Origin of the sequence: Streptosporangium sp. NPDC002524, assembly GCF_040295985.1 — a bacterium.
In the GTDB taxonomy this organism is placed as follows: domain Bacteria; phylum Actinomycetota; class Actinomycetes; order Streptosporangiales; family Streptosporangiaceae; genus Streptosporangium.
In genome coordinates this window covers 96177-151335 of the sequence record NZ_JBEOWK010000016.1, presented here as the reverse complement: position 1 = coordinate 151335, position 55159 = coordinate 96177, and the positions used below count along the sequence as shown (strand labels likewise).

The window sequence follows — 55159 nt, the reverse complement described above, 5'->3', positions numbered from 1 at the left end:
GGTTGCCGGTCAGGACGTACGCGTAGCGGAGCAGCGCTTCACCCCGTTCGGCCACGAAGTCGTCGAAACCGGGTTCGTCATCCACATGCCGTCCTTTCTCCATCGTCACCGCCTAGACGCCGAAGGGCCGGAAAGTGTTGCACGACCCCGCCGAGGCGTACGGCCGCGCTGGATGTCGGCGATCGGCTCGGCTACGTTCGTTGGGATGACGACCACCTCGGCTCCCCCGGTCGGGGACGGCTTTCCTTTCGCGGGCCGGCCCCGATGACATCCCTCGACGACCTGGTGGTCCGGGCGCGCTCCCTCGTACGAGACGGGCACCGCGCGCTGCTCGGCGTCACCGGAGGCCCGGGGGCGGGCAAGACCACCCTCGCCGAACACCTGGTCCGCCTGCTGCGGCCGGCGCCTCCCGAGGGGCTGCCGGAGCGGGAGTGGGTGGCGTACGTGCCGATGGACGGCTTCCATCTCGCCGACGTCGAGCTCGACCGGCTCGGGCGCCGCGACCGCAAGGGCGCCCCGGACACCTTCGACGCCGCCGGGTACGCGGCCCTCCTGCGCCGCCTGCGCGAGGACGAGGACGACGTGGTCTACGCGCCCGCGTTCGAGCGCGACCTGGAACAGCCGATCGCGGGCAGCATCCCGGTCTCCCGGGCCGCCAGGCTCGTCGTCACCGAGGGGAACTACCTGCTGCTCGACCAGGGCGACTGGGCACGCGTGCGGGCCGGGCTGCACGAGGTCTGGTACTGCGACCTCGACCCGGACGAGCGCGTGCGCCGCCTCGTCTCCCGGCACGAGCGCTTCGGCAAGACCCCCGACGCCGCCGTGGCCTGGGCACTGGGAACCGACCAGCGCAACGCCGACCTCATCGCCACCACCCGCCCCCGCGCCGACCTCGTCGTCCCCGACGCCGTCCTGCGCTCGATCGACGACCGCGAGACGGGACCGGGCTGACGGGGTCCGCTTGACGGGACTCGTGTGACGGGGCCCGCGCGACCGGGTTCGGTTGACGCGAGCCGGTTGACGGGGAGCGGCCGACGCAGGTCAGCCGGTCACGGGGAGCGGTCGGCGCAGGTCAGCCGGCGCGGGCCGGTCACGGGGAGCGGATGGCGCGGGCCGGTTGTCCCACGGACCGTGAACCCGGTCGGGAGGTGGTGGCGATACATCGCTGACCGTTTTCTCCACGGGAAGGCCAGCCTTCATGCCATGGTGCCCGTGAGACCGCGCCACTCACCGCCCAGACCCGCGACTGCGACCAAGCTCATGCACACGCTGGTCATGAGGGTGAGCGGGCTGCTGGACGAGCCCGCGAGGCTCTCCGCCCTCCTCGCCGAGGTGAAGGGGTTCGTCAGGACCGACGCCGGGCTCGACCTGGGGACGATGTACGCCATCGCCCGGAACATGGCGAAGATCGTACCCGGCTCGGTGACGTTCTCCACGGTTCCCACCCGCCCGCATCCCGATGATCCGAACCGTCTCGTGTGGGACCGGGCCGCCGCCGAGCGGCTCTTCGCCGGGATCAGGAGGGACGCCGGGTGAGCCGGAGGGTTCTCGTCCATGGGGATCGGCTAGGACATAAGTGGATAAAAGGGGCAGTTGTGCCGAATGTGGCTCGGTGCGAGTTTTGATGGTCGGGGTGGTTCGTCTTTCCGGAAAAAAGGCGATATCTCCGTCGAATCATCCGCACGTCATGGGAGAACCCATGTCCGTTGCCCGCTGTATCACCACCGCCGCCCTCGCCGCCCTCGTGGTGGCACTCGCCGCGCCGGTCGCGTCCGCCGCCCTCATCCCGCCCCGGCCCGCCGTGACGAACGACTGCTCCCTCTTCGGGAAGGTGACCGTCAAGAAGGGGGATCGTACGGAGACCTGGACGTGGGGGCCGGGCTACCAGAGCTACCAGAGCAATGAGAGCAACTCCCGGACGTTCACGCAGAGCATGTGACGTTCACGCGGGCCCCGCAGGGACGCGTACGCGAGGAACGCGTCCATCGGTCGTACGTGGGGCACGACCGATGGACGCTTTCTCGTCGGTTTTCCGTCGGCGCGGACCTCCGGCTTCGGCCGGGTGCCGACGCCTCCGGCCGGTGGGTTGGCAGGCGGGAGTGCCCGGCCACCTGGATTCCCGGTCAATCTCTGACTATGGGCCTGAAACGGTCATCTCTTGGCAGTGCGTCACCGTCCCTCGGGGGTGAGCCCGGCCCGCGGCCGTAGCGTCGAACGATGGAGATCGACGTGGTGCCGCCCCGCCCGGACGAGAAGGCCGCCCTGGTGCCACGGGCGACGGCCGATCGAGCGGGCACATGAGCGGCGCGGGGAACGGGCGGTACGGCACCGGCCCGTTTCCGCACACCCGGGACGAGCTCTCCCGGAACGGGACACTCCCTGGCGAGGCGTCCCAGAACCAGGCCCAGAACCAGGCCCAGAACCAGGCCCAGAACCAGGCGCAGGCCCAGAACCAGGCCCGGAATCAGGCTCAGAACCGGGGCCGGAGAGCCTGGGGGGAGTCGTCGCGGCGCGTACCGTCCCAGGGCGGGCTGCTCAGGGGGCAGGTCGTGGTGATCGCCCGGGAGCCGGTCTCCGGGAACGCCGAGACCCGTTTGATCCCGCCCTTCACCGAGGGGGAGGCCGCCGCGCTGGCCGCCGCCGCCCTTGAGGACACGCTGCGCGCGGTCGCCCGCGTCCCGGTCGCCCGGCGCGTGCTCGCGCTCGACGGTGCCCCTGGCCCCTGGCTCCCGCGCGGGTTCACGGTGCTGCCGCAGCGCGGGAACGGGCCGGACGAGCGGCTCGCCGCGGCCCTCGACGACGCCCACCGGCTCCTGCCGGGGCCGGTCGTGCTCATCGGCGTGGACACCCCGCAGGTCACCCCGGACATGCTGGTCTACGCCCTGTCCCTGCTTGGCGCCTACGACGCGGTGTTCGGCCCGGCGGCGGACGGCGGGTTCTGGCTGCTCGGGCTGCGCGCTCCCGACCCCGCCCTCCTGCTCGGCGTCCCGATGTCGGAGCCGACCGCCGGTGAGGTCCAGCTGCGGAGGCTGGGGGAGGCCGGGCTGAGCGTCGCCCTGATGCCCCGCCTCACCGACGTGGACACCGCGGCGGACGCGTTCGTGGTGGCCGCGCAGGCCCCGCGGTCCTTCTTCACCGCCGCCCTCGCCAGGATGAGCGCGCTCCGGTGAACGGGACACCCCGGGAGCGGTGAGGGCCGTACGGGGACGCGGGGAAGCGAGAAAAAACGCGGGGAAGCCCGGAAAGACCCGGGAAGCCCGGAAGGACGCGGGGGAAGCTCGGAGAGACTTGGGGAAACGCGGGAAACCCGGAAGGACGCGGGGAGCCTAGAAAAGCGTCGGGGCGATGTCCTCGCGCGCCCGTTCCAGCTCGCCCGGTTCGAAGAGCCGGATCACGCCGTACGTGCCGTCGTACCCCGGTTCGCGGATCACCTCGCCGCGGCGCAGCCGTCCGACGGCCTCCGCGAGCGGCGGTGAGTGGGCCGCTATGTCGCCGACCGGCACGTCCTCCAGGATCCTCAGCTCGGGCCCCAGGGCGGAGGTGAGCTCGTCGACCTCCTTGAGGACCTTCTTGCTCTTCGGCCCCACGTCGAGGATCTCGCCCACGATCTCCGGCAGCGGTACGAGGTTGCGGAAGCCCGCGACGCCCTCCGGCCGGAACCCCTCGGGCCGGTCGGCCAGTTCCTGGACCCGGCTCAGCACGCCCACCGTGAGCGGTTTCCCGCACACGGGGCAGATCCCGTCGCGACCGCGCGTCTCCTCGGGGTCCATCCGGATGTCGCACCTGCGGTGCCCGTCGACGTGGTACTTCCCCTCCTCGGGGAAGAACTCGGTCGTTCCCTCGTACCCGGTCCCGGTCTGGAGCGCCCGCAGGACGGCGAAGTAGTCGAGGTCGGTCTCGAACACCGTCGTCTCGCGGCCGACCATGGGCGGCGAGTGGGCGTCGGAGTGGCTGACCAGCCGGTAGCGGTCGAGGGCGGAGACCCGCCAGTTCATCGCCGGGTCGCTGGACAGGCCGGTCTCCAGCGCGAAGATGTGCCCGGAGAGCTCGCCGTAGCACTCCTCGATCGTGTCGAACCCGGACTTCGAGCCGAAGACGCCGAACCACGGCGTCCAGACGTGGGCGGGCACGAGGTACGCGCCGTCGCCGCTGCTCAGGGTGATCTCCAGCAGGGCGCGGGAGTCCATGCCGAGGACGGGCCGTCCGTCCGCGCTCAGGTTGCCGATCCGGTCGAGCCGGGCGTTGAACGCCGCGGCCTCGTCGAAGCCCGGCATGTAGACCAGGTGGTGGATCTTGCGGGTGCGCTCGCCGCGCCGGTAGATCGTGGAGACCTCCGTGGACAGCATGAACCGCACCTGGCCGGGGAGCACGCCGGTGGGCCGCGGCCCGAGGGCGTCGAGGTCGATCTCGTCACGCAGCCGGAACAGCCCCGGCTCCGCCGGTACGAGATTCTCGCGCAGGTGCTCGAACCACACCGGATGCGTGAAATCGCCGGTCCCCATCAGCGCGATGCCCTTGCGCTGGGCCCACCATGTCAGATGTTCCAGATCGCTGTCTCTGCTGCAGGCCCGAGCGTATTTCGAGTGAATATGCAGGTCAGCATGGAAACGCATTCATCACATTCTGCCACAGGCCAGATATGAGGCGTGGAAAAGGGGTGAGAAGGCCGTCGTGGACCCGTCGCCGGGGGTGTTTCGGCGAAGGCCCGGCAGCCCGGCAGCCCCGGCAGCCGCGAAACGCGGCCGGAGCCGCTGAGCGGATCCCCTGGGAGGTCCTCTCAGCGCTCCGGAGCGCTCCACGGCCCGTGGTCCCGCTCGGAGCGGCGGGGGTTTCCGCTCGGAGCGGCCGGGGTTTCCATTCAGAGCGGCCGGTCTCCGCTCGGAGCGGCTTGCCCGGTGACCGGTTCAGAGCGGCCGGTTTCCGTGCGGAGCGGCTTGCTCGGCGACCGGCTCAGAGCGGCTTGTTGGCGACCAGCAGCGTGGTGATCTCGTTGAGCGCGACCGGCTCCTCGACCGTGAACCCGGCCTCCGTCAGCCATCCGACCCCCTGGGAGATCGTGTACTCCGACGAGCCGCTGATCATGGCCATGTTGAGGCTCATCAGGAGGTTGAAGATGCCTTCGCGGCGCTCGTCGTCGATCATGCTGTCGTAGACGAGGAGCGTGCCGCCGGGGGGCAGCTGCTCGAAGGCCCGCCCCACCAGCTCGCGGCGGCGCTCGTCGACCCAGTCGTGCAGGACGTGGCCGAATATGTAGACCTGGGTGTCGGGCAGCGGGTCGCTGAAGAAGCTGCCCGCCTGGTAGGTGACCCGGTCGCGGAGGTCGGTCTCCCCTCCCACCGCGTCGACCAGCTCGTCGAAGAACGGCTCCAGCGGGGGCAGGTCGAAGGTCACCCCGCGCAGGTGGGGGTGGGCGGCGGCGATTCTCGTGGTGAGCAGCCCGCGGCATCCTCCGAGGTCGGTGAAGGACTTTACCTCGTGCCAGCGGTACTTCTCGGCGAGCGGGCGGGCGAGCAGCACCGCGTAGCCGTCCATCGCCTCCGTGAAGGCGCGGGCCCGCCGGGGGTCGGCGTACAGCTCGGCCGTGAAGTCGCCGCCGGCGGAGAACTTCTGCGCCAGGTTCTCGCCCGATCGCAGGAACGCGCTGAGGGTGCCCCAGGCCGGGTAGAGCCGGCGCTGGTTGAAGGCGAGGAAGCCGCCGATGTACTCGGGCTTGGTGGGGTCGAGGTAGGCCGAGGCGAGGGGGGTGATCGTGTACTGGGAGCCGTCCCGCGACAGCAGGTCCATCGCGACCAGCGAGTCCAGGTAGTCGTGGGTCAGCGAGGGGTGCAGGGCGAATTCCCGCTGGATCTCCGAGGCGTCGGCGGGACCGCGGGACAGGCGGGCGAAGATCCCCAGCTCGATCCCGGCGAACAGGGCCTGTGCCTGGAAGAATCCGGTCGCCGTCCTGATGATGGGCAGTGCGCTCTCCGGAAGGGACATCCGGCTTCCTTTCTGATGGGTGTGGAACGAAAGGGGGCTGTCGAGGCGGTCGGGCTGTCGGGGCGGGGGATCGGCGCGCGGGCCGTACCGGGGCGCGCGACGAGGGTGCGAGAGGATCGGTGCGCGGGCCGTGCCGGGGCCGCGGCGGGGTGCGAGTGGATCGATGCGGGCCGTACCGGGATCGCGGTGGGGTGCGAGTGGATCGGCGCGGGCCGTACCGGGGTGCGGAGGGTCAGGGGGCGAGCCGCACCGGGAGCGCGTGGAGGGACCGCGAGAAGAAGTCGCGGTGCCAGGTCACGTCCTCGGGGGCGCAGTCGAGGGTCAGGCCGGGAAACCGCTTCAGCACCGCGTTGATGGCCACCTGCGCCTCAAGACGCGCCAGGGGGGCGCCCAGGCAGTGGTGCAGCCCGTGGCTGAAGGCCAGGTGCGGGTTGGGGTTGCGGGTGATGTCCAGCCGGTTCGGGTCGGGGAAGGCCGCCGGGTCGCGGTTCACCGAGTGCACGGACACGATGATCAGCGAGCCGGACGGGATCGTGGTGTCCCCGATCTCGATGTCCTCCGTCGCGTGCCCCTCGATCAGCGCGAGCGAGCTCTCGTAGCGCAGGAACTCCTCGATGGCGGAGTTGATGAGCTCGGGCCGCGCGGCGAGCAGGGCGAGCTGGTCGCGATTGACGAGCAGCGCGTGGAGCCCGTTGGTGATCAGGTTAACGGTGGTGAGGAAGCCCGCGAAGATGAGGAGCATCACGGTCGCGACGAGCTCCTTCTCGGAGAGCCTGTTCTCGCCGTCGCGCGCCTCGATCAGCCCGTGGACGAGGTCGTCGCCGGGGTGCGTCCTCTTGTACTCGATCAGCTTCCTGACGTACTCGCCGATGCTGGCCTGCTTCTCCCGGAAGCGCTGCACGGGGTTGCCCTCGTAGCTCTCCTCCAGGAAGAAGAAGACGGTCTTCTCCCGCAGGTCCGCGAGGTCCTCCGGGGGCAGCCCGAGCAGCTCCCCGATGACCATCATCGGCAGGGGGAAGGCGAAGTCCTCCATGAGGTCCGCCCTGCCCTCCTTCTCCAGCTTGTCGAGCAGCCGGTCGGTGAACTCCTGCACGCGGGGGCGGAGCAGCTCGGTGCGGCGGTGGGTGAACGCCTTCTGCACCAGCTTGCGCAGCCGGGTGTGCTCCGGCGGGTCGGTGCTGACCATGTTGTTGGCGAACGAGCTCTCGCGCTTCCTGTCACCGGCGGACGGCCCGTCGGAGTGGTGCACGGCCTTGCTGAAGCGGGGATCGACGAGCAGCGCGCGGGCGTCCTCGTAGTGCGGGACGAACCAGGCCTCCAGCCCGATGGGGGTCTGCATGCGGTGCACTCGTCCCGCCGCGCGCAGCCGCTCGTAGAAGGGATAGGGATCGGTCAGGGCCGAGTCGGGAATGCCGCTCAGCGGCAGGGTCGTCTCCGACATGTGCGCTCCTCAAAGGGTGTCTCCGACATGTGCGCTCCTCAAAGAGCTCAGGCCTCAAAGAGCTCAGGCCTCGAAGGGCTCGGGCCTCGTATGGCTCAGGCTTCGAAGGGCTCAAGCCTCGCGGAGCTCAGGCCCCGAAGGCCCCGAAGGACCTGAAGGACCCGAAGGACCTGAACCCGAAGGGCCCGGAGGGGCTGGGCGGGCGGGGCGGGCGAGGCGGGCCGGGCGCGTCAGGCGAGCCAGCGGCCGTTCCTCATCACCGTCCGGCCGGGGATCTCACCGCGGTGCCGCCAGGCGAGAACGCGCCGGGGGGTGAGGAAGAGGTAGACGCAGCCGGGCACCCGGGAGGGGTTCACCGGCAGCTCGGCGAGGATCGCGGGGGCGTCGGCGGGCAGCTCGGGGTACGGCACGATCCTCACGGGACCGTCGATGAGCACCACGTCCGTGGGGCTGCCGAGCGCGGCCCGCGCGAAGCCGTGCCCGCGGAGGTTGCGGACCGTCCGGTGCCTCTCCTGCGTCGCCATCACCAGGTGGGTCCCGTCCCACACGCATCCGAGCGGGACCAGGTGCGCGTCGGGGGCGCCGCCGGTCGCGAGCCAGGCGTGCCTGTCGGTCGCGAGCCTCTCCATCACGTCGGCCCTGCGCCGGTCGAGGTCGCGGGCGGGGGGAAGGTCGACGCCCCGCGCGGTGCCGGTCACGGACATGCTCTCTCCTTTCTCGTACGATTTCCTGTCCGGTCGCTCAAATGGTGGAAATGGCCGAGACGGCTGCCGTGGCGTTTCCCACCAGAGCGAGAACGGCGAATGTCGTACGGAGCAGGTTCCATTTTCCCCAGAGTCCTCTCGGGTCTTCCCAGTTCTCCGGCATCGCGTCGGGGTCGAGTGATTTCACGCGCCGGTTGATGGGAACGTTGCGGGTTTGTGAAACCACTCCGACGCAGGCCAGGCAGACGGCCGACGCTATGAAAAGAAATCTCGCCGTCTCGTTCGTGGAAAGAACGGAGAGAATGATGTCCAGGACGAGTGACGTGCCGACGATTATCGGCATCATCGGGTCGTAGGCGCGGCCCAGGAGTTTGTGGGCCGCCACGTAGCGATCGGGCGCCATCGCCTGCATCGCGGGCCAGACGCCCACCGCGTGAGTGAACAGCACGCCGGCCGCGATCCCGCTGCCGACCAGTACGGCGGCGGTGAGAATTTGGGCAATCACGTATGTCGCTCCTCCCCTCGGTCATCGCATGAAGTATCACGCCCTCGACTTGAGGCGCCCTCGAATATGGCTGGGGAACAGTCCACCCCCTCTCTTCGACCGGCTTTGAGCGTAATTCGAGGATGCTTCGAGCAGGTGCGGTGATGATGATGACGCTCAGCGGAGGTATCCGTCCGGATAGGAGACTTTGAATGGCGACAGCCCGATCTAAGGTCAGTGCCGACGAGGTTGCGCCGAATCGTCGCCGTGGTGGTGACATTCGCGTTCTTCTCGGCCCCGCCACCGTGGGATCGACGTCGGGATTCATGGGGGTGCTGACCCTGGAGCCCGGTGAGTTCGTGTCCGAGCACTACCACCCGTACTCCGAGGAGTTCCTCTATCTCGTGCGCGGGGAGCTGACGGTCCGGGTGGACGGGACGCCGGTCCGGCTGAGCGCGGGCGAGGCGCTCATGATTCCCGTCGAGGTCCGGCACCGGGTCGAGAACCACGGGAGCGAGCAGGCTCTCGCGGTGTTCCAGCTCGGCCCGCTGGCGCCGCGTCCCGAGCTCGGCCACGTCGACACCGAGCCGTTGCCCAACGCCTCGGAGCCCTCCCTCAGCGTGGGGGACGGGAGATGACACGCCGCCAGGTGGCCGTCACCGGCATCGGGGTCGTCGCCCCGGGCGGGACGGGCCGCAAGGCCTTCTGGGAACTGCTGACGTCTGGCCGTACCGCGACCAGGGCCGTCTCGCTGTTCGACCCCGAGGGGTTCAGGTCGCGCATCGCGGCCGAGTGCGACTTCGACCCGATGGCGGAGGGGCTCACGGCGCGCGAGGCCCGGAGGATGGACCGGGCCGCGCAGTTCGCCGTCGTCTCGACGCGGGAGGCGATCGAGGACAGCGGCCTCGACCTGACCGCCCTGGAGCCGTCCCGCGTCGGCGTGACGCTGGGCAGCGCGGTCGGGTGCACGATGAGCCTCGAAGAGGAATACGTCGTGGTGAGCGACTCGGGACGGCAGTGGCAGGTCGACTCGTCCTACGGCGTCCCGCACCTGTACGGGCACCTGGTGCCGAGCTCGATGGCCGCCGAGGTCGCGTGGGCGTGCGGCGCCGAGGGCCAGGTCACGCTCATCTCGACGGGGTGCACGTCCGGCCTCGACGCCGTCGGGTACGGCGCGCGCCTGATCGCGGAGGGAACGGCCGACGTCGTGATCGCCGGCGCCACGGACGCCCCGATCTCGCCGATCACCGTGGCCTGCTTCGACGCGATCAAGGCGACCTCGCCGAGGAACGACGACCCCGCGCACGCCTCGCGCCCGTTCGACCGGGACCGCAACGGTTTCGTGCTGGGCGAGGGGGCCGCCGTGTTCGTCCTGGAGAGCCTGGAGCACGCCCGGCGCCGCGAGGCCCACGTCTACTGCGAGGTGGCGGGCTACGCCACGCGCGGCAACGCGTACCACATGACCGGGCTCAAGCCCGACGGGCGCGAGATGGCCGAGGCCATCCGGGTGGCGCTGGACGCCGCCCGGGTGAACCCGGAGGACGTGGACTACATCAACGCGCACGGGTCCGGGACCAAGCAGAACGACCGGCACGAGACGGCCGCCTTCAAGCGCAGCCTGGGCGACCACGCGTACCGGACGCCGGTCAGCTCGATCAAGTCCATGGTCGGGCACTCGCTCGGCGCGATCGGGGCCATCGAGGTGGCGGCCTGCGCGCTGGCGATCGAGCACGGGGTGGTGCCTCCCACGGCCAACCTCGACACGCCCGATCCCGAGTGCGACCTCGACTACGTCCCGCACACGGCGCGCGAGTGGCCGGTCGACGTGGTGCTCAGCGTGGGCAGCGGCTTCGGCGGGTTCCAGACGGCGACCGTGATCACCGCCCCCGGAAGGCTCGTGGCATGAGCGCTGCCGCCCCGGTGGTGACGGGGGTCGGCGTCGTGGCCCCCACCGGCCTCGGCGTGGAGGAGCACTGGGCCGCCACGCTCAGGGGGACGAGCAGGATCGGCAGGATCGGCAGGTTCGACGCGTCCCCGTACCCGGTGCGGCTCGCCGGGGAGGTCGGCGACTTCACCGCGAAGGGGAACGTCCCCGGCCGCCTGATCCCGCAGACCGACCACTGGACGCACATGGCGCTGGTGGCGACCGACATGGCCCTCGCCGACGCCGGCGTGAACCCCGCCGACCTGCCCGAGTACGAGATGGGCGTGGTCACCGCGAGTTCCTCCGGCGGGGTGGAGTTCGGCCAGCGCGAGATCCAGCAGCTGTGGGACAAGGGACCCCGGCACGTCGGCGCCTACCAGTCGATCGCCTGGTTCTACGCCGCGACGACCGGTCAGATCTCCATCCGGCACGGGATGCGCGGCCCCTGCGGCGTCGTGGTCGCGGAGCAGGCCGGCGCCCTGGAGTCGCTCGCCCAGGCCCGCCGGGTCCTGGAGGACGGCGCCCGGCTGGTCGTGAGCGGCGGCACCGACGCCCCGTTCAGCCCGTACGGGCTCACCTGCCAGATCGCGAACGGGCGCCTCAGCTCGCGGACCGACCCGCGGCGGGCCTACCTCCCCTTCGACGCCGACGCCAACGGCTACGTGCCGGGCGAGGGGGGCGCGATCATCATCGTGGAGGACGCGCGGGCCGCCAGGGCGCGCGGGGCGGCGAAGACGTACGGCGTGATCGCCGGTCACGCCGCCACGTTCGACCCGGCCCCCGGGAGCGAGCGCCCGCCGGCCCTGCGACGGGCCATCGAGAACGCGCTCGCCGACGCCGGCCTGGAACCGCGCGACATCGACGTGGTCTTCGCCGACGCGGCCGGTGTCCCCGACCTCGACCGGGCCGAGGCGGAGGCGATCGCGGCCGTGTTCGGCGAGCGGGCGGTGCCGGTCACCGCGCCCAAGACGATGACCGGGCGGCTGTACGCCGGGGGACCCGCCCTCGACATCGTCACCGCCCTGCTCGCCATCCGCGACTCGATCATCCCGGCGACGATCGGCGTCGGCGACCCGGTCCCCGGCTACGCGATCGACCTGGTCACGGACGAGCCCCGGGTCGTCGAGGTGCGCACCGCGATGGTGCTCGCCCGCGGATACGGGGGGTTCAACGCCGCACTCGTGCTGCGGGCGTCCCCGTGAGCGACCGGCCGTACGAGACCGCGCCGCGGGTGTTCCCGTGAGCGGGCCGTGCGGGCGGCCGTGCCGCGGGGGTCCCGTGAGCGACCGGGCCGTCCGCGTGAGCGACCGGGCCGTCCGCGTGAGCGACCGGGCCGTCCGCGTGAGCGACCGGGCCGTCCGCGTGAGCGATCGGCCGTACCCGTGAGCGACCAGCCGTACAAGCAACGACAGGAGCAGCGATGAAGGATTTCGACCTCGACGATCTGCGGAACCTCATGCGGATCAGCGCGGGGGAGGACGAGGAGATCGACATCGAGGGCGACATCGTCGACACCACGTTCACGGACATGAACTACGACTCGCTGGCCGTGCTGGAGCTGGCCAGCCGCATCGAGCGGGACTGGGGCGTGGCCGTCCCCGACGAGGTGGCCGCGGACCTGAGGACCCCCCGCGAGGTGCTCGACTACGTCAACCGGAAGGCAGGGGTGAACTGACCATGGCGGGACACACCGAACGGGCGATCGTCATCTCCGCTCCGGCGGACCTGGTCTGGAGGATGACCAACGACGTCGAGTCGTGGCCGGACCTCTTCAGCGAGTACGCCAAGGCCGAGATCATCCACCGGGAGGGCGACACCGTCCGCTTCCGCTTGACGATGCATCCCGACGACGACGGCAACGCCTGGTCGTGGGTGTCGGAGCGCACGGCGGACCCGGCGACGCGGACCGTGCGGGCGCACCGGGTCGAGACCGGCTGGTTCGAGTACATGAACATCCGCTGGGAGTACCGCGAGGTGCCCGGCGGGGTGGAGATGCGCTGGATCCAGGACTTCCGCATGAAGGCGGAGTCGCCGGTGGACCTGGAGCAGATGACCAGGCGGATCGACACCAACACGCCGGTGCAGATGAAGCTGATCAAGGAGAAGGTCGAACAGGCGGCACGGGAGGCCGGGACCACATGACGGACCTGCTGCTGCCGCTGGCGCTCCTGGCCAACGGTCTCGCCGCCGGGGTGCTGGTGGGCACGGTGCTGGGGGTCGTCCCGTTCTACATGACGCTCGCCGCCGACAGCTACGTCAGGGCGCACGCCTTCGCGGTCGGCAGGTACGACCCCTTCCAGCCGGCCTGCCTGCTGATCACCTTCGCGGCGGACGTCGCGGCGGCGATCACGGCACCCACGGCGACGGTACGCGTGCTGTGCGCGCTCGCGGGCCTGGCGGCCGTCTCCGTGGTGGCCATCTCGCTGACCCGCAACGTCCCGATGAACCGCTGGATCAGTGCGCAGGACCCGGAGACGCTGCCCGCCGGGTGGGACATGGAGGCGTTCAGGCGGCGGTGGGCGCGGTGGAACAGCACGCGCACCGCGGTGGCGGTGCTCGCCCTCGTCCTGAACACGGCGGCCGCGGCGGCCCTGCCGTGAACGGCCGCCACGGCCCTGACGGTTTCGAGGGTTTTGATGTGAACGGCCTCCGACCCCCCGACAACAGAGGAGAGAGCTGATGAGTTTCCGACTGGATGGAAAGAACGTCCTGGTCACCGGCGGCAGCCGGGGGATCGGGCGGGCGGTGGCGCTCGGCCTCGCCCAGGAGGGATGCAACGTCGTTACCTGCTACCGCGCGGACAAGGAGGCGGCCGGGAGGCTGGAGAGCGACCTGGCGGCCACCCCGGGCCGGCACAGCGTCGTACAGGCCGACGTGAGCCGCCCGGAGGACGTGAACGCGCTGATCGACGAGTGCCGAGGCACGCTGGGCTCGCTGGACGTCGTCGTGCACAACGCGGGGGCGATCAGCCACGTCCCCTTCGCGGACCTCGAACTCGACGAGTGGCACCGGATCCTCGACACCAACCTCACCGGCATGTACCTCGTGGTGCGCGGGGCCCTGCCCCTGATGTCCGCGGGCGGGTCGGTGATCGCGATCGGTTCCAAGGCGGCGATGGTCGGCGTGCCGCTGCGCACCCACTACACCGCTTCCAAGGCGGGCGAGCTCGGCCTCGCGCGGTCCCTGTCCAAGGAGCTCGGCCCGCGCGGGATCCGGATCAACGTGGTCGCGCCCGGGATCATCAACACCGACGCCGCGGCGGACCTCAGCCCCGAGCACGCGCGGCGCTACCGCACGATGACCGCCCTCGGCAGGCTCGGCGAGCCCGAGGAGGTCGCGGACGTGGTGCTGTTCCTGTCCAGCGACCGCTCCCGGTACATGACCGGCGAGACCGTTCACGTCGACGGAGGTATCTGACATGGCGGAGACGACCGTATTCCGGGTGATGCTGCGGATGCAGATCTTCCCGGGCATGGAACGGGACTTCGAGAAGGTCTGGTACTCCGTCGCGGACGTGGTCGGCGACAACCCCGCGAACGTCGGGCAGTGGCTGCTGCGGAGCGCCGAGGAGGAGGGCGTCTACTACATCATGAGCGACTGGGCGGACGAGGCGAGGTTCCGCGAGTTCGAGGGCAGCGAGGCCCACGTCGAGCACCGCAAGAAGCTGCACCCGTACCGCTCGCACGGCACCATGGCGACCCTGAACATGGTGTTCGACCTCGGACGCGAACGCCTGGAGAGCGGCGGATGAGCGGTCGGGTCCGGGTCGTCGTCTACTACTCCACCCCCGTCGAGGAGAGCGGCTCCGTGGTCGAGGCCTACCGCGAGGTCAACGGCGGGATGCGCGGCACCCCCGGCCTGCGGAGCAGCCAGCTGCTCCGCTCGGCGCTCGCGCCCGGCGAGTTCGCCGTGCTCAGCGAGTGGGCGAGCCTCGCCGAGTTCCGCGCCTGGGAGGAGGGGACGCGGCACAAGGGCCAGACGTCCTCGCTCCGGCCCTACCGGGACGACAGCCAGGGGAGAGGTTACGGGGTCTATGAAGTCGTGGACGAACTCTGAGCCGGTGGCGCGGCCCTCGATGGAACCTCCGGCGGAGCCCCGGCTCGCGTGGCGGCTCGCCGGCAAGGTGGGGCGGCACCTGTGGGCCGGGTTGCAGGGCGTCGGGAGAGTGGGCTTCGCCGACGTGTGGTTGACCGACGTGAAAGATGGCAGGGAGGACCCGCGATGACCACGACTTCTCCACCTTTTCCCCCTTCTCTACCCTCGTTACCTTCTCCACCTGCTCCACCTTCTCCCCTGACGACCTCCGCACCCACGATCTCCCCGCCGACGACCGCCGCGCCGGCGGTGCGGGGCGTCGAGTGGGTCCGCTGCTCGCGGTGCGCCGAGATGGTGTACGGCAAGCGGTTCGCGCGTGAGCTCGGGGTGTGCCCCGGCTGCGGGCTGCACACCAGGGTCGGCGCCGGGCAGCGGATCGAGCAGCTCTTCGACGAGGGGTCCACGGAGCCGATCGAGACCCCGCCGACCGTGGACGACCCCCTGGGGTTCGCGGACGACAGGCCCTACGTCGACCGGCTGCGCGAGGCGCGCCTGAAGACGGGGCTGGACGAGGCCGTCGTCTGCGTCCGCGGGACGATCGAGGGACACCCGGCCGTCGCGGTCGTGATGGACTTCCGCTTCATGGGCGGCAGCCTCGGCACCGGCGTCGGGGAACGCATCGTCGCCGCGGCCGAGGTCGCGCTGGCGGAACGCGTACCGTTCCTGCTGGTGACGGCGTCGGGGGGCGCGCGGATGCAGGAGGGCGCGCTGTCGCTCATGCAGATGGCCAAGACCAGCCAGGCCATGGCCGAGCTGGACGAGGCCGGGATCCTGACGGTGGGCGTGGTCACCGACCCGACGTACGGCGGGGTGGCCGCGTCCTTCGCGACCCTGCCCGACGTCCTCCTCGCCGAGCCCGGCGCCCACATCGGGTTCGCCGGACCCCGCGTGATCAAGCAGACCATCGGCCAGGACCTCCCCGAGGGCTTCCAGACCGCGGAGTTCCTGCGCGACAAGGGGCTCATCGACGGGGTCCAGCCGCGGAGCGCGCTACGCTCGACGCTCGCCAGGCTCTGCGCCCTCGGAAGCCCGGAATCCGGCCCCGCGCCGGGCTCCGGCCCCGCGCCGGGCTCCGGCCCCGTGCCGGGCTTCGAGCTCGGCTCCGAGACCGGTTCTGTGTTCGGGACCGGGACCGGGTCCGCGGGCACGCCGGAGCCGCGGGCGTCCGGGCTGATCCTCCGGCCGGAGGAGCTGCCGGTCAGGAACGGCTGGACGGCGATCCAGCTCGCCCGGCACCTGGGCCGTCCCACCACGCTCGACTACGCCGGCTACATGCTGGAGGAGTTCGTGGAGCTGCACGGCGACCGGCTGGGCGGCGACTGCCCGGCCATCGTCGGCGGGATCGGGCGGCTCGACGGCGTGCCGATCGTCCTCGTCGGCCACCAGAAGGGGCGCGACACCCGCGAGCGGGTCGAGCGCAACTTCGGCATGCCGACCCCCGCCGGCTACCGCAAGGCGGCCCGGCTGATGCGGCTCGCCGCCAAGCTCGGCCGTCCCGTGCTGACGCTCATCGACACGCCGGGCGCGTACCCGGGCATCGAGGCGGAGGAGAACGGCCAGGCCTGGGCGATCGCGGAGAACCTCCGCCTGATGTCGTCGCTGCCCGTGCCGGTCGTGGCCGTCGTCACCGGCGAGGGCGGCAGCGGCGGGGCGCTGGCGCTCGGTGTCGCCGACCGCGTGCTGACCCTGTCCAACGCGGTGTACTCGGTGATCAGCCCCGAGGGCTGTGCCTCCATCCTGTGGAAGAGCGGCGCCGAGGCTCCCCGGGCGGCCGACGCGCTGGGGCTGGACGCCCGGGAGCTGCTCGGGCACGGGGTCGTCGACGGGGTGATCCCCGAGCCGGGAGAGGGCGCCCACACGGACCCCGCGAGGAGCGCGCAGCTCCTGGGCGCGGCGGTCGCGGAGGCGTTCGGGGAACTGGCCGTTCACGATCCGAAGAAGCTGGTCGCGGAGCGACGCCGGCGGTTCCGCCGGTTCGGCTCGGCACCGCGATAGACGGGAGCGCTGATGAGTGAAGGAAGCGCCGTGGAAGAGACGTCAGGAGCCACCTCGCACGCGCTGATCGGTGAGCTCTGCCGGTGCGCCGTCGAGCTCATCGGCGCGAGCCGGGCCGGCGGCAACGGGGTGCGGCGGGTCCGGGTGCAGGTAGGGGATTCGAGTGTCGAGCTGGAGTGGCCGGAGACCGTGGTCGCCGTCGCGGACGGTCCCGCGGTCGTCCTTCCCGCCACGGTGCCGCTCGCGCGGGCCGTGCCCGGAATCGACGACATCGACGACGCGCACCACGTCTGCGCGCCGACCGTGGGGACGTTCTACCAGGCACCGGAGCCGGGGGCGCCGCCCTTCGTCGGCGTGGGAGACACGGTCGAGAAGGGACAGCAGATCGGGATCGTGGAGGCGATGAAGCTGATGAATCCGATCGAGGCCGACCTGCCCGGCCGCGTCGTGGAGATCCTGGCGCTCGACGGCACACCGGTCGAGTACGGCCAGCCGCTGTTCGCCATCGTCCCCCTCGATGCGCCGTGAACGCGCCCGGGGGTTCGTCAGGGGGTTCCTCAGGGGGCTCCACGATCTCGTCGGTTCTCATCGCCAACCGGGGCGAGATCGCGCTGCGGATCGCCCGCGCGTGCCGTGAGCTGGGCATACGCACGGTCATGGTCTACTCGACGGCCGACCGCGACTCACCGGCGCTGCGCCTGGCCGACCAGCTGGTGCAGATCGGACCGGCCGCGGCGAAGCGGAGCTACCTCTACCCGCCGGCGATCATCGAGGCGGCGCTGAGCACCGGGGTGGACGCGGTCCACCCCGGTTACGGGTTCCTCTCCGAGGACGCCGACTTCGCGGAGATGTGCGAGGCGGAGGGGATGACCTTCATCGGCCCGCCGCCGCCGGTCATCGCCTCCCTGGGGGACAAGACGCAGGCGCGGAACCTCGCCATCGGAGCCGGCCTGCCCGTCCTGCCGGGAAGCGCGGGCACGCTCTCCAACGGCCAGGCGGCCAAGGACGTCGCCGACGGGATCGGCTATCCCGTCATCATCAAGGCCGCGGCGGGCGGCGGCGGGCGCGGCATGGCGGTGGTCCGCGATCCCCGCGACTTCGCGAAGGCCTTCGCCGAGACCAGGGCGAGCGCCCAGGCGGTGTTCGGGGACGGGCGGGTCTTCGTCGAGAAGTACGTCGACACCGCGCGGCACGTCGAGGTCCAGGTGCTCGCCGACCTCCACGGCAACGTCGTGAGCCTCGGGGAGCGCGACTGCTCCGTCCAGCGGCGCAGGCAGAAGCTGATCGAGGAGTCACCCGCGCCCGGGATCCCGGCGGAGCTCACCGCGCGCATCGGGGAGGCCGCCGTCGCCTGCGCCCGCGCTGCGGGCTACGTGGGGGCCGGCACGTTCGAGTTCCTGGTGGACGCCGAGGGCGGTTTCTTCTTCATCGAGGCCAACTGCCGGATCCAGGTGGAACACCCGGTGACCGAGATGGTCACCGGGATCGACCTGGTCAGGGAGCAGCTCCTGATCGCCTCGGGCAGGCCGGTCTCCTTCGCGGGTGAGGGCGTCGTCCCGCGCGGGGTGTCCATAGAGTGCCGGGTGAACACCGAGGACCCCGCGCGCGGATTCCTCCCGACGCCGGGACGCGTCGAGGAGTTCGTCCCGCCGGGCGGCCCGTTCACCAGGGTCGACACACACGGTGCCAACGGCGTCTCGGTGAGCGCCGACTACGACTCGCTGCTGGCGAAGGTCATCGTCTGGGCGCCCGATCGGGAGCAGGCGATCGTCCGGATGGAACGCGCGCTGAGCGAGTTCGTCATCACGGGCCGGGGGATGTGCACCACGATCGGGTTCCTCCAGGAGGTGCTGGCTCATCCGCTGTTCCGCGAGGCGAAGCACCACACGTCACTGGTGGACGAGATGATCTCTCTCCGGCCGTGAGGAGCCCGCTCCTCCGGCCGTGACCGGTCCGGCTCACCGCGGTCCGCTTCGCCGCGGTCCGGCTCACCGGGTACGGGTTCGCTGTGGTCCGGGCCGCCACGGTCCGGGCCGCTGTGGTCCGCTCACCGTGGTTCGGCTCGTCTTGGTCCGGTTTTTCTTGGTCCGGCTCACCGTGGTCAGGGCCGTCATCGCCACCCGCCACTTCCCCCCGTCGCCCGCCACCGGCCATCGGTGGCGGCCGGATGGACGGCCACGCGCCGGTGCCGACCGACGACGGAAGGCCGGTGCGCAGAAGGCCGGTGCGCAGAGGACCGATGTACAGAAGACCGATGTACGGAAGGCCGGTGTACGGAAAACCTGTGTACGGAAGGCCGGTGCCGGCCGCGGGTCGGTGCCGGCCGGGTGATGACCTCGGGCCGGTGCCGACCGCGCGGACGGCTCACGGCCGGGTGGCCGCGCGCGCGACGTGCCTCGGCCGCGCGCCCCTCGGGTGACTGGTGGCCAGTACGGCCTGCTGGAGCTCCTGCATCTCGAAGCCGGGTTCCAGGCCGAGCTCCTCGCGCAGGAGATACCGCAGGCGGTGGTAGACCTCCAGCGCCTCGTGGCGGCGCCCGGCGCGCGAGAGCGCCTCCATGAGCTGCAGGTGGAACCACTCGTCGAGCGCGTAGACGGTGGTGAGCTCCTTGAGCTCGCCGATCAGCTCGTGGTGCTGCCCCATCTTCATCTGTGTCTCGATCTTGAGCTTGATGGCGTGGACGCGGAGCTCCTCCAGCCGGGTCCGGTAGATGTCCAGGCGCGGCCCGGTGACCACGTCGGCGAGCGCCGGCCCGTGCCACAGGTCGAGCGCGCCGCGAACCGCCTTCGACGCGCGCTCGACGTCGCCCGCGTGCAGGCTCTCGCGGGCGACGTCGACGAACCCCTCGAACTCGATGGCGTCGAGGGCGTCGCGCGAGATGGTGAGCAGGTAGCCCCCGTGCTTGGTGACGAGCCGAGGGGAGTCCTCGGGCCCGGTGCCCCTGGAGAGCAGTTTCCGAAGCTGGTAGACGTAGGTCTGCAGGGTCGTCTGCGCGCTCGTCGGCGGACGTCCCTCCCAGAGTTCCTCCATCAGCACCTCTGTCGGAGTGACCTCGTTGGCGGAGGAGAGCAGCAGCGCGAGCACGCTGCGCTGCTTCGGCGCGCTCGGCGCAATCCGCCGCGGCCCGTCCTGGATCTCTAGAGTGCCAAGTAACTGGAAACGCATACGTCCACCCGTTCCTCTCGGTGATGACTGTGGACTTTCCCGTTGGTGCCTGTGCCCGAGTCAGTGACCGACCCCGTATGTTCTTTCTAGTTGACGCGTCTGACGCGTCGCTGTCGCCTCTCTTTCGCCCCGTCCGGACAATGAGCATGTGGAATTCCCCGTGTTATCAAGCGCTCGGGACCTCCCTGGGGAGGGAGGGTGAGAGCGGTTCCCGCGCGGACGGGGACATGGCCTCGGCCAGGCGCTTTCGCGCGAGGGCGAACCCCGCCGCGGTGACCAGGGCCAGCAGGGCGAGGCCGAGATAGTAGACGGGGCCCGGTTCCCCCGAGGCCAGGCGTCCCAGCAGGCTGCCGAGCCCCCCGCCGACCCCGGCGAACATCCAGTAGAGGGCCATCGTCCGGCCGGTGAACGCCGCGGGGGCGAGGTCCACGGCCGCGCTGAGCGCCGTCGGGCCGAGGATCACCTCGCCGCAGGCCAGGGTGAACAGGACGAACAGCAGCCACAGCGGCGACACCCGGCCCCCCTCGGCCGCCACCGCCGCCGACAGGCTCATCACGACGAAGCCGACGCCCACGAGCCCGTGTCCCACGCTGATCTTGGCGGCCACCCCCGTGGTGCCACCGCCTCCGCGCAGCCACAGCCACGCGAAGAGCGGGGCGGTGACGAGGATGAAGAAGGGGATCGCCGACTGGAACCAGCTCGCCGGGATCAGGAAGTCGCCCACCGTGCGCGAGGTGTGCCGCTGGGCGAACAGGCTGAGCGTCGAGCCCGCCTGGATCACGAACATCCAGAACAGGGCCGCGGCGAGCAGCACCCAGCGGAACGCGGACAGCCGCTCACGCTCGGCCCGGCTGAGCCGGGTCCGCCGGGTCAGCGCCGAGAAGTACACGAACGGCGAGACCAGGGCGACGATGCCGACGAGCGCGATCACATGCATGATCGTGAACGTGCCCGCGAGGACGTCGGCGGCGAGGAGCACGCCGATGACCGCCGCGGCGACGCCGACCCTCCTGGCCACGGTGCGGAGCTCCCCGGCGTTCGCGGGATGCGCGGCCCTGCGGCCGGTGTCGCCGAACCTGCGGACGCCCACCGCGTACTGGACGACCCCGAACGTCATGCCGAGGCCCGCGGCGCCGAAACCGATGTGCCAGTCCACCCGCTCGCCGAGGAAGCCGGTGACCAGCGGCGCCAGGAGCGCGCTGACCTGGATGCCGACGTAGAAGACGGCTAGGGCGGCCTCGCGCTTCGCGCTCTCGTCCGGGCCGTAGAAGCGGCCGAGCAGCGCGAGCATGTTCGGCTTCAGCAGGCCGGTGCCGGCGGCGATCAACACGAGTCCGAGATAGGCGGTCGCCTGTGTCGGCACGAGCATCATGTAGTGGCCGAGGGCGATGACGATCCCGCCGTAGAGCGTCGCCCGCTGCTCGCCCAGGACCCGGTCGCCGAGCCAGCCGCCCGGCATGGACAGGACGAAGAGGAGCCCGACGTACGCGCCGTACAGTGCGACCGCGGTGGGTTGTGACAGCCCCAGCCCGCCCTCGCTCGCGGGCGCCACGGCGAACAGGATCAGGATGGCCTGCATACCGAAGAAGCTGAACCGTTCCCACATGTCGGTCAGGAAAAGTGTCGTGAACCAGCGTGGCCGGACAGAGGGTTTCGAGGTGCCGGAAGGCGCGGTCATGGGTCTCTCCAAGAGTGTCGACTCTCAGAATGCTCAGCCGCGGGGCTAGAGCCGGGGTCGAAGGACGGTCGAGTTCGGCCGGGCGGGCGCGCGGGCCGCGCGGTCCTCGCGATCGCGGGCGGTGCGGGGCGGTACGGGTGCGGTGCGCGGGCGAAACCGTCCGCGGTCCTCGTCGCTCTCGTTCGGTGGACACCGGCGTCCGGCGGGGATCCGGCGGGGGTTCGGCAGGGGTCCGGCGTGGGCGTCACGGTCGCTTGAACCGGCTTCGAGCCGTCCACGAGCAGGGGCGCGCACACTACAGCAGAGATCATCCTCGATGCGCCCGGTCCGCACGCCGACCGTTACGCCAAGGAGAACCCGAATGGAACGAATCCTGGTCGTCGCACGAATGCGGCCGTCCTCGGAGACGGAGGTCGCACGGTTGTTCGCCGAGTCGGACCGCACCGAGCTTCCCGAGCTCGGGGGCGCCGTCAGCCGCAGCCTGTTCTCCTTCCACGACCTGTACTTCCAGCTCATGGAGGTACGGGAGAACGCGCAGCACACGATGGGCCAGATACGACAGCACCCGGAGTTCCTCCGCCTGAGCGAGAACCTGACGCGGTTCATCGAGCCGTACGACCCCCCGACCTGGCGCTCGCCGCGTGACGCGATGGCGCGGGAGTTCTACCGGTGGGAAGCCGGGGTGGGAGTGGTCCCCCGGCAGGCGTTGTGACGGCGAGGTGACACCGGGGCGACGAGAGCCCGATCACGCACACAAATCAGTGAGACCACTGTCACCGTTTCGGCGGGGAGGGGCACAACCATGACCAAGAAAACGATCAGCCGCGAATCGCTGCTCGGCATGATGCAGGGGTACAAGACGACGAGCCTCCTGCGGACGGGCGTGTCCATGGGCGTGTTCGACTGCCTGGCGGAGGGGCCGGTGGACGCCGAGACGGCGGCGGGCCGTCTCGGCAGCGATCCCCGGGGCATGCGGATCCTGCTGAACGCCCTCGCCGCGGTGGGACTCGTGGACGAGAAGGCGGGCCGGTTCGGGCTGCCCGAGGGGGCGGAGGAGTTCCTGGTGAACAAGAGCCCCGGCTACCTCGGGGACATGGTGCGGATCATGGCCAGCGACTGGGAGTGGGACGCCCTCAAGAGGCTGGACGAGGCCGTGCGGCACGGCGGGACGGTCATGGAGGTGCACGCGGAGACCCCCGGATACGGGTACTGGGAGGACTTCGCGGCCTACGCGGTGGTCGTGGCCCGCCCCACGGCCGAGGTGGCCGCGGAGGCCCTCAAGCCGTGGGCGGAGGACCGGGAGAAACTGGACGTGCTGGACGTGGCGTGCGGCCACGGGATGTACGGGCTGACCCTGGCGCGGCACAACCCGCAGGCGCAGGTCTGGGCGCTCGACTGGCCCAACGTGCTGCCGCTGACCGAGCAGCACGCGGAGCGGATGGGCGTCCTCGACCGGCTGCACCGGCTGCCCGGCGATATGTTCGAGGTGCCCCTCGGCGGTCCCTACGACGTCGTCCTCGTCACCAACGTCCTGCACCACTTCTCCGAGGAACGGGCCGGAGAGCTGCTCAACAGGCTCGCCCCCGCGGTCAAGCCGGACGGCAAGATCGTGCTGGTGGGCTTCACCCTGGGAGACGAGAGCCCGGCCGAGGACCCGGCTCCGCACCTGTTCTCGATCCTCATGCTGTCCTGGACGTTCGAGGGCGAGGTGCACTCGATCGCCGCCTACGACCGCATGCTGGCCGCGGCGGGCTTCACCGGCGGCCGGAGGTACGACGTGCCGGGCCTGGCGTTCCGGGTCCTGGTCGCCGACAAGCTTCCCTGACGGGCGGCGGAGAGGGCTCACCGGGGCCCGTGACCCGCGGCACCGGCCGTCGGCGGCGACGGTCCGTGCCACGGGTCACGGGCCCCACGCGCGCCCGGCACCGTCTTCACCGGCTCGCCCGCGAGCGTGAGTCCCACGTGCGTACCGGCTTCATCGGCTTGCCCGCGAGCGTGAGTCCCACGTGCGTACCGGCTTCATCGGCTTGCCCGCGAGCGTGAGTCCCACGCGCGTACCGGCTTCATCGGCTTGCCCGCGAGCGTGAGTCCCACGCGCGCCCGGCACGCTGCCGGGGATCGGCTTCACCGGCTAACCCGCGAGCACGGGCCCCACGCGCGCCCGGCGCGTCGTACCGGCCCGTGGTCAGGGCACGCCGTTGCACCCGCCGATCCGGCTCGGCAGCACCGACACGGCGTCCGCCCAGCCGGAGAGCCGGCGCCACGTCTGGCTGTCGCCGAGCGTGGCGTGCGCCTTGGCGAGGACGCGGGCCCCGTTCTCCCGTTCCCGGTACGCGCCCAGCTCGTTGAGCCGGTTCAGGCTCGGCACGAGCAGGTCGACGGCGTCGCAGGCGCGCCCGGCCGCGAGGTGGATCTCTCCCACCATGCAGGCGAGCTCGGCCTCCCCGCGCGCGTCCCCGAGACGGGCGAAGATGCTCCGGCTGTCCTCGGCGAGCCGTATCGCCTCCCCGTGGCGCTCCTGCGCGAGGGCGACCGCGCTGAGCAGCGCCAGGGGGCGCGCCCTGCCGTACCGGTCGCCGACCCCCGCGAGGGTCCGGGCCTTCTCGGCGAGGAGGGCCGCCGACCGCAGGTCGCCGTCGCGCAGGTGGTACCGGCCGATCGCGTTCAGCGTCACCGCCTCGAAGCGGGTCTCCTGGAGCTCGCGGGAGCGCACCAGCACCCTGTCGAGGGTGCTCTTCGCCTCCGCCTCGCGTTCCGTGGCGAGCATGATGTCGGCGGTGACCCCGAGGGTGAGGATCTCGGCGTGCGGGTCGGACGAGGACCGGGCCAGCTCGCGGGCGTCCTCGGCGAGCTCCAGCGCCTTGTCGGCCGCCTGCTGCGCCGCGTACGTGTGGGCGAGCATGGCCAGGCTGTACGGGAGCTCCCGCCACGCCTCCAGCTCCTCGAAGGCGTTCACGCACCGGGTGAGCAGTTCCCGCGCCTCGCTCACCTTGCCCTGCCTGAACAGGAGCATGGCGCGGCCGTGCTCGGCCCGCCAGCCGGTCCGCTGGTCGCCGTTGGCCCAGCAGGCGTCGCGCACCGCGTCGGACAGCCGGATCAGCGCCGCCCGCTCGTCGCTGTGCCTGGCGAGCAGGACGACGATCTCGTACAGCCGCGCCGCCTGCTCGTGCCAGCCCCGGCGGCAGCAGCGCGCGATCGCGGAGAAGAGCCGGTCGCGCTCGGTGGCGAGCCACTTCCACGGCCGGGCCTCCACGCGGGTCACGTCCCGCTCCGTGAGGAGGAGGCCGTGCTCGGGCTCGTGCCTGTGCTCGTACGGCAGCTGGCCGACGGCGCGGGGCAGCTGCCGCGAGGCCCGCACGGCGAGGGACAGCAGGGTGTCGACGTAGCGGCGCAGGGCCGCGACGACGGACGGGAGAGGGTCCTGCGTGGCGAGTTCCGCCGCGTAGTGGGCGGAGAGGGGATGCAGGCGGTAGGTCGGGTCGTCCATCGCGTTGAGGCCGGAGGGCTCCAGGAGGCCTGCCTCGATGAGCTGGTCCGTCAGCTGCTCGTCGCTGCCGATGAGCGCCGCCATCGTCCACGGTGAGACCTCGGCGTCGGGCAGCAGGCCGAGCCTGCGGAACGCGGTGCGGGCGGGCGCGTCGAGCGCGATGTAGCTCTGCCTCAGGCTGTGGCGGACGTCGAGGCCGCCGGCCCTCAGCTCGTCCAGGCAGCGGCGCCGGTCCTCCAGCCGGTCGGCGAACGCCGAGAGGCTCGCCAGCGGCTGCATGTTCAGCTTCGCCCCCGCGATCCGCAGCGCCAGCGGCAGGTGGCCGCAGGCGGCGGCGATCCGCCTCGCGGCCTTCGGCTCCTGCCCGACCCGGGTGTCCCCGATCATGCGCTCCATCATGGTGACCGATTCGGGCTCGGTGAGGCCGTCCAGGCGCGCCGAGACGGCCCCGGCGAGGGTGGGCAGCATGTACCGGCTGGTGATGACCACGGCGCAGCCCGGCGTGCCAGGAAGGAGGGGCTGCACCTGCTCGGCGTCGACCGCGTCGTCGAGGACCAGCAGGACGCGCCGGTCGGCCAGCCGGGAACGGAACGCGGCCGCGAGCCGCTCCCGCCCCTCCGGGATGGCCGGGTGGCTCATCCCGGTGGCCTCCAGCAGCTCGGCCAGGACCTCCGCGGGATCGCGCGGCTCCCCGTTCCTGCTCATCCGGGCGAACAGCTGGCCGTCGGGGAAACGGCCGCGCACGCGGTGCGCGAGCTTGACCGCGGTGGCGCTCTTGCCCACCCCGGGCGGTCCCGTCACGGCGACGATCGTCATCGCCCCCGGCTGCTCCCGCCTGAGGGACTCGTCGATCCACTCCAGGACGCCGGCCCTGCCGACGAAGTCGCCGACCCCGACCGGCAGCTGGCGGGACGTCGCCCAGGACCGGTGCCCTCCGTACGCCTTCTCGGGGTCGTCGTGCCTGCCGTACTCGGCCTCCAGCGCCGGGTCCCCGGCCAGCACCGCCTGGTGCATGCGGGTCAGCTCGTCCCCGACGTCGAGCCCGTACTCGTTCCGCAGGGCGGAGGCGACCGAGGCGTACGCCTTCAGTGCCTCGACCTGCCGCCCGCAGCGGAACAGCGCGATCATCAGCTGGCCGCACAGCCGTTCGCGCATCGGGTATCTGAACGTGAGCCTTCGCAGGTCGGCGACGATCCCGGCGTGGTTGCCCAGCATGAGCTCGACGTCGAAACGCCGGTGCAGCGCCCTGAACCACTCCTCGGTGAGCTGCGGCGCCTCGTCGCGCAGCAGCGAGTCGGAGGCGATGTCGGCCAGCGCTGTCCCCCGCCACAGGGCGAGCGCCTCCTGCAGCAGCCGGGCCTCCTTGGCCAGGTCGCCGGCGTTCTCGGCGCGGGAGGCCTTGGTGAGCAGGCTCCGGTAGCGCAGGAGGTCCAGGTTCTCGGTGGCGACCTCGATGAGGTAGCCGCCGGGGTTGGTGCGGATCATGCTCCGGCCCTCGTGGTCGTCGCCCAGCGCGCGGCGCAGTCGTGCGAGGTGCGTCTGCAGCGACGCCCGCGCGTCGCGCGGGAACTGGTCCTGCCAGAGCCGTTCCACCAGCTCGTCGGCGAGGACGACCCGGTTCGCGGACAGGAGAAGCGTCGCGAGGATGACCCTTTGCTTCGTGGCGTTGACGGTGATCAGCTGACTGCCGCGCCACACCTCCAGCGGTCCCAGGATTCCGAACCGTATCGCTTGTTCCATGGTGAAGGCCCCTCGCTTCAACAGGAATGCTGATTCGTGAATAACTATCGAATTTTATCGGCCTATATTCGTGTATTCGGACTCACCGTTTCGCGCGTGAGCCCCGCGTGCCCCCGGCAGGCGGATTCCCGGACGCGCTACGGTCGGCGTGTGAGCCGTTACGCAGGAGGAGAAGAGCGGAAGTCGCGTATTCTGGCAATTGCGAGCTTTGCGGGATTTTTTCGTTATGGCAACTCTTTATGGAAACATTCTCCCTCTGATCATGCGGTGAGCTCGCCGGGAAGGGCGTCCTTTCACGACGACGCGGAGACGGTCTGCTCCTCCCCGTGCCCCCGGGTGCGCCGGGGCAGGAACGGGACCAGCAGGATCGCCACGAAGAACACCCCGGCGTTGAAGAACAGCGACTGCCAGGACGCCTCGATCCAGGCGGCCCGGGTGGGCTGACCCGTTCCCGCCAGCCCGAAGAACAGCGCGCCGATGATCGCGACCCCGATGGCCCCGCCCAGCTGGATCGTCGCGTTCGCCACCCCCGACCCGGCGCCCGCGTCACGGACCGGGACCCCGGCGAGGACGAGGTCCACCAGGATGGGCACCATCAGCCCGGTGCCCAGACCGGCCACGAACAGGCACGCGAACACCTGCCAGGTGGTGGTGGCGGAGCCGTACTGCCTGATGACGACGATCAGCGCGGAGATCCCGGTCCCCATGACGGCCAGGCCGATCCCGATGAGCCTGCGGCCGACGCGCGGACCGAACTTGACCGCCAGGTTCGCGGTGACGCCGAGGCCGATCGTCCAGCCCAGACCGGCCAGCGCCATCTGCAGCGGGGTCCAGCCGTGCATGATCTGGAAGCCCCAGACCAGCACGAGGACGTAGGACATGATGCCGGAGAAGACGAGCGTCATCAGGATGGACCCGGCGACGAAGGACCGGTTGCGGAAGAGCGCCGGGGGCACGAGCGGGGAGTCGTCCTCTCGCCGCCGCTGATAGAGCCCGAAGAGGAGGAAGACCGGCACCGAGGCGGCCATCACCACGAAGGTCCAGGTGGGCCAGCCCATCTCGCGCCCCTGGACCAGGGGGTACATGAGCATGATGGACGCGAGCCCGAGCAGGAGCACGCCCGGCAGGTCGAGCCGGAGCGGGCGGTCGGATTTGCTCTCGGGCATCACCCGGAGGGTCCCCACGAAGGCGAGCAGGCCGATCGGGAGGTTCACCCAGAAGATCCAGCGCCAGCCCGGTCCCGCCGTGAGCAGGGCGCCGACGAACGGGCCGGTGAGGGCGGCGGCCGGGATGGCGACGCCCAGCATCCCCATCGCCTTGATGCGCTCGCGCTGCGGGAACATCGCCTGGATCACCGACAGCACCTGGGGCACCATGAGCGCGGCGAACGTCCCCTGGAGCAGCCGGGCGCCGACCATCATCGCGCCGCTCTGCGACAGCCCGGCCAGCGCCGACACGACGGTGAACCCGACGATGCCGATGAGGAAGACCTTCCTGCGTCCCGCGATGTCCCCGAGCCGCCCCCCGGTGACGAGGAACAGCGCGTAGGTGAGGGCGTAACCGGCGAGGATCCACTGGCCGAGCGAGTAGTCCGTGTTCAGGTCCCGCTGGATGTACGGCAGCGCGACGTTGACGATCGTCACGTCGAGCTGGTCCATGAAGACGGCGGTGAGGACGATGAACAGCGCGAGCCACCTGCGGGGGTGGGGTTCGGTCTCGGACGTGGACGCGGTTGAGGCCTCCGTCGACATCTGCACCTCTTCTGGTTGCGTGTTACGTTCGCGGGCCTGTCACCACGCCGCCGCCGCGCGCGACGGCTCCGAGGCTCGGAGGCGAGGCCGTCTCACGGCGCCCCCGCGGCCTCGGCGTCATTTTGACGCGGCCTTCTTCTCGTGCCCACCCCCGCGTCCGTATGAGGCCGTGGATCCGTCGGCGGCTCACGGAACCGGGCACGGTGGAGCGGCGGCTCCTCCTCGGGCGTCCGGGCCTGGGTCCGAGGTCCGGTCCGTGACGTCCCCTTCCGACGCGGCCGAACCGGCTCATCTTCGCGCGAACGGCTAGAGCCGGACTCAAGCGTCACTACAGGAGGTTCACCGCGGGAGCGTCATCACAGGCAGGCGACCGGGAACGGGAAGAACACGCCGCCCCCCGGCGGAGCACGGCCACCCGGCGCGGGGGAGGCGAGGGGTCGGGAAGGACGGCCGACGCGTGCGAGAAGTCAAGGATCAGGAAGGACGGCCGACGTGTAGGAGAAGTCAAGGGTCAGGAAGGACGGCCGACGCGTGCGAGAGGCCAAGGGTCAGGAAGGACGGCCGACATGTGCGAGAGGCCGAGGGTCAGGAAAGGCAGCCGACGTGCGCGAGGGCCTGCTTCAGCAGGACGCCCTGCCCGCCGAGCATCTCCTGCTGCACCAGCGGTGACGAGGCCTCCTCGGGGGTGAACCAGACGAGGTCGAGGGCGTCCTGCCGGGGGCGGCAGTCACCCGCGACCGGGACCACGTAGGCCAGGGACACCGCGTGCTGCCGGGGGTCGTGGTAGGGGGTGACGCCGTGGGTCGGGAAGTACTCGGCGATGGTGAACGGCTGCGGGGAGGCGGGGACGCGGGGCAGCGCCGTCGGGCCGAGGTCCTTCTCCAGGTGGCGCATGAGCGCGTCACGGACCCGCTCGTGGTGAAGCACGCGGCCGGAGACGAGGGCGCGGCTGACCGCTCCGTCGGCTCCGATGCGCAGCAGCAGGCCGATATGCGTGACCACTCCCGTCTCGTCGACCCGTACCGGCACGGCGTCGATGTAGAGGATCGGCATCCGCGCGCGGGCCGACTCCAGTTCTTCGGGAGAGAGCCAACCGGGCGTGGTTTCGGTCATTTCGGTCATTGACCGATCGTACTTCGCGGTCGGCTCGGAAACGCGGTCCGGGCCGCCAACCGGCTCGTCGAAAGCCGCGCGGCACCTCCCCGGGAGCCCTCGGCCGGGTTTCCGAGGCCCGCCCGAGCGGCCCGATCCCGCGGGCCGCGCCGAACGTCATGGAGCCGAACGTCATGGACAGGGGCCGGCGAACCGCCGTCGCGGCGATTCGCCGGCCCCTGTCCCGCTACACGGAGGAATCCGCTTCACCCCCGGCCCAAAGGCACCTCCGGCCCGAAGGCACCTCCGGCCCGAAGGCACCTCCGGCCCGAAGGCACTCCCGGCCCGAAGGCACTCCCGGCCCGAAGGCACTCCCGGCCCGAAGGCCGAGCGGGCCTCAGGGCCGTTCGATGCCGAGGCCGCGGGCCTCAGGACCGTTCGACGCCGAAGACGCGGGCCTCAGGGCCGTTCGGCGACGAAGCCGCCGAACGGCCAGAACTCGAGGTCGCTCTCGCCCGGGAGCGCCCGGAACGAGGGGAACCCGGCGTCGGTCAGCGAGTGCGCCCACTCCTGCTGGGTGAGGTAGCCGACGTTGACGCGGCGCGGGGGGTCCAGGACCGCCCGGTTGTAGCTGTGCAGGCTGGTCTGCAGGACCTCGCAGGGGAAGAACATGCCGGGCCGCGTGCGGTTGCCCGAGGTGAAGGTGAGCCAGCCGCCCGGCTTCAGGATGCGGTGGCAGGCGCGCAGCACCTCGTGGAGGTTCTCGACGTCGTGCAGGACGTTCTCCAGGATGATCAGGTCGGCCGAGCCGTCCCGCAGATAGGGCACGTCGTCGTAGGAGTCCAGGTCGTCGAGGTCGACCCGGTCGAAGGAGGTGACGGCGAGCAGCTCCGGCGCCTCCTCCTGGAGCATCTGCCGGGCACCGCGCATGAGGTCGCGGCTGATGTCGGTGAAGCCGTAGTGCCGGATCGCCCTGGCCCGCTCCCGGAAGCCGTCGATCTGCAGGGCGGCACGGACGGTGGCCCCGACTCCGGCGCCGCCCTCGAACACCACGATGGGGTCGCCCGCGCGCAGGCGCTGGTCCAGTACGCGGGCCACGAGGCTGTTGCAGGTCTGCTTGGGCGCCACGTCCACCATGAGGTACTGCCAGATGCGCCAGGTCTCCTCGACGCCGATCCGCTCCTCCATCGCGGCCAGCCCGTCGCGGCCCCGCAGGACCTCCCCGGCCACCGACTCGACGGCGCGCAGCGCGACCATGGTGGCCGTGTCCGGCGACGACACCCCGGCGAGATACGCGCCCTCGCGGGTCCCCGCGCGCTCCACCAGCTCGGCGGTGGGACGGTAGACGTAGCCGTCGCGGACCAGGTCGCCGCGGTCGGCGAGATACTCGATCAGGCGCTTGCGGAAGAAGTGCGGCTGCCGCTCCGACCCGGTCGACGGCGGCGGCGCCTCCGGGTCGTGCACGGCCTCGCCCGTCGCGAAGATGTGCTTCATGGCGATGCGCGACAGCACCAGCGCGGCCTCGTACCTGATGCGTTCGAGCTTGACCGTGTACTCGGGTGTGCAGATATCGCTGATGTCGATCGCCGCGATGTCGGCGCGCGTCGCTTCCTGGATCTGCTGCGTCATGACGTGACCTCCGTGTTTCTCGATCCGAGCCACTTCACGACGGTGTCGACGACCGCGCCGGGCCGGTACGCCCAGCGGAAGTGGTGTGTCTTTTCCAACCCGACGTCCTCGGGTGAAATCTCCGCCCATGTGACCCTGGCCGACCGGAGCTTGGCGGCGAGATGCTCCGAACAGGACTCGGGAACGTAGCGGTCCCCGGGAAGGACGACGAACAGCGCGGGAACCGTGGAGCGGGCCAGGGCCGCCTCGTAGTCGACCCGGCTGCCGTGGACGAGGTAGGAGCCGTGCACGGCGTCGTGCATCCAGTCGCGGACCACGCCTCGGGCCTCCGTGCCCGCGAAGGGCAGCCAGCCGGGCAGGTAGCCGTGCAGCGCGGTGGTGATCCGGATGATCTGCAGGCCCAGGAACCTGGCCGGCCTGCGGATCCCGGCCACGCGGCCGTACCAGCTCGTCCCGGTGGCGACGAGCACGACGGCGGCCACGTGCGGCGACGTCGCGGCGTGCAGCACGCTCAGGTGACCGCCGAGGCTGTGCCCGAACAGCGTGACCCGCTCGGTGCCGAACTCCCGGCGCAGCGCGTCGACGATCTCCGGCAACTCGGTTTCGAGCATCTCCGCGTAGCCGAACGTGGTCGAGCGCGACGGGCGGACCGAGCTGCCGCCGTTGCCGCGCAGGTCGGCCAGCACCGCGGTGTACCCGCGCGCGGCGAGCTCGGTGGCGACCGCCGTGTAATAGCTCGCCCGCACGCCCATGGCGGGCAGGCAGAGCACGACCGGCGCGTCCTTCCCGGCGGCCCGGAAGACCACGAGCTCGCTCGTGTTGCCGTCGGTGAAGCTCACCCGGAGGCGCTGCGGTATCCGCCGATGATCGGTCATGGTCATCTCAGGGGCACCTCGATGTCGGAGAAGAGCCTTCGCTCGTCGTGGTCGAGCTCGACGCGGTCCATCGCCCGCCGGCGCGGGCCGGTGTCCGCGGGCTGGGGGTCGCCCAGCCGTACGGCGATCCGGCGCAGGCACAGCAGCAGCCAGGCCCCGGTGGCGTGGAAGTCGTCGCGGTGCCGCCCGCGCAGCCAGGCCGAGGCGCAGGCCGCAGCGGCGTCCAGGTGGGCGTCGCCGGGCGGGGCGATCTCGGCCAGGCGATCGAGCAGCTCCAGCAGGCGGGGGGCGTACGGTCCCGGCAGGCCCTCCTCGCGGACGAGGGCGCGGACCCGCGCGAGGGTGTCACCGTCGTCGGCGCCCTCCGGCACGTGCTCCCCCAGCCACGCCAGCTCGGGCGGGACCAGGACGAACGGGTCGGGCGGCAGCTCGTCCGGCGGCGCGGCGGGCGGGAGGTCCCCGAAGTCCGACAGGGCCGTCACCACGGCCACGTCGCGGCGCATCTTCTCCACGATGCCGTGCCAGTGCTCGGTCGAGCAGTACGCCCGCGCGCCCAGCACGATCGCCAGGGACTCCACGCCGTCGCCGGCCAGCTCCGGGACCAGGTCGCCGACCCGGGCCGAGGCCGCGGGAAAGCGGTGCGGGTCCGTGCGCGCGACGCGGCACAGCTCGTGGCAGACGGCCTCGCCGATGAGCAGATCCGCGTAGACGTCGGTCAGGCGGACGGCGACCGGTTCGAGCTCCAGGATCGGCGCGCCGTACAGCCGCCGGGATCGCGTGAACGCCACGACCGCGCGCAGGCAGGTGTCCAGCCCGCCGAGGGCCAGGCCGGCGACCACCAGCCGCGCCACCGGCAGGGTCCGCGCGGTGGTCTCCAGTCCTTCCCCCGGCGGGCCCACCATCTCGGCCGGGCCCGCGGGGAAACCCGACAGGGTGAGGCGGCCGAGCGCCGAACCGCGCAGGCCGTGCGTCTCGTACGCGGGGTCCGACCGCCAGTGCCCGCCGCGGTCCGCCTCCCGCAGCAGCAGGAACGCGGTGACGCCGGTGCCGGTACGGGCGAGCAGGGTCGTGCCCGCCGCGTGCCCGTCGTGGCCGACGAGCGTGGTCCTGCCGCTCAGGCTCCACCCGGGCCCCGCCCCGGCCAGGGACTCGGCCAGAGAGTCGGTCCGGGGGGCAGCAATGACGTCCGCGCCGTCCATGCCGTCCGAGCCGTCCGCGCCCTGCTCCGTCTCGCCCAGCGGCAGCCCCAGCAACTCGTGCCGGCGCAGCAGCGCGGCGACCGCCTGGCGCTGCGCGGGCGTGCCGCGCTGCCAGACGGGCAGACCGGCCAGGAAGCCGGCCGCGATCACCGACGCCGCCGTGAGGTCGCGCCGCGCCAGGACGCGGAACAGGGCGAGGCAGTGGTCCAGGGACCGCAGCCGCCCGCCCGAGGCGGCGGGGGTCAGATACTCGCCGAGCCCCCACGAGAACGCCGCGTCACGGAGGTGCTGGGGGAACCTGCCCTCCCTGTCGGTCGTGACGGCCGCGCGGAAGGAGGCGGGATTGCGTTCGTCCATGGGGTCGCCGAGAGCCCGGTCGAGCCGAGCGGCCGTGCCGAGGGCGGCCTCGATGGTCTGGTCCATGTCCCCACCCCTTCAAACCGGCCGTGACAGCGACAGCGCCGAGTGGTCCGCGTGGCGCGCAGCGAGATCCTGGAACAGGCTCTCGGCTGTCTCACGCCGCAGGGGCGCACCGGGACGCAACAGCGACTCCACACCCGCCGCGAGCCAGTGCGCGGGCTCCGACCGGGCGAGGCAGACCGCGGCGAAGGTGCGCGCGTACAGCTCGCCGACCGCCTGCCCGTCCTCGGATCGCGGGTCCACGTCCCGGCGCGCGTCCGCGAGCAGGTCGCGGCCCGCCTGCCGGAGCAGCGCGGCGGCCCGCGCGGATCCCGCCCCGCGCTCCAGGCCGGCGCAGGCGCCGTCCAGACCGGCGATGACGGGGTCGAGGTCGGTCGCCGTGCCCAGCGTCGCGAGCCCCGAGGGGTACGGCCGGGGAGTGAAAGACGGCCGGAACACCTCGTCGGTCGCGCGCGGGTCGGCCCCCGGCTCGGTCAGGCACGACACCTGGGCCGCCAGCGAGCTGAGCACGACCGGCTCGCTGCCGTCGAACAGGCTGAAGAGCCGCGCGTCGCGTACGAGCTTGTCGTAGACGCCGTACCAGTGGTCCTGGCGCAGCAGGTAGCGCGCCCCGAGTACACCGGCCAGCCGGCGCAACCGCTGCTCGGCGAGGTGCGGCACGAGATACTTGGCGACCGCCGAGGCGATGGGGGCCAGGGCGGGCAGGTGCTGCAGGATCCGCACGCAGCAGGTGGCCAGCGTCTCGGCCACGCGCAGGTCCAGGTCGGCGGCGGCGAGCTCCGCCCGGACGCGCGGCAGGTCGATCGCCCGTCCCTGCCGTACGCGACGGTAACGCAGGGCGTCGAACGCGCAGCTCAGCCCGGTGTCGAACGCGCCCAGGCTGAGGCCCGGCACCAGCGTGCGGATGGTGATCAGGGAGCGGATCGTGAGATCCAGCCCGCGGCCGGGCCGCCCCAGGACGGCCGACGACGGCACGAACGCGTCCAGGAACCGCATCCCCGAGATGTCCGCGCCCCTGATCCCGTGCGTGTTGATCCTCGGCAGCAGCTCGTAGCTGCCGGCCGGCAGCCGTTCCATGTCCACCAGCAGCAGGGTCAGCGAGCGCAGCCCGGTCATGGACGGCTCGCGTACGAGCAGGCAGACGAACCGGGCCAGCCGGATGTTGTTGATCACCCACTTGGCGCCGTCGAGCACGTACCCGCCGCTCACGCGCCGCGCGGTGAGGTCGCTCGACAGCAGGTCGGCGCCCTTGTCGAACTCGGTCAGCGCCAGCGACATCCACTGGCCGCGCAGGACGGCGTCGGCGTAGTCCCGCTGCTGTTCTGGCGTCCCCGCGAGCCACACCGGCGTGCCGGACGCCCACGGGGAGTTCGCGATCACGGCCACGGTCGGGTCGCGGCGCGCCACCACCCTGCCCAGGGCCAGCAACTCCTCCAGGGACGTCAACCGGCCGCCGAGCGAGGCGGGGACCAGATGGGCCGGGTAGCCCCACGACCGCAGCCGGTCCAGCGAGCCGTGCGGCCAGCGGTCGGCGTGGTCGCCCGCCATCGCGGCACCGAACGTGAGGGGGCCGGTGGGCCGGTGCGGGTCGCCGAGGGCCAGTTCGAGCTCCTCGGCGGCGGGGAAGCGGTTCACGCGGCACTCCTGACGCGCTCTTCCGCGGTCACGTGCTCCAGGACCCGGTCGAGCGTCCCGGCGAGCAGGCGGTCGCGCATGAGCAGGCGCTGGAACTTGCCGCTGGTGGTGCGCAGCAGCCCGCCCCTGCCCAGGAGTACGACGTCGACGGAGGCGCCGCCCAGTTCCCCGGCCGCCGCCGCCCTGAGGTCGGAGACGAGCCGCCCGTGGGGCGGCCGCGCGGTGGCGGCCTCGGCCAGCACCGCGATGCGCTCGGGCCGGCCGGCGCCGTGGTCAGCCGGCAGCACGACCGCGACGGCCCGCCCGCCGTACAGTCCCGCCACGTGGCGGACCCTGGCCTCGACGTCCTCCGGGTAGTAGTTGCGCCCGCCGATGATGATCATTTCCTTGCGCCGTCCCGTGACGTACAGCGCCGAGCCGGCCAGGTAGCCGAGGTCGCCCGTGGGGCACCAGCCCCCGGCGGGGAAGGGCTCCTGCCCGTGGTAGCCGCGCGTCACCGGCTCGCCGCGGACCTCGATGTCGCCGACGACCCTCTCGCCCGCCTCGACGCCGTCCTTGACGATCCGCACCTCGACGCCGGGCACGGGCACACCGCAGCTCACGATGCCGCGCGCCGCGAGGGCGCCCCGCTCGGCGGGCCCGGCCCACCCCGCGTTGTTGAGCAGGTCGCGATCGACCCAGTCGACCCCGGCCTCCTGCCCGACGGGGGTGAAGGTGACGGCGAGGGTGGCCTCGGCCAGGCCGTAGCACGGGGTCATGGCGCGGGGGTCGAGCCCGGCGGGCGCGAAGCGCTCCTGGAAGGAGGCGATCAGCTCGGGGGCGATCGGCTCGGCGCCGTTGAGCATGACCCGCACCGCGGACAGGTCGAGGTCCGGAACGTCCTCCGGGGGGACGCAATCGAGCAGGTGGCCGTAGCCGAAGGCCGGGCCCAGGTAGATGGTGGCGCGCAGGTCGCAGAACCGGCGCAGCCAGTCGTCCGGCCGCTTGATGAAGTCCTGCGGCGCGGACACGTGGACCGAGATGCCCGCGCCGATCGCCGCCAGCGTGGAGAACAGCCCCATGTCGTGGGAGAGCGGCAGCCAGTGGCAGGTCACGTCGCCGGCTCGCGCGTCGACCCCGCGCTGGATGGCGCGCAGCCCGGCCAGCACGTTGCGATGGGTCAGCGCGACGCCGCGGGGCGCCGAGGTGCTGCCGGAGGTGTACTGGATCAGCGCGAGGTCGTCCTCCCCGGCCCGCGGCGGCTCCAGGACGCCGTCGTCCTGGAGCAGGTGGGCGTACGGGCCGACGAGATGGGAGAGCGGCACGACCCGCAGGCCGGGCATCAGCTCGGCGAGGGGCTCGGCGTACGGGTCGTCGATGACGGCGAACCGCGCGCCGCTGTCGGCCAGCACGTGCCGCATCCGGGACAGGAACGCCTTGGTGAACCCGGTGGAGACGGCGAGGGGGACCAGCACCGCGCCCGCGAGCGCGACGCCGCCGGTGACCCGCAGGAAGTCCACCGGCGACTGCAGGAGAACGGCCACCGGTGTGGCGGGCTCCACGCCGAGGTTCCGCAGCCGCCCGGCCGCGAGGCGGCCGTCGCGGACCAGCTCGTGGAAGGTCAGGTTCTGGCCGGGGAAGAAGGTGCCGACGACCTGACCGGGGTGTGACCCGGCCGCGTGGACGAACATCTCGCCCAGCGTCCGCACCCCCGCCGGGACGAGCGCGTTCAAGCGACCTTCTCCTGTTCCTGCACGCACAACCGGTAGACCTCGTCGGCCACCTCGCTCAGGGTGCCGGTGCGGAACAACACCTCGTTGTCGAACTCGATGCCGAACGTGCGCTCGATCCGCCCGGCGATCCGCAGCAGCTTGATGGACTCGACGAGGCTGAGGTCGGTGATCCTGGCGTCGTCGGTGATGGTGCTCTCGGGAATCTGGAGTACGCGCGCCACGATGCCTTTCAGGGCGTGGGAAACGGCCTGGTGCGTGAGCTGGCTTGCCATTGATAACCCCATTTCAAGTGCTATGCGGTTGAGCGAGGCAAACGTAACCAGAGAATTGCGGCACTCCAACCCCTAACAAACACCGCCCCCTACGCACCCCTCCCGCCACCTACGCGAACGCCTGCCCCGAAATGGCCGTAGGGGTGACCGCCAGGGCGCTGTCCCACCGCCCTCGTTGCTCCGGACCGGGGGAAGGGTGGGCCGGAGCAGGGTGGCTCCCCGCGGGCACCCGCGGTTTCGCGCCTGCTCCGACACGGGTCTGGTGGGGGTCCGGCACGGGTCCGGCGCAGGTCCGGCGTAGGTCCGGCACGAGGCCGGCACAGGTCTAGTGCGGGCCCGGCATGTCATCGAGCTTCGAGCCGCGCGCGACGCCCGCCCTTCTCCCCGCCGGACCTTCCCGGAGGGCGACGGCTCGCGGGACGGAGGGCCGAAGCGTTTTCGCGTGGCGGCAACGCGGTCCTCCGAACGACACTGAACATCCCTGTATCGAAGCCCGAATTGCGATATCGCTCCCCGGTGAACTGAATTCGATAAACAAATTCCGAACCGCTGGCCGACTCCGCCCATATGGCGACCGACAATTGACCACTGGGTGGCTCGCGAACGTACGACAAAGGCATGCGAAAGGCCGCAAAGATCGTTCAGGTCCTTGGTTTCATCCTGGGGCCTACCTGATCATCCGTGCTGTCGCGGGTGAGGTTCTCCTGAGCCGTACGTCACAGCCGCCGTGCGACGACCTTCCCGCCCCGGCCTCACATCACCGCTGCAGAACATCTCTCGGTACGCGCACCTCTGACCCGCTGTGGCCCCCGACCGGAATTGGTTTCGCCGTGTTCGCGATTTCCTCTCGGTGAGCCTCTCGAGGGGCATGCGACATCACCCCCACGAGGGGTCGCAACCGAGGCCACCGCGTGGCGCGCCGGCGTGCCCGCCGCTACGCGGTCAACGTCACCACCAGGAACACCGCCCCCATCACCAGCGAAAACGACCTCCAAGGCCCTGCACGACGGGGCCGGCGCTGAGGACGACCGGGGCCGGTAGCCGAAGCCCTCGTCCCCGGGTGGCGGTGCGGCCCCACTGCGGCGGGCGATGGTCGAGTGCGGCGGGCGATGCGGCGGGCGATGCGGCGGGCGGCCCGATTCCCGCTGTCGCTCGGAACCGGTGTCCACGCCGCACGCCCGGACGACATGCGGTGGGAGGGTCGTGCGGCGGCGCACCGCGCCGCCGCCTTGATACCCGTCAGAACAAATTCGGCGGTGCGATCGACAGCGCGTCGGGCTACTGCTCGGGGCCGTCAACGGCCATGCCGAAGACCGGGGCGCGGGGCGCTACGGTGCGGGGACCTCGCGGACCAGCTTCGAGGACCAGGGGCACCAGACCAGGCCGGGCAGGAACGCGCCACCCGCCTCGTCCAGGTGTTCTTCGACGTAGGGGAGGGTGGCGTCGCACACCTCGATGGCGTAGTCGAAGAAGTCGATCGTGTCGGGGTTGTAGTGGAAGCTCCACCGGGGGTTGTAGGGGGCGGCCCGCTTGATGATCCTGCCGAGGACATGGGGCCTTTCGGTGGTCGTGCCACTCAGCAGGTCCCGGGCGTGCTGGATCTTGGCGGGGTCGGTGAGTTTGAGGATGGCGGTGGCTCGGGTGACGTCGGTGAACTCGAAGTAGGCGTCCGGGGCGCTGGTGGTGCGATGGGTCGTGTCGGCCTGCTGGGCCGCGGCGGGAGTGGTGAGGGCGAGCATCGCGACCGCTGCGAGGGTGGCGACTTTGGGGGTGATACGTCGCATGGGTGTCTCCGGTACGTGAGGGCTGGGTCGGTTGTCCACAGCCATTCGTCACGTATGGTAATCACATCACTACACAGAGTGTCCAGTGCTTCGCCCCCAGGTTGCGTTGCCAAGCACGACGGGAAGCGGCGCCGACAGCGAGACGCCGTAAGCGAGACGCCGGTAACGGTTAGGCCCGGCCGGATGGTTGTCCTGGGTGTTCGCCCGATGGCCGAGTCCCGCCAGGACGATCCTGCCGACGACAAAGGCACCTCTTTCTTGGAAGGCGCCTTGGTGGTCGGGCGGAGACGGTTGATCCGGGCTCAGGGCGGGCTGTCCCAGGTCATCGAGCGACGCGCCGCACTTCCGGCACTTTTGTGCCCGTCGAGTCGCGAACCTCTGACCGCGGTTCGGGCGCCTCCCAGGCCGGGGCGGGGTCGGCTCGCCGAACTCATGGACCAGGTATGGGTCGTGCGGCCACTGTCCTACCGCCCCAAGGACGCCGCCCTGGGACGGCTGACGGTAACCGGCCGGTCGTAACCGCGACTGGGCAGACCTCTCGATCATGACAAAAGCGGGAGCCTGCCCGGTTCGTTGGGGCGGGGCACCCGGGACTCGACCCCAGAACCTGCGGACTAAAAATGGATGGTGCTTATTGGCATTCGCAGCGCTTTAACCTGGCATTTCGGATGCCTTCTCGCTCTTGTCCAACAAAGGCGATCCGTGCACGGTCCGGATCACGACATTCCGCCCGCTAGCTGCGGCCTTCGGTAACTCCCGATGTTTTCGCCGCGCCGTCAGGATGGGCTGTGACCGATCACGTCACCCAGTGGGCCAGAACTGAGAACTGAGGAATGAAGTCCCACCCGTCGATCGCCCCGATCACCCTCGGAGCTCAGCCGTCATGAGGCGACCATGAGTGGCCGGTCGAAATGCTTTGTTACTCAGAGTAGTCAAGATATAACTTACGGCGAAGATGCTCGATCAGACCTACCACGAGGAGTTCGCCATGTTCCCCGCTGTCCGGCATGCCGTTCTGGCCGTAGCCACAGCCACAGCTACAGCCGCAGCCGCCTTCGCTTTCGCGCCCTCCGCCCACGCCGCCGCGCCCGCCCCGCAGGACACCTGCCAAAACGGACCTTTCGAGAGCAACACCGAACGCGAAATCGTGGGCACCCACTGTCGCACCAACGACAACGGCGTTGCGAATCAAGTCTCCTTCTCCATCGTCGGGAGCACCTACACCTGCGACACGGTCGACCGCATGAGCCCCGGCGCGGACGGGTCGTTCGCGGTGATCGGCAATGCGTGCGAGAGGATCTAGGGCACGGCCACGCACCGAACATCCCGCATTCTCTTGATGCGGGATCCACTGATCTTCGATCCCGCCGTTCGTGAAATATGTCCGCGACTCGGCGCTCATCGGACACAGTAATCAGTGATGACGTGAAAAAGGCACGGTTCCTTCGATGAGCAAATGGCGTCAGATGCCGCTGATCTTCAGGAATCGTGCCCTTCATTGGTAGGGCGGGGAGTGAATCTCGGTCAGGTGGCGGTGCGGCGCGCTGGTCGGGTGCGGCGCGGGCCGTACGGCGGCGCGCCACGTCGCCGTCTCGATACCCATAAGAACAATTCGGCGGTGATCGCGGTACGACTGTGATGGTCAGCAGCATCCGGAGTTCGCGCTGACGGTGACCGGCTGGGCCTGCTCGGCGGTCTCGTCGGCGCTCTGGTCGGTTGCCCGCCCGCAGACGCAGGGCGCCTCCTGGGTTTCAGGGGTGGTGGACTTGCCGAGGGTGTCGGCATCGGCCTTGACGACATAGACCTCCCAGGGCTCGGCGCCGGGGCCGTGGACCCAGACCTTGTCCTGCAGGGCATAGCAGCACGAGGTGTCGTTCTCCTCGAAGGTGGCGAGTCCGGCGTCTTTGAGCCGCCGGGTTGCCGCGGTCACGTCGCCGGTGTCGTCGACCTCGACACCGAGGTGGTCTAGGCGGGTGTCGTGGCCTTCCTCGCCTTCGATCAAGACCAGCTTCAGCGGGGGCTCGGCAACGGCGAAGTTGGCATAGCCGGGGCGGCGCTTGGCCGGTTCGGTGCCGAACAGCTTGGAGTAGAAGGCGATCGAGCCTTCCAGGTCGGCGACGCGTAGGGCGAGCTGGACTCGGGACATGGCGGTCTCCCATTCCGGACGGTCTTGTATCGATGAGTGTCGATACAAGGGAGATTGTCATCTGATTAGATATCCGTCAATATAGGCACATGTCGAAACAGGTGTTGCCGGTTCTTCAGCCTGATCAGGCGTGCTGCGCGCCGATGACCCGCGAACCCTTGGGCGAAGCGGACGCAACCGACGTGGCGCGGATGTTCAAGGCGCTGTCTGATCCGGTCCGGCTGCGGCTGCTGTCGCTGATCGCCTCCCACGAGGGCGGCGAAGCATGCGTGTGTGACCTGATCGGCCCGTTCGACGTGTCCCAGCCGACGATCTCCCACCATCTGAAGGTGCTGCGAGAGGCCGGACTGGTCGGCTCGGAGCGGCGCGGTACCTGGGTGTACTACTGGGTGCAGCCCGTCGCGCTGAACCGCCTGTCGGCCCTGCTCCAGGCCCCTGTCGCGACGCGAGTCGGCGCATGAGCGCTGCCGTCGTCCCGCTGGGGCGACGCGTAGCCACCGAAGCGATCGGCACTGCGGCGCTGGTCGCCGTGGTGGTCGGCTCGGGCGTCCAAGCCGCCCGGCTCACCCAAGCCTGAACCGCGCCGGGTTTTGCGGAGACTCCGACGAGGCGGCGGGCCGGATAGGGCGAGCGCTGTGGGACGGCTGACGGCAACGGGCCGGTCATAACCGCAACTGAAAATGCAACCGGGCAGACTTCCCGATCATGGCAAAAGGGGAGTCTGCCCAGTTGGTTGGGGTAGGGCGCCTGGGACTCGAACCCAGAACCTACGGATTAAAAGTCCGCAGCTCTAACCATTGAGCTAACGCCCCGCAGGTGACAGCGTACCGAGGATAGTGTCCACTAACGTCCGTCGCCAGGCCCATTCATGGTCATCTGTTTGCGGAACGGCCGGTGGGAGGCGGGAGCGGCTCCTAGAGTGGCAGGCATGACGAGCTCGGGGCTTGAGCCCGCCCTCACCTCTCCTGTCTCCACGCGCCCAGGGTATGTCGTGGTCGATGTGGAGACCACAGGTTTCTCGCCGTCGAGGGGCGACCGGATCTGCGAGATCGCGCTCGTCTCGCTGGACGCCCGGGGTGAGACCGTCGACGAGTGGCACTCGCTGGTCGACCCCCGGCGCGGCACCGGGGCCGTCCACGTCCACGGCATCACCAACGCGATGGTCCAGGGCGCCCCGGTGATCGAGGAGTTGCTGGACGACATCTGGCAGCGGGTCGCCGGCCGGGTCCTGGTGGCCCACAACGCCTCCTTCGACCTGCGCTTCCTCCGGAGCCTCCCGGGCAGCGAGTGGGTGAGCGAGACCCTGTGCACGCAGCGGCTGGCACCCGCCTTCATCCCCGACGGCAGGTGGACGCTCGCCGCGTGCTGCGAGCGCGCCGGCATCCCGCTCTTCGGCGCGCACGCCGCGCTGGCCGACGCCCGCGCCAGCGCCGAGCTGCTCCGCTTCTACCTGCGTGCGGGCGTCTCCTGGGAGGAGGAGCTCGGCAGGGCGGCACAGACCCCCGAGTGGCGTCCCTCCGGGCTGCCCCAGCGGCACCCCCGTCGGCGATAGGTCCCGGAGGAGATCCCCCAGCGGTGTCTTCGCCGCCATGAGTCCCTGGGGATTCTCCGGCGCCGCCCCGTCGCCGGTGAGTCCCGAAGGAGGCCCTCGCCGGTGAGTCCCGGAGGCGACCCCCGCCGATGAGTCCCCGGGAAGATCGGCGGGGAGGGAGAGGGAAGAGGGTCAGCGGTAGGCGGGGATGCCGGTGAGGGCCTCGCCGAGTACGAGTGTGTGGATCTCCTCCGTCCCCTCGTACGTCAGGACGCTCTCCAGGTTGTTCATGTGCCGGATCACCGGATACTCCAGCGTGATGCCGTTGCCGCCCAGGATGGAGCGTGCCTGGCGGGCGATGTCCAGGGCGGCGCGGACGTTGGCGAGCTTGCCGAAGCTGACCTGGCGCGGGGTGAGGGTCCCGGCGTCCTTGAGGCGGCCCAGGTGGAGGGCGGTGAGCTGTGACTGCCCCAGGCCGACGTACATCCAGGCGAGTTTCTCCTGGGTCAGCTGGAAGCCGCCGATGGGCCTGCCGAACTGGACGCGGGAGGTGGAGTAGTCGACGGCCGACTCCAGGCAGGCGCGGGCGGCGCCCACCACCCCCCACACGATGCCGAAACGGGCCTCCGACAGGCACGACAGCGGGCCCTTCAGGCCGCGCACCCCGGGCAGCGCGGCGGACGCGGGCAGCCGGACGTCGTCGAAGTACAGCGAGGAGGTCACCGAGGCCCGCAGGGACATCTTCCGGTGGATCTCCGGGGCGGTGAGGCCCGGGGTGTCCGTGGGCACCACGAAGCCGCGGACGCCGTCCTCGGTCTGCGCCCAGACCACGGCGACGTCGGCGATGGAGCCGTTGGTGATCCACATCTTGGAGCCGTTGAGGACCCAGTCGCCCGAGGGGTCCTGCTTGGCGTGGGTGCGCATGCCCGCGGGGTCGGAGCCCTGGTCGGGCTCGGTCAGGCCGAAGCAGCCGATCACCTCGCCCGCGGCCATCCGGGGGAGCCACTCGTCCTTCTGCTCCTCGGAGCCGTACTTCCAGATCGGGAACATCGCGAGCGAGCCCTGCACGGACACGAACGACCGCAGCCCGGAGTCCCCCGCCTCCAGCTCGCGGCACGCCACGCCGTACGAGACGGCGTCGAGGCCCGCGCAGCCGTACCCCTCCAGGTGCATGCCCAGCACGCCGAGCGCGCCGAGGGCCGGGGCGAGCTCGCGGGCGGGGAAGGCCGCCTCCTCGAACCAGTCGCCGACGTGGGGGAGGATCCGGTCCGCGACGAGGTCCCGTACGGTGTCGCGGATGAGGCGCTGCTCCTCGGAGAGCGTGTCGTCGATGCGCAGGAGATCGTCCATGAGATTCCCTCTCTCTTCGGCCCTGTCAGGGTATTACCGGTACGGGTGGGACGGAGGTCAGGGTCACGTTCGGCCGGGGGCGGGGTGTATGTCAGGGTCGTGCCAGGGGGAATCCCGATGTGAGGAACGTCCCCCCTCGGGCAGTCTGAGGACATGAACGAAAACGACTTCACCGGTGTCAAGAGACTCCAGCGGACCAGGGACGGGCGCATCGTCGCGGGCGTGGCCTCCGGCCTCGGACGCTACGTGGGGGTGGACCCCAACATCATCCGGGCGGCCCTCGCCATCGCCACCTTCTTCGGTGGCCTCGGGGTGGCCGTCTACGCGATCGGCTGGGTGCTCCTGCCCGACGAGAACAAGGACAGGTCGGTCCTGCAGGACGTGATCGACAAGAACAAGGACAACCCGATCTGGGTGGACGCCAGGACCAAGGCCGAGCAGAGCTGGGCCAAGGCCACCAGCAAGGCCGCCGGCAAGGTCGCCGGCCAGGACCGCGCGCCGTACCAGCCGGCCCCGGAGTACCCCACCACCACCCACGAGGCCCCCTTCCCGCCCGCCCCGCCCGTCGCCCCCCACGCCCCGTACGGCACGGCGCCGCGGCAGGACGACGACACCCGCCCCCAGGTGTGAGTCAGGAGGTCGCCTCCGCGCGAACCCTCTCGATGATCTCCCTGCGGGAACCCCTCCAGAGCACGGCCAGCGCGGCCGCCAGAGCGAGCCCGGTCGCGCCGGCCAGTGCGACCACCGTCTCTGGGCCGAGACGGTCGGCCGCGGCACCGCCGATCAGGATGCCGACGCCCTGGGAGGCGAGCAGGCCCGACTGGACCAGGCCGAAGGCCTGTCCCCGCTGCTCGGCGGGGACGCACTGCACGAAGGCGGCGTTGGCCGCGAGCTGGTAGGCCCCGCCCAGGCCGGACACGAACCACAGCAGCAGCACCACAGGAAGCGGTGGCTGCGCGGCGCACAGGATCAGCGGCGCGCAGGTCAGCATCGCCATCCAGCCCATCGACCGCAGCCGGTTCGATGGGCTGACGTAGCGGCTGTACAGGAACGCGCCGACGACCGTACCGGTGGGCATCGCGCCCATCAGCAGGCCGGTGACGAGCGAGAGCTCCTGGGGATTCCCGGTCAGCTCGTCGGCGTACGGGGTCGCGATCCCCTCGGGCAGCACGTAGAAGCCACAGAGCCAGGCGAAGAGCACCAGCGTACGCAGCCGGGGGTCGCCGAAGACCAGCCTGGCGCCGGCGCGGGTCATCGTCCACATGGAGGGACGGTTCTCGTCGGCGGGGATGGGGGCGGGACGCCGCCGTACCCCCGAGACGATGATGAGCGCGGAGGCGAGGAAGGTCGCCGCGTCCAGCGCGAGCGCGCGGTACGGGCCCATTCCCATGATCAGGACGCCGCCGACGGCGAAGCCGAGCATCTGCGCGCCCTGGTTGGTCATGTTCTGCAGGGCCGAGCCCGCCACGTAGCGGTCGCCCTCCAGCAGCTCCGGCAGCAGGGCCGCCCGCGCGGCGGAGAACGGCGCGCTGAGCAGTACGACGCAGAAGACCAGCACGCACAGCGCGGTGAACGAGACGCCGGGAACCGCCATGATCGCGACCAGCAGGGCCCGGAGCAGGTCGCAGGCGATCATGATGCGCCGGCGGGCGTGGCGGTCGGCGAGCCCGGCGAGGAGCGGTCCGCCGATGATCGGCGGCAGGTAGGTCAGGGCGTAGACCGACGCCGTCGCCAGGGGCGAGTCCGTCCGCTCGAAGACCAGGACGGACAGCGCCACCCGGGAGAGCTGGTCGCCCAGGAGGGAAAGCCCCTGGCCGAGCCAGAGCGCGCGGAACTCCCTGATGGCGATGACCTCGCCGTAGGTCGCTTGGCGTTCCGCCGGACGGCGATGCCGCCCGGGTAGTCGGCCGGACTTGGTCGCCGCCATAGGACTCCGCTGAGCTCGCAGGCACACTGACTGTGGGTGTTCACTGTGTAACCTACGGTGCCTGCTGCAGGGCCGCCGCGCAACCGAAAGCAATCAAGCGCATGCAAACTGTAATGATAAGCGGCGACATTCCGGAAAGGAGGGCTTTGACGTGCCGTGCGGGCTTACTTGGGTTACTTACCAGCCCAGCTCGTGCAACCGGTCATCGTCGATGCCGAAATGGTGGGCGATCTCATGAACAACGGTTATCTGCACCTCTTCGATGACCTGGTCCTCGGTCTCGCAGATGGAACAGATGGGGTTGCGGTAGATCTCGATCCGGTCGGGTAACACTCCTGCGTACCACTCGCCCCGCTCGGTGAGCGGAATACCCGTGTAGAGGCCCAGGAGATCCGGTTCGGGGGGATCGTCGACGACGACGAGCACCACGTTGTCCATGACTTTCGTCAGCTCGGGGGGAATGGTGTCCAGAGCCTCGGCCACGAGTTCCTCGAACTTCTCCCGCGAGATCTCGATCACACCCGTCATTCTGCCCCGTGATCCCGGGTAGAGGTGGAGGCGCATGAAATTCGCTGATTGGACCCAGGGAGCCCGTCGTGCCGCCCGTCGTGTCGTCACCGGGCGAATCGCCCGCGGCCTGGTCGTCGCCGCCGTCGCCCTGGCCGGTGCCTGGCTCGGCATCATGCTGGGCGGGGCCGTACGGTCCAACGTCGGCCCGGTGGAGCTCGGCATGTCGGCCGAGCCCTCGTGGGCCGGGGAGACCGTCGTCGACGCTCACCCTTTCGGCACACTCCTGTTCGACACCCATGACGCCCCGGTCAGCCTCCGGGTGACCCTGGAGAACATCAACCCCGACCGGGCCCGCGGATTCCTGGACGACCCGAGGTTCTCCGCCGACCGGCTCCCCGCGCTCCTGGAGGAGGAGCTGGGCGCCGGGGTCAGGACGCTGATCCTGCGCGCCGCGCTCTGCGGCCTGACGGGCGCCCTGGTCACCTCCCTGATCGTCTTCCGCCGGCCGGGACCGGCCCTGGCGGGCCTGCTGGGCGTCACCGTCGCGATCGCCGGTACGGGTGCCGCGATCGCCCTGACCTTCCGGCCGGACTCCGTGGTGGAACCCAAGTACACCGGCCTGCTGGCCGGCGCGCCGTCCCTCGTCGGCGACGCCGAGTCGATCGTGACCAGGTTCGAGTCCTACCGGGTCCAGCTCGCCAAGCTCGTCAACAACGTCTCCCAGCTCTACGACGTCGTCTCCGCCCTGCCGGTCTACGACGCCGACCCCACCTCCATCCGGGTGCTGCACGTCTCCGACATCCACCTCAGCCCCATCGCCTGGAACCTCATCCGCTCGGTCACCGCCCAGTTCAAGATCGACGCGATCATCGACACCGGCGACCTGACCGACCACGGCACCGGGCCCGAGGACAGGTTCACCGAGGAGATCGGCACCTTCGGCGTCCCGTACGTCTTCGTCAGGGGCAACCACGACTCCGTGACCACCCAGCGGGCCGTGGCCAGGCAGAAGGGCGCGGTCGTCCTCGACGGCGAGACCAAGACCGTGGCGGGGCTGCGGATCTACGGCATGGGCGACCCCCGGTTCACCCCGGACAAATCCGTCTCCGTCGACTCCAACCTCGAATCGCTCGCGGCCCTGGGCCGTTCGCGCGCCGCCGAGCTGGCGAAGCTGCCCAAGCAGGTCGACCTGGTCGCCGTCCACGACCCGACGATCGCCGGGGGCTTCTCCGGCGCGGTCCCGATGGTCCTCACCGGCCACTCCCACCAGCGATCCACCGAACTGCTGCCCTCCGGCACCCGCGTCCTGGTCCAGGGATCCACCGGCGGGGCCGGTCTCCGCGCCCTGGAACACGACGAGCCCACCCCCGTCGAGGCCTCCGTTCTGTACTTCGACGCCGACACGCACCGCCTGCGGGCCTGGGACGACATCACCCTGGGAGGGCTCGGCGAGCAGTCGGTTCAGATCCAGCGTCACGTTGAGACCGACCCTGGCCGTACAATTTCTCCTGTGCCGACGATCGCCCCGTCTCCGACGGGGTCGGTCACCGTCACACCGACGCCGTAGGCCGCAAACCGCTTTGGCATCGGGGGCAAAAGTCCCCTATGCTTCAGAGGTCTCCAGCGGAAGACGGCGACGGAACGAGACGAGAGTCTCGAGCCCCCATCGTCTAGTGGCCTAGGACACCGCCCTTTCAAGGCGGCGACACGGGTTCGAATCCCGTTGGGGGCACGGCCGAGCCAAGGCTCGCCAGGGAAACGGCAGGTCGAAGACCTCCGGAAAACTGGTAGGCTAAGCGAGGCAAGAACGACCGGGACAAAAGCCCCGGAAGCAAGGTCCTGTAGAGCAGTTTGGAGTGCTCGCCACCCTGTCAAGGTGGAGGTCGCGGGTTCAAGTCCCGTCAGGACCGCTCTGGTAGGTGTTCGATCCACCACCGAGGTCAGGTAGCTCAGTCGGTACGAGCGTCCGCCTGAAAAGCGGAAGGTCGGCGGTTCGACCCCGCCCCTGACCACCAACTAAGTACCTGTACAAACGCCCCGAGCCACTTATGGCCGGGGCGCTTTTTGTTGTGCTTGACGACAACGCGCTTTTCATTGAGGGAGCAAATAATGGGCTGGCGGCTCCTGCGACGTCGGCAGGCGCATCCGTCGGCTCAGACCGCGGTGCGCTATCTGATGGGCCGAGGGTTCATGGAGATACGCGCCACGACGCACATCGTGCGCCGGGAGTTGCAGGATGGTGAGAAGCTCAGTAGCCCGCTCAGCCGCATCGACCGCATAAGGATGATCGCTAACATCTGCCACAACCTTCCGGGCGACTTCAGGCCGGGAAGTGATCGGGAGCGAGAGCGGCGAGCGGTTGAGAGTCTGAGATTCCACTTGCGGAAGCTTGAGCCTGATGATCATGGGGCTCAATGGGTGCGCACAAAGTTAGATGATCTTCGATATGACTATCTTCCCCTCCTCCCAGAGGACGTAAGGGCACGGCTCATGCAACAGTGAACGCCCGGAACGGATAGTTCCAGGCGTTTCTGTAACCCTTCCCAAAGAGTGCGCGTGCTTTTTCTACACTCCCACTCGGTCGGCGAGTTCCCGCAGCTCAGGCGAGGGCGGGTCTTGCATGGTCAGCAAATCGGACACCAGCCGGTAGGTGATTCGGTGGTTCCTTATCTGCTCCGGTGTGATGGCCTCGGCCTCCAGCAGTGCGGATACGGCCTCTTCGACCTGTCGACGCTGGGCGTGCGCGCGGGCAAGGTCTATTTGGAGCCGAGCGCGCCGCTCACTCGAAAGCGGCGAGGTGTCGACCGCCGTCCCGACTCGGAGCGCGTGACCGGCGTCTCCCAGCTCGACCGCCACCGCCACCTCGTGAAGCGCGACGTTGGCCGGACCGAACTCGGTGTTGTAGTCGTTGCGCCCCTCTTCCATCCGCTCCGCGACCTCGCGAGCCCGCGCCAGGTGCTGGTACGCGGTGTCCGCTTCGTTCAGCCGGGAAGCGGCCACGGCCCGCTGCAGGGTAAGTCCGCCCCACAGCGACATGGCCTCGGGCTTGCCCTCGTCGACCATGAACCACAGCGCCTCGGCGGCAGTACGAGCCGTCTCCTCCGCCTGGTCGAAGTGGCGCGCGCCCAGGAAGACGAAGCCGAGCCGGAAGGCGCCGGCCGCCATCATCAGCGGGTTGCCCGCCCGTTCCGCGGCGACGATCGCCCGATCAGCGGCGATCCACGCGGCCTCGGGCTCACCGAGCTTGGCGAGCGCCGCCGAGCACGCCTGGTAGGTCACCGCGAGCAGTTCGAACAGCTCTGCCCGCCGCTCCTCGGGAGCCGATCGAGCGGCGGTCTCCAGTGCGGGTATCAGACCCCGCAGCAGGTCGGCCAGCTCCACATACCGGCTCTCATGTGTCAGCTCCCAGGCTCGGTCGACCCGCGGCTGGATCTCCGACGTGGCTGGGACCGGTGCCGAGTGCAGCATGGCGCGCAAGGAGTGAGCCCCCGACAGCACCAGGCGCAGACCGGCCGTTCCCGGGATCTCTTCAGCGGAGGCGGCGACCACCGGTGCCTCTGCGGCCAGCTCTGACAGCGGGATGTCGAGAGCCTCGGCGACCTTCTCCAGGACCGACATGCGATCGACCTTGCGAACCCCGCGCTCCACCTGCGAGATCCACGCCACCGACCGATCGACCAGCCGCGCCAGCTCCGGCTGTGACAGGCCGCGCCGCTTGCGTTCCTGGGCGATGCGCCGCCCCAGGGCTCTCTGATATTCGGTGCTCACCCCGCCGTTCCCTTACCGGTCTGGAGGGTCAGCCAGTCGACCTCGGTCGAGGCCAGCAGTACTTCCCGGGCGGCCAGGAACCGCCGGGTGTGCTCCTGCTCCTCGTGGGTGTCGAAGGCCGCACGGTCCCGGTAGAGCTCGTAGAAGATCCGCTGGAGCGGCTGGCCGTCGACCCGGTGCGATGCGTACACCAGCGTCCCCGACTCACCGTCGCGGATCTTCTCGATGGTCTCGCCGACCAGCTGATCGAACGCCTCGGCGGTTGCCTCGTCCTTGCAGGTGAATCGGACCATCAGACCGAACATGGGTGTCCTCCTTCGTCGGAGCCTCTACGAGATCAGTACTTATTGTGCGGTGCAAGTACCCCAAGTGGCTTGCACTATAAGTACTGTACTCGTACTTTAAGTATCAGTCACATGGTGAGTTGCCCCTGACCTGCTTGATCGCGAGGTGAGCCGACGATGACCCCACCCTCAGACAGCTGTGAAGGCGCTGGAAGATGGCACCGGACCTTTCCCGGAGAGAAGGAACAGGTGCGCGCGGCCCGCCGCTTCGTGAAGGCTCACCTCCCCGACCACCCGGACGCCGAACTCATCGCCAGCGAACTGGCGACCAACGCCGTCGAGCACACGCGTACGGGACAACCGAGCGGACTCTTCACCGCGATCGTCAAGCGCCATCCCGACGGCACTGCCTACATAGAGATCGCCGACCAGGGCGGCCCCGCCGCGTTCGGCCTCCCCACCCCCAACCGCGAAGGCGGACGAGGGCTCTACCTCGTGACCGCTCTCACCAGCGCATGGGGAGTCAAGGGCGACGCCGCCGGCCGAACGGTATGGGTCGAGCTACCCCCGCCCTCTCCATGAGCACCGCGCCCCCAGCGCTACGCGCTCTCCGCGAGCGGTTCCCCGCCTGGGCGTTCCTCTGCAACCCGTTCGCGTACCGGTGGTTCGCCCTCCAGGGCCGTAAGACCACGCTCACCGCCGACACCGCCGAGGAACTCGCCGCCCGCGTCGAGCGCTTCCAGTCACGCCGCCCCATGACCAGACCTCAACCGCGGCGATGACCCGTATCCCTCACGCGATCACACCGGCCTGCCCGATCGAGTGCCTCAAGCCCGTGCTGTCCGCCAGGGCCTACAACCCGCTCACCCAAGCATGCGGTGCTCCGTTCGACCGGCCCGACACGGTCGCAGACGTGATCACGCTGTTGCGCACACGCCAGCTCGACCAGATCTGGGGCCTGGGGCCACGGCGTATCGGCGAGATTGAAGTAGCCCTGGTGTTCGTCGGCTTGACCCGCGACCACGGCGGCCCGCTCAGCGGCAACCTGTGAAGCAGCAGGTGAGACCGTCGCGAGCCACTATGCGTTCAAGGCCATCGAAGTTCGCCTGCTTCGGATGAGAACTTTCTCTACGTCTTTAAAGGCGATCCGCCTTCGGCGTATCGCCGCGCGTAGGCGGTCGCTGGCCGCGCTGCGGCTCTTCGGCCGGTCGCGACCAGCGCCGCCCACGCACTTTCGATCGCTAGGCGACAACCTTGTGAGATAAGGAAGCTTCTCGTCGGTGTCGTCATGGTGGCGGCCGTGACGATCGCTCACTTCGGCGCTAGCCGTAGCCGGTCGGGGCGATCGGCTGCCGCGGCCCTCCTTCGTCGAGCCTTGCCACTGGATGACGCAGAGTAGATCGAAGTTGACGCTTTGCCGGTGTTGGCTGGGTTTGGTAATTAGAGTCGTTCATGGTGATGGATGGCCATGAGGAATGCCATCAAGGGGCGTCATGGCGTGTAGGGAGGGATGAAGAGCATGAGCGGGGATCTGGTGAGCCTGGTCCAGGAGGTGTCGCCGTATGCCACAGCGGCGGTCGCTGCCTATGGTGGCGCGGTGCTGGCCAGGGCCAATGAGGAGGCTGCTGATGCCACGGTCGGATGGGGACGTGCGCTGCTACAACGCATCTTTGGCGTAACTCCCGAGGGGAAAGAGGTACCCGAGGCAGTGGCGGAGCTGGCCGCTGATCCGGCCAATGAGGATCTTCAGGCGGTATTGCGGGTACAGATCAAAAAACTTCTGACGGCTGATCCGGAGCTAGCAGCTCAGGTGCGGGCCCTGCTGGAGCAGGCTGAGGCCGCCACCGTCCGCACTTTCACCACCACGGTCACCGCATCAGGAAAGGGAGCGGTAGCAGCCGGGCGCGATATCACCGGCTCGGTTACCACAGGCGATCAGTCTCCCATCACTCCTGCTTGATATGCCGAAGACCCCACCGGAACTTGCGATCACCGCATCAGGAACGAAGGCAGTGGCCGCAGGAGGTGACATCGGTCCGACCACTACCGGGGATCATTCGCCGATCTATGCGCCCCGTCTGGAGCCGGGCAGTCTGCTTCCCGCTCGGCAGGTCCATGTCCGGCCACACGAGCCGGTACGCCGCATGGAGGCGCCGCGGGCCTGGCAATTTGTCGGCCGTGGACAGGCACTGGAACGACTGCAGGGGATGCTGACCGGTGAGGGGGCGCCGGTGGTGGTACGCCAGGTGCTGTACGGCATGGGTGGGGTGGGCAAATCCGAGCTGGTCCGCCAGTACGCCCACATCTACCAGGATCGCTACCCGGTGGCGTGGTGGATTACCGCCGACTCTCCACGCAATCTGCACCAGGGCCTGGCCGCCCTGGCCACGGCGCTCCATCCACCGGTCGGCCTGATTGGCGACGTCGAGCAAGCTGCCACCTGGGCGATGGACTGGCTACAGGCCCACCCCGGCTGGCTGGTGGTGCTGGACAACGTCGAAGATCCCGACGACATCCGGCCGCACTTGAACCGGCTATCAGCTGGCCACCTGGTGATCACCACCCGGCGAGATGTCTATTGGCAGGGCTTGACCTCCGTGGCGCTGCCTGTGCTGGACAGCGTGTCGGCGCTGGATCTGATGCGCGTGATCATCGAGCAGTCCCAGCTGCTCAGTCATGATCAAATGGTCGACCTGGAGACCATCGCGGCCGAGCTGGGGTATCTGCCGCTGGCGCTGGAGCAGGCGGCGGCCTACATGCACCAGCAACGCTGTAGCCCTACCCGCTACCTGCGGCAGTTGCGCGAGGAGCCCGCGCAGACGCACGCGCGATTCCCGCACGGCGGCGAGGCTGAGCGAATCATGGCTCGACTGTGGCACCATCACCTGACAGCACTACAAGGCCATGACCAACGCGCCGGCCTGGCCACCGAACATCTTCTGCGGGTGCTGGCCTGTTATGCCCCCGATGACATTCCTCGCCTCCTGCTTGACGTCCTCCCACCCGGCGATCACCGGGATGAGGTCACGGAAAACGGCGAGGAAGGGTGGGATGAGGCGTTGGGAGTACTGGCCTCCTACAGCATGATCACCCGGTTTGGAGTGGACGAGGCTGAGACGATCAGCATGCACCGACTGTTCCAATCCGTGATCCTCCATGGCCTGGACTACGACGATCTCCGCCAGCACGTCGCCCGCCGCGCTGCCCTGACATGGATGTATCGGGCGCTACCTTCCGATCCGGACTCTAACGTCAGTGGTTGGCCGATCTGGCGCGATCTGATGCCCCACATCGATGCTCTGACCTCCTGCCACCGGCACAGAGCCGAACCTATCGAACTCGGCCTCATCCTCAACCAGGCCACCATCTTCACTCGGGTGCAAGGTCAGCATCAACGAGCCCACGATCTCGCCCAGCGGGCGCTAGCGATCGCCGAGACCGTCTACGGCCTCAACCATCCCGCCGTGGCCGCTTTGCTGGGGAATCTCGCGGGTAGCTTCCGTGATTTGGGGCGGCCGGGGGAGGCGGTGCCGTTGGAGCAGCGGGCGTTGGCCATCACCGAGGCCGCCTACGGTTCCGACCATCCCGATGTTGCCACCTTGCTGGGGAATCTCGCGGGCAGCTTCCGTGCTCTGGGGCGGCCGGGGGAGGCGGTGCTGTTGGAGCAGCGGGCGTTGGCCATCTCCGAGGCCGCCTACGGTTCCGACCATCCCGACGTCGCCACCCGGTTGAGCAACCTCGCGGCCAGCTCCCGTGTTCTAGGGCGGCCGGATGAGGCAGTGCGGCTGTTCGAACGGGCGTTGGCCATCACCGAGGCCGCCTACGGCCCCGACCATCCCACCGTCGCCACCCGGCTGGGGAACCTCGCGGACAGCTTCCGTACTTTAGGGCGGCCGGGGGAGGCGGTGCCCTTGGAGCAGCGGGCGTTGGCCATCTCCGAGGCCGCCTACGGTCCCGATCATCCCGACGTCGCTATCCGGCTGGGGAACCTCGCGGACAGCTTTCTTGCTCTGGGGCGGCCGGGTGAGGGGGTGCCGCTGTTTGAGCGGGCGTTGGCCATCTCCGAGGCCGCCTACGGTCCCGATCATCCCGACGTCGCTATCCGGCTGGGGAACCTCGCGGGTAGCCTCCGTGATCTGGGGCGGCCGGGGGAGGCGGTGCCGTTGGAGCAGCGGGCGTTGGCCATCGCCGAGATCGCTCATGGTTCCAATCATCCCGATGTTGCCACCTTGCTGGGGAATCTCGCGGGTAGCTTCCGTGATTTGGGGCGGCTGGGGGAGGCGGTGCCGTTGGAGCAGCGGGCGTTGGCCATCGCCGAGACTGCTTACGGTCCTGATCATCCCGATGTTGCTATCCGGTTGAGTAACCTCGCGGGCAGCTTCCATGTTCTGGGGCGGCCAGGTGAGGGGGTGCCGCTGTTGGAGCGGGCGTTGGCCATCTCCGAGGCCGCCTACGGTCCCGACCATCCCACCGTCGCCACCCGGTTGGGGAATCTCGCGGCCAGCTTTCTTGCTCTGGGGCGGCCGGGTGAGGGGGTGCCGCTGTTGGAGCGGGCGTTGGCCATCTCCGAGGCCGCCTACGT

At 70.2% G+C, this 55159-nt stretch carries 52 protein-coding genes and 4 tRNA genes (1 of these 56 running past the window's edge); 31 read left to right on the top strand and 25 right to left on the bottom strand.

Features of this window, described 5'->3' with window-relative positions; all coding sequences use genetic code 11:
- A protein-coding gene (locus tag ABT053_RS26875; RefSeq protein ID WP_350972398.1) for a SigE family RNA polymerase sigma factor crosses the window boundary here: on the bottom strand, positions 1-85 show its start. 416 nt of this gene lie to the left of the window's left edge; the window shows 85 of its 501 coding nt (coding positions 1-85); it begins with the start codon at positions 83-85; the stop codon falls past the left edge of the window.
- 179 nt (positions 86-264) lie between these two features.
- Here ABT053_RS26875 and ABT053_RS26870 point away from each other — a divergent pair, with 179 nt between their 5' ends.
- The 4 genes from ABT053_RS26870 to ABT053_RS26855 all read left to right on the top strand — a co-directional run bounded on the left by ABT053_RS26870 (position 265) and on the right by ABT053_RS26855 (position 3170).
- Entirely contained in the window at positions 265-951 is a 687-nt protein-coding gene (locus ABT053_RS26870; RefSeq protein WP_350972396.1) for a nucleoside/nucleotide kinase family protein, read from the top strand.
- A 252-nt stretch (positions 952-1203) separates the two neighbouring features.
- Complete coding sequence (locus tag ABT053_RS26865; RefSeq protein ID WP_350972394.1) at positions 1204-1536, top strand: hypothetical protein; 333 nt, start codon at positions 1204-1206, stop codon at positions 1534-1536.
- 163 nt (positions 1537-1699) lie between these two features.
- A complete protein-coding gene (locus ABT053_RS26860) occupies positions 1700-1939 on the top strand; it encodes a hypothetical protein (RefSeq protein WP_350972392.1) in 240 nt (79 codons plus the stop codon).
- Between the two features lie 358 nt (positions 1940-2297).
- A complete protein-coding gene (locus tag ABT053_RS26855) occupies positions 2298-3170 on the top strand; it encodes a TIGR04282 family arsenosugar biosynthesis glycosyltransferase (RefSeq protein WP_350972391.1) in 873 nt (290 codons plus the stop codon).
- 156 nt (positions 3171-3326) lie between these two features.
- Here the strand turns inward: ABT053_RS26855 and ABT053_RS26850 are convergent, their stop codons facing one another.
- From ABT053_RS26850 to ABT053_RS26830, 5 genes are all read right to left on the bottom strand, one after another.
- Positions 3327-4613 carry an endonuclease Q family protein gene (locus ABT053_RS26850; RefSeq protein ID WP_350972390.1) on the bottom strand — a complete coding sequence of 429 codons (1287 nt, stop codon included), beginning with the start codon at positions 4611-4613 and terminating at the stop codon, positions 3327-3329.
- 337 nt (positions 4614-4950) lie between these two features.
- Positions 4951-5979, bottom strand: a complete 1029-nt coding sequence (locus ABT053_RS26845) for a methyltransferase (RefSeq protein WP_350972388.1) — start codon at positions 5977-5979, stop codon at positions 4951-4953.
- Between the two features lie 232 nt (positions 5980-6211).
- Positions 6212-7420: a cytochrome P450 family protein gene (locus ABT053_RS26840; protein WP_350972386.1), complete on the bottom strand. Its 1209-nt coding sequence runs from the start codon at positions 7418-7420 to the stop codon at positions 6212-6214.
- A gap of 230 nt (positions 7421-7650) precedes the next feature.
- Positions 7651-8124 (bottom strand): pyridoxamine 5'-phosphate oxidase family protein, encoded by a 474-nt coding sequence (locus ABT053_RS26835; RefSeq protein WP_350972384.1) that lies wholly within the window; start codon positions 8122-8124, stop codon positions 7651-7653.
- Positions 8125-8161: 37 nt separating this feature from the next.
- Positions 8162-8629: an anthrone oxygenase family protein gene (locus ABT053_RS26830; RefSeq protein ID WP_350972382.1), complete on the bottom strand. Its 468-nt coding sequence runs from the start codon at positions 8627-8629 to the stop codon at positions 8162-8164.
- A gap of 305 nt (positions 8630-8934) precedes the next feature.
- Here ABT053_RS26830 and ABT053_RS26825 point away from each other — a divergent pair, with 305 nt between their 5' ends.
- From ABT053_RS26825 to ABT053_RS26770, 12 genes are all read left to right on the top strand, one after another.
- Complete coding sequence (locus tag ABT053_RS26825) at positions 8935-9246, top strand: cupin domain-containing protein (RefSeq protein WP_350972381.1); 312 nt, start codon at positions 8935-8937, stop codon at positions 9244-9246.
- Positions 9243-10514 carry a beta-ketoacyl-[acyl-carrier-protein] synthase family protein gene (locus ABT053_RS26820; protein ID WP_350972379.1) on the top strand — a complete coding sequence of 424 codons (1272 nt, stop codon included), beginning with the start codon at positions 9243-9245 and terminating at the stop codon, positions 10512-10514. Before ABT053_RS26825 ends, ABT053_RS26820 begins: the two co-directional genes overlap by 4 nt.
- The gene (locus tag ABT053_RS26815) at positions 10511-11734 is read left to right on the top strand and encodes a ketosynthase chain-length factor (RefSeq protein WP_350972376.1); all 1224 of its coding nucleotides are present in this window, start codon (positions 10511-10513) and stop codon (positions 11732-11734) included. The genes ABT053_RS26820 and ABT053_RS26815 overlap by 4 nt, the downstream gene beginning before the upstream one ends.
- A gap of 218 nt (positions 11735-11952) precedes the next feature.
- A complete protein-coding gene (locus tag ABT053_RS26810; protein ID WP_350972374.1) occupies positions 11953-12207 on the top strand; it encodes an acyl carrier protein in 255 nt (84 codons plus the stop codon).
- Between the two features lie 2 nt (positions 12208-12209).
- On the top strand, positions 12210-12674 hold the full coding sequence (locus ABT053_RS26805) for an SRPBCC family protein (protein WP_350972372.1): 465 nt from the start codon (positions 12210-12212) through the stop codon (positions 12672-12674).
- The gene (locus ABT053_RS26800) at positions 12671-13132 is read left to right on the top strand and encodes an anthrone oxygenase family protein (protein WP_350972370.1); all 462 of its coding nucleotides are present in this window, start codon (positions 12671-12673) and stop codon (positions 13130-13132) included. The genes ABT053_RS26805 and ABT053_RS26800 overlap by 4 nt, the downstream gene beginning before the upstream one ends.
- Before the next feature lie 79 nt (positions 13133-13211).
- Positions 13212-13949, top strand: coding sequence for an SDR family NAD(P)-dependent oxidoreductase (locus tag ABT053_RS26795; protein WP_350972369.1), 738 nt, complete (start codon positions 13212-13214; stop codon positions 13947-13949).
- A gap of 1 nt (position 13950) precedes the next feature.
- A complete protein-coding gene (locus tag ABT053_RS26790; RefSeq protein ID WP_350972367.1) occupies positions 13951-14283 on the top strand; it encodes an antibiotic biosynthesis monooxygenase family protein in 333 nt (110 codons plus the stop codon).
- Positions 14280-14588, top strand: coding sequence for an antibiotic biosynthesis monooxygenase family protein (locus ABT053_RS26785; protein WP_350972365.1), 309 nt, complete (start codon positions 14280-14282; stop codon positions 14586-14588). The genes ABT053_RS26790 and ABT053_RS26785 overlap by 4 nt, the downstream gene beginning before the upstream one ends.
- 288 nt (positions 14589-14876) lie before the next feature.
- Positions 14877-16622, top strand: a complete 1746-nt coding sequence (locus ABT053_RS26780) for an acetyl-CoA carboxylase carboxyltransferase subunit alpha (RefSeq protein WP_350972364.1) — start codon at positions 14877-14879, stop codon at positions 16620-16622.
- Between the two features lie 30 nt (positions 16623-16652).
- The gene (locus ABT053_RS26775; RefSeq protein ID WP_350972362.1) at positions 16653-17150 is read left to right on the top strand and encodes an acetyl-CoA carboxylase biotin carboxyl carrier protein; all 498 of its coding nucleotides are present in this window, start codon (positions 16653-16655) and stop codon (positions 17148-17150) included.
- Complete coding sequence (locus ABT053_RS26770) at positions 17147-18547, top strand: acetyl-CoA carboxylase biotin carboxylase subunit (protein ID WP_350972359.1); 1401 nt, start codon at positions 17147-17149, stop codon at positions 18545-18547. Before ABT053_RS26775 ends, ABT053_RS26770 begins: the two co-directional genes overlap by 4 nt.
- A 439-nt stretch (positions 18548-18986) precedes the next feature.
- On the opposite strand, the gene ABT053_RS26765 is transcribed toward ABT053_RS26770, so the two are convergent.
- Both ABT053_RS26765 and ABT053_RS26760 read right to left on the bottom strand, forming a co-directional pair.
- Positions 18987-19787, bottom strand: a complete 801-nt coding sequence (locus tag ABT053_RS26765) for an AfsR/SARP family transcriptional regulator (RefSeq protein ID WP_350972358.1) — start codon at positions 19785-19787, stop codon at positions 18987-18989.
- A gap of 166 nt (positions 19788-19953) precedes the next feature.
- Positions 19954-21465: a peptide MFS transporter gene (locus ABT053_RS26760; RefSeq protein ID WP_350972356.1), complete on the bottom strand. Its 1512-nt coding sequence runs from the start codon at positions 21463-21465 to the stop codon at positions 19954-19956.
- A 361-nt stretch (positions 21466-21826) separates the two neighbouring features.
- On the opposite strand from ABT053_RS26760, the gene ABT053_RS26755 reads away from it, so the two are divergent.
- Positions 21827-22177 carry a TcmI family type II polyketide cyclase gene (locus ABT053_RS26755; protein ID WP_350972353.1) on the top strand — a complete coding sequence of 117 codons (351 nt, stop codon included), beginning with the start codon at positions 21827-21829 and terminating at the stop codon, positions 22175-22177.
- 90 nt (positions 22178-22267) lie between these two features.
- Positions 22268-23290: a class I SAM-dependent methyltransferase gene (locus ABT053_RS26750; RefSeq protein WP_350972351.1), complete on the top strand. Its 1023-nt coding sequence runs from the start codon at positions 22268-22270 to the stop codon at positions 23288-23290.
- A 360-nt stretch (positions 23291-23650) separates the two neighbouring features.
- Here the strand turns inward: ABT053_RS26750 and ABT053_RS26745 are convergent, their stop codons facing one another.
- The 10 genes from ABT053_RS26745 to ABT053_RS26700 all read right to left on the bottom strand — a co-directional run bounded on the left by ABT053_RS26745 (position 23651) and on the right by ABT053_RS26700 (position 39061).
- A complete protein-coding gene (locus ABT053_RS26745; protein ID WP_350972350.1) occupies positions 23651-26692 on the bottom strand; it encodes an AfsR/SARP family transcriptional regulator in 3042 nt (1013 codons plus the stop codon).
- Positions 26693-26985: 293 nt separating this feature from the next.
- A complete protein-coding gene (locus tag ABT053_RS26740) occupies positions 26986-28443 on the bottom strand; it encodes an MFS transporter (protein WP_350972348.1) in 1458 nt (485 codons plus the stop codon).
- 585 nt (positions 28444-29028) lie between these two features.
- The gene (locus tag ABT053_RS26735) at positions 29029-29565 is read right to left on the bottom strand and encodes an NUDIX hydrolase family protein (RefSeq protein WP_350972346.1); all 537 of its coding nucleotides are present in this window, start codon (positions 29563-29565) and stop codon (positions 29029-29031) included.
- Between the two features lie 429 nt (positions 29566-29994).
- On the bottom strand, positions 29995-31164 hold the full coding sequence (locus ABT053_RS26730; RefSeq protein WP_350972344.1) for a class I SAM-dependent methyltransferase: 1170 nt from the start codon (positions 31162-31164) through the stop codon (positions 29995-29997).
- The gene (locus ABT053_RS26725; protein WP_350972342.1) at positions 31161-32045 is read right to left on the bottom strand and encodes an alpha/beta hydrolase family protein; all 885 of its coding nucleotides are present in this window, start codon (positions 32043-32045) and stop codon (positions 31161-31163) included. Before ABT053_RS26725 ends, ABT053_RS26730 begins: the two co-directional genes overlap by 4 nt.
- Positions 32042-33661 carry an acyl-CoA dehydrogenase family protein gene (locus ABT053_RS26720; RefSeq protein WP_350972340.1) on the bottom strand — a complete coding sequence of 540 codons (1620 nt, stop codon included), beginning with the start codon at positions 33659-33661 and terminating at the stop codon, positions 32042-32044. Before ABT053_RS26720 ends, ABT053_RS26725 begins: the two co-directional genes overlap by 4 nt.
- A 12-nt stretch (positions 33662-33673) precedes the next feature.
- A complete protein-coding gene (locus tag ABT053_RS26715; protein ID WP_350972338.1) occupies positions 33674-35293 on the bottom strand; it encodes an acyl-CoA dehydrogenase family protein in 1620 nt (539 codons plus the stop codon).
- Positions 35290-37005 carry an AMP-binding protein gene (locus ABT053_RS26710; RefSeq protein ID WP_350972337.1) on the bottom strand — a complete coding sequence of 572 codons (1716 nt, stop codon included), beginning with the start codon at positions 37003-37005 and terminating at the stop codon, positions 35290-35292. Before ABT053_RS26710 ends, ABT053_RS26715 begins: the two co-directional genes overlap by 4 nt.
- Positions 37002-37277, bottom strand: coding sequence for an acyl carrier protein (locus tag ABT053_RS26705; protein WP_350972335.1), 276 nt, complete (start codon positions 37275-37277; stop codon positions 37002-37004). Before ABT053_RS26705 ends, ABT053_RS26710 begins: the two co-directional genes overlap by 4 nt.
- Positions 37278-38605: 1328 nt before the next feature.
- Positions 38606-39061, bottom strand: coding sequence for a BP74-related protein (locus ABT053_RS26700; protein WP_350972334.1), 456 nt, complete (start codon positions 39059-39061; stop codon positions 38606-38608).
- A 955-nt stretch (positions 39062-40016) separates the two neighbouring features.
- On the opposite strand from ABT053_RS26700, the gene ABT053_RS26695 reads away from it, so the two are divergent.
- A complete protein-coding gene (locus ABT053_RS26695) occupies positions 40017-40364 on the top strand; it encodes a hypothetical protein (protein WP_350972333.1) in 348 nt (115 codons plus the stop codon).
- Positions 40365-40703: 339 nt separating this feature from the next.
- Here ABT053_RS26695 and ABT053_RS26690 read toward each other — a convergent pair whose 3' ends face one another.
- The gene (locus ABT053_RS26690) at positions 40704-41207 is read right to left on the bottom strand and encodes an ArsI/CadI family heavy metal resistance metalloenzyme (protein WP_350972331.1); all 504 of its coding nucleotides are present in this window, start codon (positions 41205-41207) and stop codon (positions 40704-40706) included.
- 89 nt (positions 41208-41296) lie between these two features.
- Here ABT053_RS26690 and ABT053_RS26685 point away from each other — a divergent pair, with 89 nt between their 5' ends.
- Positions 41297-41668, top strand: a complete 372-nt coding sequence (locus tag ABT053_RS26685; RefSeq protein WP_350972329.1) for an ArsR/SmtB family transcription factor — start codon at positions 41297-41299, stop codon at positions 41666-41668.
- Between the two features lie 278 nt (positions 41669-41946).
- On the opposite strand, the gene ABT053_RS26680 is transcribed toward ABT053_RS26685, so the two are convergent.
- Positions 41947-42019: transfer RNA gene (locus ABT053_RS26680), tRNA-Lys, on the bottom strand.
- Positions 42020-42135: 116 nt separating this feature from the next.
- On the opposite strand from ABT053_RS26680, the gene ABT053_RS26675 reads away from it, so the two are divergent.
- Positions 42136-42759, top strand: a complete 624-nt coding sequence (locus ABT053_RS26675) for a 3'-5' exonuclease (protein WP_350972328.1) — start codon at positions 42136-42138, stop codon at positions 42757-42759.
- A gap of 171 nt (positions 42760-42930) precedes the next feature.
- Here ABT053_RS26675 and ABT053_RS26670 read toward each other — a convergent pair whose 3' ends face one another.
- Positions 42931-44088: an acyl-CoA dehydrogenase family protein gene (locus ABT053_RS26670; protein WP_350972326.1), complete on the bottom strand. Its 1158-nt coding sequence runs from the start codon at positions 44086-44088 to the stop codon at positions 42931-42933.
- A gap of 153 nt (positions 44089-44241) precedes the next feature.
- Between ABT053_RS26670 and ABT053_RS26665 the strand changes: the two genes are divergently transcribed.
- Entirely contained in the window at positions 44242-44718 is a 477-nt protein-coding gene (locus ABT053_RS26665; protein ID WP_350972325.1) for a PspC domain-containing protein, read from the top strand.
- A gap of 1 nt (position 44719) precedes the next feature.
- Here ABT053_RS26665 and ABT053_RS26660 read toward each other — a convergent pair whose 3' ends face one another.
- Positions 44720-46015: an MFS transporter gene (locus ABT053_RS26660; RefSeq protein WP_350972322.1), complete on the bottom strand. Its 1296-nt coding sequence runs from the start codon at positions 46013-46015 to the stop codon at positions 44720-44722.
- A gap of 177 nt (positions 46016-46192) precedes the next feature.
- A complete protein-coding gene (locus ABT053_RS26655) occupies positions 46193-46543 on the bottom strand; it encodes a metallopeptidase family protein (protein WP_350972320.1) in 351 nt (116 codons plus the stop codon).
- Between the two features lie 34 nt (positions 46544-46577).
- On the opposite strand from ABT053_RS26655, the gene ABT053_RS26650 reads away from it, so the two are divergent.
- The 4 genes from ABT053_RS26650 (at position 46578) to ABT053_RS26635 (ending at position 48540) form a co-directional block, all read left to right on the top strand.
- Positions 46578-48092, top strand: a complete 1515-nt coding sequence (locus tag ABT053_RS26650; protein ID WP_350972319.1) for a metallophosphoesterase family protein — start codon at positions 46578-46580, stop codon at positions 48090-48092.
- Between the two features lie 92 nt (positions 48093-48184).
- Positions 48185-48257: transfer RNA gene (locus tag ABT053_RS26645), tRNA-Glu, on the top strand.
- A 103-nt stretch (positions 48258-48360) separates the two neighbouring features.
- A tRNA-Asp gene (locus ABT053_RS26640) sits at positions 48361-48435 on the top strand.
- A 28-nt stretch (positions 48436-48463) separates the two neighbouring features.
- Positions 48464-48540: transfer RNA gene (locus tag ABT053_RS26635), tRNA-Phe, on the top strand.
- Positions 48541-49090: 550 nt separating this feature from the next.
- Here the strand turns inward: ABT053_RS26635 and ABT053_RS26630 are convergent.
- Together ABT053_RS26630 and ABT053_RS26625 are read right to left on the bottom strand one after the other, a co-directional pair.
- Positions 49091-50293, bottom strand: a complete 1203-nt coding sequence (locus ABT053_RS26630) for a helix-turn-helix domain-containing protein (protein WP_350972317.1) — start codon at positions 50291-50293, stop codon at positions 49091-49093.
- Positions 50290-50598 carry a putative quinol monooxygenase gene (locus ABT053_RS26625; RefSeq protein WP_350972316.1) on the bottom strand — a complete coding sequence of 103 codons (309 nt, stop codon included), beginning with the start codon at positions 50596-50598 and terminating at the stop codon, positions 50290-50292. Before ABT053_RS26625 ends, ABT053_RS26630 begins: the two co-directional genes overlap by 4 nt.
- A gap of 156 nt (positions 50599-50754) precedes the next feature.
- Here ABT053_RS26625 and ABT053_RS26620 point away from each other — a divergent pair, with 156 nt between their 5' ends.
- From ABT053_RS26620 to fxsT, 5 genes are all read left to right on the top strand, one after another.
- Complete coding sequence (locus ABT053_RS26620; RefSeq protein WP_350972314.1) at positions 50755-51159, top strand: ATP-binding protein; 405 nt, start codon at positions 50755-50757, stop codon at positions 51157-51159.
- On the top strand, positions 51156-51359 hold the full coding sequence (locus ABT053_RS26615) for a hypothetical protein (protein ID WP_350972313.1): 204 nt from the start codon (positions 51156-51158) through the stop codon (positions 51357-51359). The genes ABT053_RS26620 and ABT053_RS26615 overlap by 4 nt, the downstream gene beginning before the upstream one ends.
- Complete coding sequence (locus tag ABT053_RS26610; protein WP_350972311.1) at positions 51356-51628, top strand: hypothetical protein; 273 nt, start codon at positions 51356-51358, stop codon at positions 51626-51628. The genes ABT053_RS26615 and ABT053_RS26610 overlap by 4 nt, the downstream gene beginning before the upstream one ends.
- 468 nt (positions 51629-52096) lie before the next feature.
- Positions 52097-52537 (top strand): hypothetical protein, encoded by a 441-nt coding sequence (locus ABT053_RS26605; protein ID WP_350972309.1) that lies wholly within the window; start codon positions 52097-52099, stop codon positions 52535-52537.
- A gap of 1 nt (position 52538) precedes the next feature.
- Positions 52539-55159 (top strand): FxSxx-COOH system tetratricopeptide repeat protein (fxsT, locus tag ABT053_RS26600; protein WP_350972307.1); only part of this gene is annotated, 2621 nt, incomplete at its 3' end.

What these genes read in the sequence shown, in the direction of transcription:
- ABT053_RS26865 (WP_350972394.1), top strand. Translation starts at nt 1,204, where the DNA reads ATGGTGCCCGTGAGACCGCGCCACTCACCGCCCAGACCCGCGACTGCG.
- ABT053_RS26675 (WP_350972328.1), top strand. Translation starts at nt 42,136, where the DNA reads ATGACGAGCTCGGGGCTTGAGCCCGCCCTCACCTCTCCTGTCTCCACG.
- ABT053_RS26615 (WP_350972313.1), top strand. Translation starts at nt 51,156, where the DNA reads ATGAGCACCGCGCCCCCAGCGCTACGCGCTCTCCGCGAGCGGTTCCCC.
- ABT053_RS26735 (WP_350972346.1), bottom strand. Translation starts at nt 29,565, where the DNA reads ATGACCGAAATGACCGAAACCACGCCCGGTTGGCTCTCTCCCGAAGAA.
- ABT053_RS26800 (WP_350972370.1), top strand. Translation starts at nt 12,671, where the DNA reads ATGACGGACCTGCTGCTGCCGCTGGCGCTCCTGGCCAACGGTCTCGCC.
- ABT053_RS26730 (WP_350972344.1), bottom strand. Translation starts at nt 31,164, where the DNA reads ATGACGCAGCAGATCCAGGAAGCGACGCGCGCCGACATCGCGGCGATC.
- ABT053_RS26605 (WP_350972309.1), top strand. Translation starts at nt 52,097, where the DNA reads ATGAGCGGGGATCTGGTGAGCCTGGTCCAGGAGGTGTCGCCGTATGCC.
- ABT053_RS26850 (WP_350972390.1), bottom strand. Translation starts at nt 4,613, where the DNA reads ATGCGTTTCCATGCTGACCTGCATATTCACTCGAAATACGCTCGGGCC.
- ABT053_RS26720 (WP_350972340.1), bottom strand. Translation starts at nt 33,661, where the DNA reads ATGGACCAGACCATCGAGGCCGCCCTCGGCACGGCCGCTCGGCTCGAC.
- ABT053_RS26690 (WP_350972331.1), bottom strand. Translation starts at nt 41,207, where the DNA reads ATGTCCCGAGTCCAGCTCGCCCTACGCGTCGCCGACCTGGAAGGCTCG.
- ABT053_RS26620 (WP_350972314.1), top strand. Translation starts at nt 50,755, where the DNA reads ATGACCCCACCCTCAGACAGCTGTGAAGGCGCTGGAAGATGGCACCGG.
- ABT053_RS26665 (WP_350972325.1), top strand. Translation starts at nt 44,242, where the DNA reads ATGAACGAAAACGACTTCACCGGTGTCAAGAGACTCCAGCGGACCAGG.
- ABT053_RS26650 (WP_350972319.1), top strand. Translation starts at nt 46,578, where the DNA reads ATGAAATTCGCTGATTGGACCCAGGGAGCCCGTCGTGCCGCCCGTCGT.
- ABT053_RS26840 (WP_350972386.1), bottom strand. Translation starts at nt 7,420, where the DNA reads ATGTCGGAGACGACCCTGCCGCTGAGCGGCATTCCCGACTCGGCCCTG.
- ABT053_RS26810 (WP_350972374.1), top strand. Translation starts at nt 11,953, where the DNA reads ATGAAGGATTTCGACCTCGACGATCTGCGGAACCTCATGCGGATCAGC.
- ABT053_RS26860 (WP_350972392.1), top strand. Translation starts at nt 1,700, where the DNA reads ATGTCCGTTGCCCGCTGTATCACCACCGCCGCCCTCGCCGCCCTCGTG.
- ABT053_RS26760 (WP_350972356.1), bottom strand. Translation starts at nt 21,465, where the DNA reads ATGACCGCGCCTTCCGGCACCTCGAAACCCTCTGTCCGGCCACGCTGG.
- ABT053_RS26740 (WP_350972348.1), bottom strand. Translation starts at nt 28,443, where the DNA reads ATGTCGACGGAGGCCTCAACCGCGTCCACGTCCGAGACCGAACCCCAC.
- ABT053_RS26745 (WP_350972350.1), bottom strand. Translation starts at nt 26,692, where the DNA reads ATGGAACAAGCGATACGGTTCGGAATCCTGGGACCGCTGGAGGTGTGG.
- ABT053_RS26755 (WP_350972353.1), top strand. Translation starts at nt 21,827, where the DNA reads ATGGAACGAATCCTGGTCGTCGCACGAATGCGGCCGTCCTCGGAGACG.
- ABT053_RS26855 (WP_350972391.1), top strand. Translation starts at nt 2,298, where the DNA reads ATGAGCGGCGCGGGGAACGGGCGGTACGGCACCGGCCCGTTTCCGCAC.
- ABT053_RS26805 (WP_350972372.1), top strand. Translation starts at nt 12,210, where the DNA reads ATGGCGGGACACACCGAACGGGCGATCGTCATCTCCGCTCCGGCGGAC.
- ABT053_RS26625 (WP_350972316.1), bottom strand. Translation starts at nt 50,598, where the DNA reads ATGTTCGGTCTGATGGTCCGATTCACCTGCAAGGACGAGGCAACCGCC.
- ABT053_RS26785 (WP_350972365.1), top strand. Translation starts at nt 14,280, where the DNA reads ATGAGCGGTCGGGTCCGGGTCGTCGTCTACTACTCCACCCCCGTCGAG.
- ABT053_RS26700 (WP_350972334.1), bottom strand. Translation starts at nt 39,061, where the DNA reads ATGCGACGTATCACCCCCAAAGTCGCCACCCTCGCAGCGGTCGCGATG.
- ABT053_RS26655 (WP_350972320.1), bottom strand. Translation starts at nt 46,543, where the DNA reads ATGACGGGTGTGATCGAGATCTCGCGGGAGAAGTTCGAGGAACTCGTG.
- ABT053_RS26795 (WP_350972369.1), top strand. Translation starts at nt 13,212, where the DNA reads ATGAGTTTCCGACTGGATGGAAAGAACGTCCTGGTCACCGGCGGCAGC.
- ABT053_RS26705 (WP_350972335.1), bottom strand. Translation starts at nt 37,277, where the DNA reads ATGGCAAGCCAGCTCACGCACCAGGCCGTTTCCCACGCCCTGAAAGGC.
- ABT053_RS26835 (WP_350972384.1), bottom strand. Translation starts at nt 8,124, where the DNA reads ATGTCCGTGACCGGCACCGCGCGGGGCGTCGACCTTCCCCCCGCCCGC.
- ABT053_RS26845 (WP_350972388.1), bottom strand. Translation starts at nt 5,979, where the DNA reads ATGTCCCTTCCGGAGAGCGCACTGCCCATCATCAGGACGGCGACCGGA.
- ABT053_RS26610 (WP_350972311.1), top strand. Translation starts at nt 51,356, where the DNA reads ATGACCCGTATCCCTCACGCGATCACACCGGCCTGCCCGATCGAGTGC.
- ABT053_RS26765 (WP_350972358.1), bottom strand. Translation starts at nt 19,787, where the DNA reads ATGCGTTTCCAGTTACTTGGCACTCTAGAGATCCAGGACGGGCCGCGG.
- ABT053_RS26870 (WP_350972396.1), top strand. Translation starts at nt 265, where the DNA reads ATGACATCCCTCGACGACCTGGTGGTCCGGGCGCGCTCCCTCGTACGA.
- ABT053_RS26750 (WP_350972351.1), top strand. Translation starts at nt 22,268, where the DNA reads ATGACCAAGAAAACGATCAGCCGCGAATCGCTGCTCGGCATGATGCAG.
- ABT053_RS26790 (WP_350972367.1), top strand. Translation starts at nt 13,951, where the DNA reads ATGGCGGAGACGACCGTATTCCGGGTGATGCTGCGGATGCAGATCTTC.
- ABT053_RS26695 (WP_350972333.1), top strand. Translation starts at nt 40,017, where the DNA reads ATGCTCGATCAGACCTACCACGAGGAGTTCGCCATGTTCCCCGCTGTC.
- ABT053_RS26725 (WP_350972342.1), bottom strand. Translation starts at nt 32,045, where the DNA reads ATGACCATGACCGATCATCGGCGGATACCGCAGCGCCTCCGGGTGAGC.
- ABT053_RS26815 (WP_350972376.1), top strand. Translation starts at nt 10,511, where the DNA reads ATGAGCGCTGCCGCCCCGGTGGTGACGGGGGTCGGCGTCGTGGCCCCC.
- ABT053_RS26670 (WP_350972326.1), bottom strand. Translation starts at nt 44,088, where the DNA reads ATGGACGATCTCCTGCGCATCGACGACACGCTCTCCGAGGAGCAGCGC.
- ABT053_RS26825 (WP_350972381.1), top strand. Translation starts at nt 8,935, where the DNA reads ATGGGGGTGCTGACCCTGGAGCCCGGTGAGTTCGTGTCCGAGCACTAC.
- ABT053_RS26820 (WP_350972379.1), top strand. Translation starts at nt 9,243, where the DNA reads ATGACACGCCGCCAGGTGGCCGTCACCGGCATCGGGGTCGTCGCCCCG.
- ABT053_RS26685 (WP_350972329.1), top strand. Translation starts at nt 41,297, where the DNA reads ATGTCGAAACAGGTGTTGCCGGTTCTTCAGCCTGATCAGGCGTGCTGC.
- ABT053_RS26660 (WP_350972322.1), bottom strand. Translation starts at nt 46,015, where the DNA reads ATGGCGGCGACCAAGTCCGGCCGACTACCCGGGCGGCATCGCCGTCCG.